The following is a 45,709-nucleotide window of genomic DNA, read 5'->3' on the forward strand; positions in this document are numbered from 1 at the left end:
ATGCGCCGCCGGGCCACCGGCGAGGCGGACGCCCCGGACATCATCATCACCGAGATCGGCGGGACCGTCGGCGACATCGAGTCGCAGCCGTTCCTGGAGGCCGCGCGGCAGGTCCGGCGCGACGTCGGGCGCCGCAACGTCTTCTTCCTGCACGTCTCGCTGATCCCGTTCATCGGCCCCTCGGGCGAGATGAAGACCAAGCCGACCCAGCACTCGGTCGCCGCCCTGCGCGGCCTGGGCATCATCCCCGACAGCCTGGTCCTGCGCTCCTCCAGCGAGGTCTCCGAGCCGCTGAAGGCCAAGGTCGGCAACGCCTGCGACGTCGACACCGAGGCCGTGATCTCGTGCGCCGACGCCCCCAGCATCTACGACATCCCCAAGACCCTGCACTACCAGGGCCTGGACACCTACGTGCTGGACTACCTGGGCCTCGACTACGCCGAGGCCGACTTCGCCGAGTGGGACAAGCTGCTGAAGACCGTGCACGAGCCCGCGCACCAGGTCACGGTCGGCCTGGTCGGCAAGTACGTCGACCTGCCCGACGCGTACCTCTCGGTCTCCGAGGCGCTGCGGGCCGGCGGCTTCGCCAACGACGCCAAGGTCCACCTGAAGTGGATCGCCTCCGACCTGTGCCAGGACCCGGAGGGCGCGGCGCACCAGCTCGCCGACGTCGACGCGATCTGCGTGCCCGGCGGCTTCGGCATCCGCGGCCTGGACGGCAAGATCGGCGCGCTGCGCCACGCCCGCGAGCACCGCATTCCCACCCTGGGGCTGTGCCTGGGCCTGCAGTGCATGGTCATGGAGTTCGCCCGCCACGTGGCCGGCCTCGAGGGCGCCTCCTCGACCGAGTTCGACCCCGAGACCCCCGCCCCGGTCATCGCGACCATGGAGGAGCAGAAGCAGTTCGTGGAGGGCGCCGGGGACCTCGGCGGCACCATGCGCCTGGGCCTCTACCCGGCCAAGCTCGTGCAGGACTCCGTGGTGGCCCGCGCCTACGGGACCACCGAGGTCGAGGAGCGCCACCGCCACCGCTACGAGGTCAACAACGCCTACCGCGAGGAGCTCGACGCCGCGGGGCTGGTCGTCTCCGGCACCTCGCCCGACGGCCGCCTCGTCGAGTTCGTGGAGCTGCCGGACTCCGAGCACCCGTTCTACGTCTCGACCCAGGCGCACCCGGAGTACCTCTCCCGGCCGACCCGCTCCCACCCGCTGTTCCGCGGGCTGATCGCGGCGGCCCTGGAGCGCACCGCGGGCTGACCCGCGCACCCTGACGAGACGAGGAGGCCCGGTCCCGCATTGCCGCGGGGCCGGGCCTTCCGCGTGGCGCAGCCGCGCCCTTCGCGTGGCGGGGCCTGGCTCTTCGCGTCGCGCGGCCGGGCCCTCTGCGAGGAGGCCCGGACCTTCCGCGTGGCGGACCGGCCCGTCACCGCGGCCGAGCGCGGACGCGGCGTCGTGCCGCGGTAGCCTGGGGAGATGACCCAGACACACCACCTCGACGACGCCCGGGGCCCCTCGGCGGGCCCCTCCGACCGGATCAACCCGCGTGAGCTGCTCTCGCGCGAGACGCGCTTCGAGGGGTTCGTGTTCGACGTCGTGCGGGAGCGCTTCCGCCTGGCCCCGGGGGAGGATCCCCTGGACCGCGACTTCATGCGCCACCCGGGGGCGGTGGCGATCGCCGCGCTCAACGAGCGCGACGAGATCCTGCTGATCAACCAGTACCGCCAGCCCGTGGGCATGAATCTGTGGGAGATCCCGGCGGGGATGCTCGACGTCGAGGGTGAGGCGCCGCTCGACGCCGCCCGGCGGGAGCTGCTCGAGGAGACCGACCTGGTCGCCGAGACGTGGCACACGCTGGCCGAGTTCCACAACTCGCCGGGGGTCTCCACCGAGGCGAACCGGGTCTTCCTGGCCCGGGGCGTCTCGGCGGCGCCGGAGGCCGAGCGGGTCGAGCGCTCGGGGGAGGAGGCGGAGATCGTCGCCCGCTGGTTCCCGCTGGAGGAGGCGGTCGCGGCGGTGCTCGGCGCGCGGATCCACTCGCCCTCGGCGATCATCGCGGTGCTCGCGGCCCGGGCCAGCGTGGAGCGCGGCCACACCGAGCTCACCGACCCCCGCGCGCCCTGGCCGGCGCACCCGCACCTGCGGGAGGGCTCCGGGCGGTGAGCGCGCACGCGGGACCGGACGGGCCGGTGGAGGCCGCCTTGCCGGTGGAGACTGCTTCGCCTGCGGACGCCGCCTCACCGGTGGGGGCTGCCTCGCCGTTGGACGACGCCTCGCCGGCCGACCGGGCGACCCGGCCCGTCCCCGGCCTCCCTCCCGCCCTGGAGCAGGCGATGCGGCGCTACCTGCAGCACCTGACGGTCGAGCGGGGGCTGTCGGACAACACGCTGACCTCCTACCGCCGCGACCTCGAGCGCTACCTGGGGCACCTGGCGGCCGAGAGCGCGGCCGCCGGGCCGGCCGACGTCGTCACCGCGGACGTCCGCGCCTTCGTGCGGCACCTGGCCCGGCCGGCCGGGGAGGGCGGCGTCGGGCTCTCGACGCGCAGCGTGGCCCGGGCCGTGGTATCGGTGCGCGGGATGCACCGGTTCTGGGCCCGGGAGGGCCTGGCCGAGGTCGACGCCGCCGAGCCCGTCGCGCCCCCGCGCCCGGGGGAGCGGCTGCCCAAGGCCCTGCCCGTGGACACCGTGGCCCGGATCCTGGACGCCCCGGACCGGGAGACGCCGGCCGGCCTGCGCGACGCTGCGCTGCTCGAGTTCCTCTACTCCAGCGGCTCCCGCATCTCCGAGGCCGTGGGCGTGGACCGGGACGACCTGTCCTCGCAGGCCGTGACCGCCGGGGCCTCCGGCGACGAGGGATTCGTGCGGCTGCGGGGCAAGGGGGGCAAGGAGCGGATCGTGCCGGTCGGCTCCTACGCGGGGAAGGCCATCGGGGCCTACCTCGTGCGGGGTCGGCCGCAGTTCGCCGTGAAGGGGCGCGGGAACCCGGCGCTGTTCCTCAACGCCCGCGGCGGCCGGCTGACCCGGCAGGGGGCGTGGCTGATCCTCAACAGGGCCGCCGAGCGGGCGCACGTGACCGACGAGGTCTCGCCGCACACCCTGCGCCACTCCTTCGCGACCCACCTGCTGGAGGGAGGGGCCGACATCCGGGTGGTTCAGGAGCTGCTGGGCCACGCCTCCCTGACCACCACGCAGATCTACACCAAGGTCACGGCCGACACGCTCCGCGAGGTGTTCCTGACCAGCCACCCTCGGGCGCTCGGCTGAGCGGCGCGCGGGTGGCGGCCCGGATGCCCCCCCGCCTGAGGGAGCGGCCGCCACGGGCCGCGCCTACGCCTGCGCGTCGGCCTGCGCCACGGGCCGCGCCTACGCCTGCGCGTCGGCCTCCGGCACGTGCCGCTCCTCCGGCCCCGAGTACGCCGAGAGCGGGCGGATCAGGGAGTTGTCCGCCAGCTGCTCCATGACGTGAGCGGTCCACCCGGTGATCCGGGAGGCCACGAACAGCGGTGTGAAGGTCGGGGTGTCGAAGCCCATCAGGTGGTAGACCGGCCCGGTGGGGTAGTCGAGGTTGGGCTTGATGCCCTTGGCCTCGTCCATGGACTTCGCCAGGCCGTCGTACAGGCCCAGCAGCTCGGGCCGTCCGTAGTGCTCGATCATTTCGTGCAGGGAGGCCTCCATGGTCGGCACCCGGGAGTCGCCGTGCTTGTACACGCGGTGGCCGAAGCCCATGATCTTGCGCTTCTGGGCGAGGGCGGCGTCCATCCACTCCTTGGCGCGGCGCTCGGCCTCCTCCTGCGGCTCATCCGTCCGGATCCCGATCTCCTCGAACGTCTCCATGACGGCCTCGTTGGCACCGCCGTGCAGCGCGCCCTTCAGCGCCCCGACGGCGCCGGTCACGGCCGAGTGAAGGTCCGCGAGCGAGGAGGCGATGGTCCGGGCGGTGAAGGTCGAGCAGTTGAAGGAGTGCTCGGCGTAGAGCACCATCGAGACGGAGAACGCCCGGACGACCTCTGGGGCCGGCACCTCGCCGAAGGCCATGTGCAGGAAGTTCTCGCAGTAGTCCAGGTCCTCCCGCGGCTCCACGGGGTCCTGGCCGCGGCGGCGGCGCTGGTCGTAGGCGACCACGGCGGGCATGGCCGCGAACAGCCGCTGCGCCTTGGCCAGGTTGGCCTCCGGGGAGGCGTCCTCCGACCGGGGGTCCTGGGCGCCCAGCACGGAGACCGCGGTGCGGCACACGTCCATGGGGTGGCAGTCGGCGGGCAGGGCGTCGATCACGGCCCTCAGCTCCGGCGAGAGGGCCCGGTGGGACCGCTCGACCTCGAGGAACGCGGCCAGCTCGCGCTCGCCGGGCAGCTCCCCGGTCCAGATCAGCAGCGCGACCTCCTCGAAGGAGCACCGCGCGGCCAGCTCCTGCACCGGGTAACCCCGGTACAGCAGCGAGTTGGACTCGGGGTCGACCTTGGAGATCGCGGTGGTGTCCGCGACGACCCCGGCCAAGCCCTTGTGGATCTCGTTCTCGGTGCTCATGTCATCCTCCTCGACGACGGTGTGGTGTCCATTCTCGCTCAGTCGGCGTGGCGCTGGGGGACCTCGAAGTCGAAGACCCCCTCGTCGAAGCGGCCGTACCCCTCGTAGTCCACCAGCTCGTAGAGGCGGGCGCGGGTCAGCATCGCGTCCACCTCCCGCTCCTGGGTCCCGTCGCGCTCGATCGCCTCCAGCACGCGCTCCATGGCCCCGAGCGCGCTGCGCAGCAGGGTGACCGGGTAGATGACCATGTTGACCCCGACGCCGGCCAGCTCCTCCGCGGTGAACAGCCGGGACTTGCCGAACTCGGTCATGTTCGCCAGGATCGGCACGTCGAGGGCCTCGCGCACGGCGCGGAACTCGTCCAGGTCCCTCATGGCCTCGGGGAAGATCGCGTCGGCGCCGGCGTCGACCAGGGCGCGCATCCGGTCGATCGCGGCGTCGAGGCCCTCGACGCCGCGCAGGTCCGTGCGCGCCATGATCAGGAAGTCCGGGTCCCGGCGGGCCTCCGCGGCGGCCTTGACGCGCTTGACCGCGGTCGCCTCGTCCACCACGCTCTTGTTCTCGAGGTGCCCGCACCGCTTGGGGTTGACCTGGTCCTCGATGTGGCAGCCGGCCAGCCCCGCGGCCTCCAGCTCCTGGACCGTGCGGGCGACGTTCATGGGCTCGCCGAAGCCGGTGTCGGCGTCGACGACCGCCGGCAGGTCCGTCATCCGCGCGATCTGGCCGGCGCGCTGGGCCACCTCGGTCAGCGTCGTCATCCCGATGTCCGGGAAGCCGAGCTCGTTGGCCAGCACGGCCCCGGAGACGTAGACGCCGTCGAAGCCCTTCTCCTGGATCAGCCGCGCGGAGAGCGGGGTGTAGGCGCCGGGGAACCGGTGGAGGGCGCCGTCGGCCAGCATGTCCCGCAGCCGGCGGCGCTTCTGCTCGGGCGTGGTGTCCGGGTACAGCATCTAGAAGATCCCCTTCGGTCCGGTGGCCAGCTCGACGTCGGCCGTGACGTTCAGCGCGCCCAGCTCGCCCGGGGCGAGCTCGGCGAGGTTCTCGGCGGCGTCGATGAAGCGGTCGAGCTCGGCGTCGGCGACCCGGCCCTCGGCCAGCGTGCGCAGCTTGCGCACGTACTGCTCGCGGGCGAAGGGGCGGGCGCCGAGCGGGTGGGCGTCGGCCACCGCGATCTCCTCCACGATCCGCGTCCCGTCCGTCAGCGTGATCTCCGCGCGTCCGCCGAAGGCCTTCTCCCGCGGGTCGATCGCGTGGTAGCGGCGGGTCCATTCCGGGTCCTCCTCGGTGGTGACCTTGCGCCACAGGGCCACGGTGTCCCGGCGGCCCGCGCGCTCGGGGGCGTAGGAGGCGTCGTGGCTCCACGCGCCGTCCTGCAGGGCGACCGTGAAGATGTAGGGGATCGAGTGGTCGAGGGTCTCGCGGGAGGCCGTGGGGTCGTACTTCTGGGGGTCGTTGGCGCCGGAGCCGATCACGTAGTGGGTGTGGTGGGAGGTGTGCAGGACGATCGACTCCACGCGCTCCGGGTCGCCCAGCTCGGGGTGCTCGGCGTGCAGGCGGCGGGCCAGGTCGATCCAGGCCTGGGCCTGGTACTCGGCGGAGTGCTCTTTGGTGTAGGTGTCCAGGATCGCGCGCTTGGGCTCGCCGGGGGCGGGCAGCGGGACCTCGTAGGCGGCGTCGGGCCCGTCCAGCAGCCAGGCGATGACGCCGTCCTCGCCCTCGTAGATCGGCACGGGGGAGGTCTGCCCGCGCATGGCCCGGTCCACCGACTCCACGGCCATCTTGCCCGCGAAGGCCGGGGCGTGGGCCTTCCAGGTGGAGATCTCGCCCTTGCGGGACTGCCGGGTCGCGGTGGTGGTGTGCAGGGCCTGGCCCACGGCCTGGAAGATCGTCTCGACGTCGAGGCCCAGCAGGGTGCCGATGCCGGCCGCGGCGGAGGGGCCCAGGTGCGCGACGTGGTCGATCTTGTGCCGGTGCAGGCTGATGGACTTCACGAGGTCCACCTGGATCTCGTAGCCGGTGGCCAGCCCGCGCAGCAGCTCCGCGCCCGAGCGGCCCGCGTGCTGGGCGACCGCGAGGATCGGCGGGATGTTGTCCCCCGGGTGGGAGTACTCGGCGGCCAGGAACGTGTCGTGGTAGTCGAGCTCGCGGACGGCGACGCCGTTGGCCCAGGCCGCCCACTCGGGGGAGACCCGGGTCCCGGCGGCGTCGAGCCCGTAGAGCGCGGAGCCGGCGCCGTGAGGCCCGGGCGCGTGGCACAGGGCCTGGTCGCGGGCGGAGACGATGGGCGCGCGGTTCAGCGAGGCGATGGCCACCGCGGCGTTGTCCAGGACGCGGTTGACGATCATCTCGCGGACCTCGGGCTCGACCTCGACGGGATCGGCGGCGACCCGCGCGATCTTGTGGGCGAGCTGGTCCTCGCGGGGCAGGCTCTCGTCGCTGCGGTAGACGCGGACGGGGTGGGTGACGGTCACGGGGTCTCCTCCTGGAGGGTGGTGATGGCGGCCAGGATGGCCGCCAGGGAGTTGCTCAGGTGGACCCGGGTGCAGGCCCGGGCCAGCTCGGGGTCGCCGTGGGCCACGGCGCGGGCGATCTGGGCGTGCTCGGCGGCCGCGGCGCGCAGGCGCCGCTCGTCGCCCTTGGACAGCTTCCGCACCCGGCCCAGGTGCACGCGCAGGCTGCGCTGGGCCTGGACGAGGTAGGCGCTGTCCACCGCGGCGTCGAGGGCGGCGTCCAAGCGGTCGACCAGGGCGTAGTAGGCGCGACGATCGGCGTCCTCGGCGCGGTCCGGGTCCTCCGCCGCGGCCTCCAGGCGGCGGGCGAGGTCCGTGAACAGCGCGGGGTCGCCGCGCCGGGCGGCCAGGTCCGCGGCCTGGGCGTCCAGGGCCGCGCGCAGCTCGAACATCGCCCGCACCGACTCCGCCGAGACGGGGGAGACGACGACGCCGCGGCCCGGCTTGGCCTCCACGAGCCCCTCGGACAGCAGACGGGAGAAGGCCTCGCGGACCGGGGTGCGCGAGACGCCGAGGCGGGTGGCCTGCTCGACCTCGCCGAGCACGGTGCCGGGAGCGAGGCGCCACTCCACGATGTCGCCGTGCAGGATGCGGTGGGCGCGTTCGCTGGCTCGCACGGGGGCACCTCCTCGGGGTCGGCTCGCGGTGACGGAGACGGCGGCGGTGGGGTCACGGCGACGACCACGCCGGGCGCGCCGGGGCCGCAGGGTGACGCGGGCCACGAACGCCTCCCTCCCATGTATACACAGAAGTCGCGGAAGGCTCAAGAACCTCCGCTGGAGCGGCGTCTTCAATCGCAGCAGCGCCGCGGTGTATACAGAGTGATCGTTCTCGTGAAAGCGGCTGGCCGTCTCGGAGCGCTCGCCGCCCGGTCCCGTGCCCGGTCCTCAGCCGACCCAGGCGTACTCGATCTCCGGCCGCCCGGGCGTGCCGTGCCGCGACTGCTTCCGCACCAGGGCCCCGCGGTGCAGGTGCTCCAGGTACCGCCGGGCCGTGACCCGCGAGAGGTCGAGCGCGGCGGCGACCTCGCCGGCGGAGAGCGGGGCCTCGGCCTCCCCGAGCACCCGGGAGACCTCCGCGAGCGTCTCGGCGGACAGGCCCTTGGGCAGGCCCTCGGCGTCCCCACCCTCCCGGCCCCACAGCCGGTCGATGTCCGCCTGGGCGAAGCTCGTCCCCCCGCGCAGGCGCTCCCGGAACGCGAGGTAGGCCGTGAGCTTGCCGTGCAGCTGGGTGAAGCTGAAGGGCTTGACCAGGTAGCCGTAGGCGCCCTGGAGCGAGGCGGCCCGCAGGCTCGCGGCGTCCCGGCGCGCGGTCACCATGAGGATGTCCACCGGGAGGTCGGCGCCGCGGATGAAGCGCGCGACGTCGTACCCGGAGCGGTCCGGCAGCGTGACGTCCAGCAGGACGAGGTCCACCGCGCGGCCGGCGGCCGCCTCGGCGCGGAGGGCGGCGATCGCCGCCTGCGCGTTGTAGGCAACGGCGGCGACCTCGAAGCCGTCGAGGGAGCGGATGTACTCGGCGTGGGAGGCGGCGGTGATCTGCTCGTCGTCGACCACCACCACGCGCACCGGGTCCGGGCCGGGACCGGGGGCGGGGGAGTCGGGGGCTGGCGTCATCGGCGGGCTCCTGGGGTCTCGGCGTCCGGGCGGGGCGCCCCGGGGCGGTCGGGGCGGGGGATGCGCACGGTGAAGACGGCGCCGGCGTCGTTGGCGGCCTCCACGGTGCCCCCGCGCCGCTCGATCATCTCACGGAGCAGGTGCAGGCCGACCCCGCGTCCCGCGTCCCCGGCCGGCTTGGAGGAGTAGCCCCACTCGAAGATCCGAGTCTCCGCACCGGGCGGGATGCCGGGGCCGGAGTCGGCGACGACCACCTCCCAGCCGGCGTCGGTCTCGCTGAGGTCCACCTCGACCTCGCGCGGCTCCCCGGGCGGGTTCTCGCAGACCGCGTCCATCGCGTTGTCCACGAGGTTGCCCACCACCGAGACCAGCTCGACGTCGGTCAGCGGCACCGCGCGCCAGGACCCGCCGACCCCGACGCCGATCTCGACGCCGCGCTCGCCGGCCTCGGCCTTCTTCCCGGTCAGCAGCGCCGCCACGGCGGGCAGCTGGTCCCCGGCCGCGAGGTCGGCCTCCCACGAGGTGCCCGAGGCGATGTCGGCCTCCGCGAAGCGCCGGGCCCGGTCCACGTGGCCGAGCTCCAGGAGCGTCAGGACCGTGTGCATGCGGTTGCGGTGCTCGTGGTTCTGCGACCGCAGGGCCGCGGCCAGGGAGCGGGTCGCCTCGGCCTGGAGGATGTCCTCGCGGCTGAAGCCCAGCGTCGCGCGGCTCAGGTAGCGGAAGATGAGGATCGTGGAGGCGGTGGTGGTGGCCAGGAGCGTCGCGGCGATGAGGCCCAGCAGCGGCACCTGCTCGCGGACGATCGTGGAGATCTCGTTGATCGTGACGCCGGTGGAGACCAGGCCGATCACCGTCCCGTCCGGCCCCGTGACGGGCGCGATGGTGCGCATCGACACGCCGAGCGTCCCGCGCTCCTCGAGGGTCTCGATGCGCCCGGCCTGCGCCCCGGCGATCTCGCCCTGGTACGGCAGCCCGATCGACCCGGGGTTCTCGTGGGTGTATCGCACGCCGTCGGGGGACATGATGGTGATGAAGCTGACCGAGGAGTTCTCGGTGATGCCGTGCGCGTAGTCCTGGAGGCCCTCGCTGGGGTCCGCCGACTGCAGGCGCTCGACGACGTACGGGTCCCGGACCAGCGACGTCGTGAGCGTGCGGGTGATCTCCCCGGCGCGGTCCCGGGCGGCGGCCTGCGCCTGCCAGTAGAGGGCGGCCGCGACGACGCCGCACACCAGCACGACCACGAGCATCTGCGAGAGCAGGAAGCGGCGGGCGATGTTCCAGTGGATCCGGGGGCGGAGGGAGCGCATGGGTGCCACCCTATGCGGGCGCGTGATCCGGCGCACCCTCGCGGGAGCGCGGTCCGGCGGGCGGCCGGGGAGCGAGAAACGGGCGAGCGGGGCTCGAGGGACGGGCGGCCGGGGTGCGAGAATACGAGGCATGACGACCACCACGCAGGAGATCCTGGACGAGATCTGGCGCTCGCTCGACGCGGCGGTGCGGGGGCGCACCCCGTTCACCCTCGGCTACCTCGGGACCGTGGACGCGGCGGGCGCGCCCCGGGTCCGCGCGGTCATCCTGCGCCGCAGCGACCGGGGGTCGGGCTGCCTCCACGTGGTCAGCGACCGGCGTGCGGCCAAGGTCGGGGAGCTGGCCGGGGACCCGCGCGTCGCGTTCACGGTGTGGGACGAGGACCGCTCGGTCCAGCTCCGCGTCGAGGGGCGCGCCCTCGAGGTCCTGGACGCCGAGGAGCGCGCCCGCGCGTGGGAGTCGCTGAGCCCCGGAAGCCGGGACCTGTACCGCTCCCCGCTGGTCCCCGGCACGCCGCTGGCCGACGACGGGGCGCCGGCCGGGAGCGGTGCGCCGACCGGGACGGACGGGATGCCGGTCGTGGGGTCCGCGGAGGAATCCGCCACCGGGTCCGGGGCCGAGCGCGAGGACGACGCCGCGGCCTTCGGGCGGTTCGCCTGGATCCGGATCGACTGCGAGCGGCTCGACTGGCTGGACCTCTCCGCCTCGCCGCAGGCGCGTTGGGAGTTCGAGCGCGGTGGTCTCGGCGGTCGCGACGAGCGCGGTGGTGACGACGGTGGTGACCAGCCCGGTGGTCTTGACGGGCTCGGCCAGCGTGGCGGTGACGACGGTCGTGCCGGTCGCGGCGCGGAGGGCGAGTGGACCGGCCGGAGGGTCGTCCCCTAGGGGGCGGCGGATGGGTCCGAGCCTGGAGGGGCCGTGGTCGTCGCCCGGAGCGCGCGGGCCCCGGGTCCGCCTCGTGCGGGTGCCCTTGCCGGTCATGCGGCTGCTGGTCGCGGGCGGGGAGGGCGTCGCGGAGCGCGAGGGCCTCACGCCTTTCGTGGCCTCCGAGGAGTGCGTGGTCGCGTGGCGGATGCGGATCGGGCAGATCGAAGCCTCGCCCGCCGAGGCCGCCTGGGTCACCCGGCTGATCTACGCCGACGGGGTGGAGGGACCGGTCGGCATCGCCGGCTTCCACGGCCCGCCCGACGCCCGCGGGATGGTCGAGGCCGGCTACCACGTCGACCCGGGGCACCGGCGCCGGGGGTACGCCCGCGCGGCGCTGGAGGCGATGCTCGCGGTGGCCCGCGCCCGCCCGGAGGTCAGGGTCGTGCGCGCGACCATCGCCCCCGCCAACCTGGTCTCGCAGAGGATCGTGCGCTCCGCGGGCTTCGCGGTGACGGGGGAGCAGTGGGACGAGGCGGACGGGTTCGAGATCGTCTGGGAGCTCGACGTCGTCTGACCCGGGTGGATCATTCGCCGGCTCGGCTGGGCTCGGCCCGCTCGGTTTGGCTCGCCCCCCCCCCGGTGACGGGCCCGCCGTCGCGCCCCCGACCCTGCCCCGGCGGCTAGGACCCGCCGTCCCTCCCCGGCGGCATGCACCCGTGGCAGGATGGGCGGCATGGCATCACCTCAAGCGCTTAGCGAGGAGGACCGGCGGCTCGTCGCGGCCTGGGCCGCCGACTGCGCGGAACGCGTCCTCCCGCTCTTCGAGGCGGAGGCGCCCGACGACGCCCGGCCCCGCGATGCGATCGCCCGCGCCCGGGCGTTCGGGCGGGGCGAGCTGGGCGCGGCCGGGGAGATCAAGCGGAGGTTCGTCGCGGGGCGGGCGGCGTCGTCCGCGAGGACCCCAGCCGGCGCGGCCGCCGCGCGATCCGCCGCGCAGGCCTCCGGCGTCGCGCACATGGGAGCGCACGCCCTCGGCGCGGCGGCCTACGCCGTCCGGGCGGCCGGCCTCGCCGCGTCCGGCCGCCCCGAGGCCCGGGGCGAGGAGGTCCGGTGGCAGCTGGCGGCCATGACGCCGCCGGTCCGCGCCGCGCTGAGCCTGCTCCCGGCACTGGGCGAGGACTCCGCCGGGCCGCTGGGGCCGGGGCTGCTGGCCTCCGGTGCCCTCGGCGACGCGATCCGGGAGATCCAGTCCGGACTCGGCGCGTGAGACACGCGGTCGAGGCGGCAGGCCAAGACGCCGCCTCCTGGGGCGCCGGCCCTTTCGTGGAGCCCTGGGACCGGCAGCGACCGTGGGAAGCCCCGTTCACGTCACCCGTGAACTCAATGACCGCAACTCCCCCCTCCGTGACGCGGGACACCATACTGCTGTGATCGACACCATCCCGCCTGGCCCCCGACGTCGTGGCCCGCGCGGGCATCGCACACATCGAAAAGGGGAGCTCTCATGGCTCAGACCACCGCGAAGAAGCCGTGGTATAAGGACAAGACGCACCTGCTGTACGTCTTCGTCATCCTCGCCGTCGTCCTGGGCGCCGCGCTCGGGCTGATCGCGCCCGAGGTCGGCAAGTCGCTCAAGCCGCTCGGCACCGGGTTCATCTCGCTCATCACCATGATGATCGCGCCGATCATCTTCTGCACCATCGTCCTGGGCGTGGGCTCGGTCGCCAAGGCCGCGACCGTGGGCCGCGTGGGCGGCATGGCGCTGATCTACTTCGTCATCATGTCCACCTTCGCCCTCGGCATCGGGCTGATCGTCGGCAACATCCTGCACCCCGGGCACGACCTGAACTACCACGCGACCGGCTTCACCCCCGAGGCCGGCGGTGAGAGCGGGGAGTCCGGCGGCACCGCCGGGTTCGTCCTCGGCATCATCCCCACCTCGCTGCTGTCCTCCCTGACCGAGGGCAACATCCTGCAGACCCTGTTCGTCGCCCTGCTGGTCGGCTTCGCGCTGCAGAAGATGGGCGACCTCGGGCAGCCGATCCTGACCTTCATCGGCCACCTGCAGAACCTCGTGTTCCGCCTCCTCATGATGATCATGTGGCTCGCGCCCATCGGCGCCTTCGGGGCCATCGCGGCCGTCGTCGGGGACACCGGCATCAAGGCCATCGCCTCGATGGCCGTGCTGATGATCGGCTTCTACGTCACCTGCGTGCTGTTCATCGTCGTGATCCTCGGCGGCCTGCTGAAGATCGCGACCGGTGTCAACATCCTCAAGCTGATGAAGTACCTGGCGCGGGAGTACCTGCTGATCTTCTCGACGTCGTCCTCCGAGGCCGCCCTGCCCCGCCTCATCGCCAAGATGGAGCACCTGGGCGTGTCCAAGCCGGTGGTCGGCATCGTGGTGCCCACCGGGTACTCCTTCAACCTGGACGGCACCGCGATCTACCTGACCATGGCGTCGGTCTTCGTGGCCGAGGCCATGGGCACCCCGCTCGCGATCGGGGAGCAGATCTCGCTGCTGGTCTTCATGATCATCGCCTCCAAGGGGGCCGCGGGGGTCTCCGGCGCGGGCATCGCGACGCTGGCCGCGGGCCTGCAGTCGCACCGGCCGGACCTGGTGGACGGCGTCGGGCTGATCGTGGGCATCGACCGGTTCATGTCCGAGGCCCGCGCGCTCACCAACTTCACCGGCAATGCGGTGGCCACCGTGCTGGTCGGCAAGTGGAACCGCCAGGTCGACATGGGCCGCGTCCGCGACGTCCTGGACGGCCGGCTGAAGTTCGACGAGTCGACGATGGGCGGGGAGGCCGGCGCGCATCACCCGCGGGGCGAGGAGCGCGTGGAGCAGGCCTCCGCGATGCGGACCTCGGCCCGGCCCGAGCCGCTCGCCCAGGCCGGCTCCCCGGACGGCGCCGAGCGGGGCTGACCCCGACGCCGCTCCCGCCGCGCCCGGGAAGGGCGGCACATGACGCCCGCGCGTTCGTCCACAGGCCGAGCGCGCGGGCGTCTGACCAGCGGTTCCACCGCCACCACCGGCCCCTCGATCCACACTGCGCCGCCGGCGCGGCGAGGATCGAGGGGCTGGTTGTAGGCTTAAGCGGAGTAAGCGACTCGAAATGACGACGAGGAATAGTTGCGCGTGAGCACACAGAAGACTGAAACCGTCCAGGGCCAGGACGTCGGACCCACCGGCCGGCCGGTGCGCCAGTTCCCGGAGCCCGCGCCCCTGGACTCCCACGGGCCCGCCCGCGTGATCGCCATGGTCAACCAGAAGGGCGGCGTCGGCAAGACCACGTCCACCATCAACCTGGGCGCCGCGCTCGCCGAGCTCGGCCGCAAGGTCCTGATGGTCGACTTCGACCCGCAGGGCGCGCTCTCGGCCGGCTTCGGGGTCAACCCGCACGAGCTGGACACCACCGTGTACAACGTCATGATGGACCGCAAGGTGGACGTCCACGAGGCCATCCGCTCCACCGAGTTCGAGAACATGGACCTCCTGCCGGCCAACATCGACCTCTCCGCCGCCGAGGTGCAGCTGGTCAACGAGGTCGCGCGCGAGCAGGTGCTCTCCCAGGCGCTGCGCAAGGTCAAGGACGAGTACGACGTCGTGCTCATCGACTGCCAGCCCTCGCTCGGCCTGCTGACGGTCAACGCGCTGACCGCGGCCGACGGCGTCGTGATCCCGCTGATCTGCGAGTTCTTCGCCCTGCGCGCGGTCGCCCTGCTGGTGGACTCGATCGAGAAGGTGCAGGACCGGCTCAACCCGGACCTGCAGATCGACGGCGTGCTGGCCACCATGTTCGACTCCCGGACGCTGCACTCCCGCGAGGTCATCGCCCGGATCATCGACGCTTTCGGGGACAAGGTCTTCGACACGGTCATCAAGCGCACGGTGAAGTTCCCGGACGCCACCGTCTCGGCCGAGCCGATCCTCTCCTACGCGCCCACCCACACCGGGTCCGTGGCCTACCGGGAGCTGGCCAAGGAGCTCATCGAGCGCGGGGGCGCCCGCTGATCAGGGACGCGCTCGCGGCGGCCGACGCCGGGGCGGAGGCGCCGGCGGCCGGGCCGGCGCCGGGCGAGGCGACGTCGCCTGACGACCGGGCATCGCCTGACGACCGGGCGGGGCCGGCGGCGACGCGCCGTCGCCCGACGCCGGAGCGGCCGGCGACGCCGCGCCGTCGGCGGAGACCTCCGGCGGCGGGTTCTCCGTGTCCCTGGAGAACTTCGCCGGACCCTTCGACGTCCTGCTCTCCCTGATCTCGCAGCGGCAGATGGACATCACGCAGGTCGCACTGGCGGCCGTCACCGACGAGTTCATCGCCTACGTGCGGACCCTGCGGGAGACCGGGCTCGAACGGGCGCTCGACGAGGCCACCGAGTTCATCGTCATCGCCGCGACCCTGCTGGACCTCAAGGCCGCCCGGCTCCTGCCGGCCGGCGAGGTCGAGGACGACGAGGACATCGCGATGCTCGAGGCCCGCGACCTCCTCTTCGCCCGCCTGCTCCAGTACAAGGCGTTCAAGGACGTCTCCGAGGTGCTGGCCGAGCGGATCGAGGCCGAGCGCAGCCGCGTCCCGCGCACGCCCACCCTGCCGCCGGAGTTCGCCGCCCTGCTGCCCGAGCTGGTGTTCACCACGACGCCGGAGCGCCTCGCCCAGATCGCGGAGAAGGCGCTGACTCCGAAGGACGCGGCTCCCGACGAGGTCTCGACCGACCACCTCCACTCGTTCCAGGTCACGATCCGCGACGAGGCCGAGACCCTGGCCGCCCGCCTCATGCCCGGTGCCCCGCTGCCGTTCACGGCCCTGGCCGCCGACGCCGAGAGCCCCCTGGTCATCGTGGTGCGGTTCCTGGCCCTGCTGGAGATGTACCGCGACCGCGTCGTCGCGTTCGCGCAGGACGCGCCCTTGGCCGAGCTCACGGTGACCTGGATCGGCACCGACCCCGGGTGGACGCCCGAGCGGCTGGCCCACGACGACTACCGCGGGGCGGCGGACCCGCCCGCGGAGACCGCCGTGACCGCCCGGCCCGCCGAGTCCGCGCAGCCTGCCCGGCCAGCGGAGCCCGCGGCGCCCGCGGCGCGCGCCCAGCCTTCCGAGACCGACCAGGAGCAGACCCCCGCATGACCAGCGACAGCATCGACGGCACCCGCATCGACGGCGGGCCGGACGACGTCGACGCCGCCGAGTCCGAGCCCGAGGCCGGCCCACCCCGCGTCGAGCTCGTCCCCGGCGGCGCCAAGGCGGCCATCGAGGCGATCCTCATGGTCGCCGACGCCCCCATCAGCGAGCACCAGTTCGCCGAGGCCCTGCTGGTCCCGGTGGCCACGGTCGAGCGCGCGCTGGACGCCTTGGCCCGCGACTACGACGGCTACGGCGACCTCGCGCCCGAGGCGGCCGCCGAGAACGGGACCGAAGCGGCTTCCGGGAATGCGACCGAAGCCGCCCCCGAGATCGCGACCGACGCCGCCGCCGAGAACGCGCCCGACGCCGCCCCCGAGAACGCGACCGGGATCACCGGTGACCCGCGGCGGTACGCGGGTTATACTGGGAAGTCGGCCTCCGGCGTCGTGCCTCCGCGTGAACCGCGGGGCATGGAGCTGCGGAGGGTCGCCGGCGGCTGGCGGCTGTACGCCCGGCCGGAGTTCTCCGCCTGGGTCTCGCGCTTCGTGCTCGAGGGTCAGACCTCGCGTCTGTCCCAGGCGGCGCTCGAGACGCTCGCGGTGATCGCCTACCGGCAGCCCGTCTCGCGCTCCCGGGTCGCCTCGATCCGCGGCGTGAACGTGGACGGCGTCATCCGGACCCTGCGCACGCGGGGCCTGGTGGCGGAGGCCGAGGAACCGGGGGAGTCCGGGGCCGCGCTGTTCGAGACCACCCCGCTCTTCCTGGAGAGGATCGGGTTGGAGGACCTCGAGGACCTGCCGAAGATCTCCCCCTACCTTCCCGGCGTCGAGGACGTCGGGGACTACGAACAGCGGACGTAGCGCCCGGGACCCGGGCGGCGCCCGCACGCACAACATCATCAGAGGATTGAAGGACATGGCCAACAGATCGACGGGACGTCAGAACTCCGGCAACAACGCGGGCAGGGGCTCGCGCCCCGGGCAGGGCAAGCCCGCCCGCGGAGGATCGTCCAAGAACTACCAGAAGCCGCAGCGGCCCGGCCGCCCCGGCGAGAAGCCCCAGCGCCCGGGCCGCCCGGGCGAGAAGTCGCAGCGCCCCGGCCGCCCGGGCGCGCGCGGCCCCCAGCCGGAGGTCAAGTCCGGCGCCAACCGGAGCGAGAAGAAGAAGTTCCAGCCCCGCAAGGGCCAGTCCGGCAAGATCTTCGCCCGCGAGCGGGGCGAGCGCCGGAGCAGCGAGCAGTACAGCGGCCCGCACCGCCCCCGCCGCCCCCGCGCGGCCCCGGTGGACCGCCTGGACGTGCACGACGAGCACGGCGTGCGCCTGCAGAAGATCATGGCGCAGGCCGGCGTCGCCTCGCGGCGCGTCTGCGAGATGATGATCACCGAGGGTCGGGTCACGGTCGACGGCGAGCTGGTCACCGACCTCGGCGTCCGCGTCGACCCGGACAACGCCGTGATCCAGGTGGACCACGTGACCATCCAGACCGACGAGTCGAAGGTCTACTACGCCTTCAACAAGCCCGAGGGCGTGCTCGCCACGATGGAGGACCCCGAGGGCCGCCGGTGCATCTCGGACTTCCTCAACCCGCAGCGCAAGGAGCGGATCTTCCACGTCGGCCGGCTCGACGTCGCGACCGAGGGCCTGCTGCTGCTGACCAACGACGGCGAGCTCGCCAACCGGCTGACCCACCCCTCCTACGAGGTGCCCAAGAAGTACCTCGTGCAGGTGCGCGGCCCGATGGAGCACGGGATCGGCGCCGAGATGAAGAAGGGCATCCGCCTGGAGGACGGGATGGCGCGCGTGGACGAGTTCAGGCTCGTCGACTCGACGCCGGGCCACCTCCTCATCGAGGTCACGCTGCACTCCGGCCGCAACCGCATCGTCCGCCGGCTCTTCGACGCCGTCGGGCACCCCGTGGAGAAGCTGGTCCGCACCGAGATGGGCCCGCTGCGCATCGGCTCGCAGAAGCAGGGGACCGTCCGCAACCTCTCCAAGGTGGAGATCAGCCAGCTGCTGACCTCCGTGGGGATGTGAGCTGAGGTGCCCGCTCGCCAGACCGCGACCGTCTCCGGACCCGTCCTGATCATCGGGGCCGGGCTGCTGGGCGCCTCCGTGGGCCTCGGGCTCGCCGTGCAGGGGGTCCGGACGTGGGTCTCCGACATCTCGCCGACCACCGAGGCCGTGGCCGCCGACATCGGCGCCGGGCGCTCGCTGGCCCGCTTCGTCCGCGAGGAGGGGGAGGCCGCGGCGCGCGAGCGGGTGGACCCGCAGCTGATCGTCGTCGCGACCCCGCCCGACGTCGCCGCCGCCACCGTGATCCGGTGCCTGCGGGAGTACCCGGGCGCGAGCGTCGTCGACATCGCCTCGGTCAAGGCGCCGATCCTGGCCGAGGTGGAGGCCTCGGGCGCGGACGTGAGCCGGTACCTCGGCACGCACCCGATGTCCGGGCGGGAGAAGTCGGGGCCGGTCGCGGCGCGCGGCGAGCTGTTCACCTCCCGACCGTGGGTGATCTGCGAGCACGACGCCGTCGCCCCCGAGACCGTGCGCCTGGCCCACGGGCTGGCCACGGACCTCGGCTCGATCGTCACCTACCTCGACGTCGAGGAGCACGACGCCGCGGTGGCGCTGGTCTCCCACGTCCCGCAGGTCATGTCCTCGCTGCTGGCCTCCCGCCTGCGGGAGACGCCGCTCGAGGCGCTGGGCCTGGCGGGCCAGGGATTACGCGACACGACGCGGATCGCCGGCTCCGAGCCCGGGCTGTGGGTGCAGATCCTCTCGGCCAACGCCCGGCCCGTCGTCGAGACCCTCTACGGGGTCCGGGCGGACCTGGACCGGCTGATCGGCACGCTCGAGGCGCCCACCGCCGACGGCGCGCGCCTGGACATCGCCCAGCTGATGAGCGAGGGCAATGCCGGGGTCGCCCGGATCCCCGGCAAGCACGGCGGCGCCCCCAAGGCGTTCTCCGAGCTGACGATCCTGGTGGACGACACCCCGGGGCAGATCGCCCGGCTGCTCACGGAGATCGGCGAGATCGGCGTGAACATCGAGGATCTGCGGATGGAGCACTCTCCCGGCCAGCCAGTGGGTATGGTCGAGGTAGCCGTGGTCCCCACCGCGCACGACCGGCTTGTGGACGAGCTGGACGCGCGCGGCTGGAAGATCGTCAAGTAGCCCCGTCCGCCCACCGGCGGCCGCGGCCCCCAGCACCTGACCCGTACACGATGGAGGAATCCGTGACCGAGAACAACGAGTCGATCCTGACCCAGGCCGCGGCCCCCGCGTCGCCGGCGCGGTCCGAGTTCCACGACGGCGACCAGCCCGAGTCCTGGAGGTCGGAGCTCGTCGTCGCGATCGACGGGCCCTCCGGGTCGGGGAAGTCGTCGGTCTCCCGCGAGGTGGCCCGCCGCCTGGACCTGGCCTTCCTGGACACCGGCGCGATGTACCGCGCCCTGACCTGGTGGTGCCTCGAGGCCGGGATCGACCTGGAGGACGAGGACGCCGTGGCCGCCGCCGCGGATCAGCTGGACCTGCAGCTGGGCACCGACCCCCGCCGGCCCTCGCTCATGGTGGCCGGGGCCGACGTCGCGGAGGCCATCCGCGAGGACCGGATCTCCGAGAACGTCTCGGCGGTGGCCAAGAACCCGCGGGCCCGCAAGGTCATGGTCGCCCGCCAGCAGGTGGAGATCGAGTCCAGCGGCCGGCGGGTCGTGGCCGAGGGCCGGGACGTGACCACCGTGGTCGCGCCCCAGGCCACCGCCCGGGTCCTGCTGACCGCGAGCGAGGAGGTCCGCATGGCCCGCCGCAACGCGCAGCTGGGCGGTGACCGCTCCGAGGAGCAGCTGACCACCCAGGTGGGCCGGCGCGACGCCGCCGACTCCCGCGTGGTCAACTTCACCGAGGCCGCCGACGGCGTGACCCTGGTCGACTCGACCGAGCTGGACTTCGACGAGACGGTCATCGCCGTGATCGACGTGGTCCGGGGGGCCGTCGAGGCGATCCGCGCGGAGCACGAGGACGGGGACGCCGAGAAGGAAGGCGGGAACGCCAAGGACGAGGACGGGACCGCCGAGGCGGGGCCCGCCGAGGACTCCACCGACGCCGGCGCCGCCGGCACCGAGGACACGAAGGCCGACGCCGCCGGCGTCGAGAACAACGAGACCGACGAGAAGGTCGGCGAGGACGGATGACCCCCATGCATGACGAGTACGAGGAGAAGTACCTCGGGAACGAGGGCGAGGACGACCGCCTCGCCGCCTACATGGCCGAGCTGGACGAGGACGACGCCGAGCAGCGCGCCGAGTCCCTCCGCGCCGGCCTGGAGGACTACGAGCTCGACGAGGAGGACCGCGAGCTCCTGCTGGACTGGGGCTTCGAGACCGGCGCCGAGCGCACGGCCGAGCCCGACCCGGTGGTGGCCGTGGTGGGCCGCCCCAACGTGGGCAAGTCCACCATCATCAACCGGATCCTGGGCCGCCGCGAGGCGGTCGTGGAGGACAAGCCGGGCGTGACCCGCGACCGCGTCTTCTACCCGGCCGAGTGGAACGACAAGACCTTCACCCTGGTGGACACCGGCGGCTGGGAGTCCGACGCCAAGGGCATCAACGCCCAGGTCGCGGCCCAGGCCGAGCTCGCGGTGGCGCACGCCGACGTCGTGATCCTCGTGGTCGACGCCCTGGTGGGCATCACCGCGATGGACGAGGCGATCGTGCAGATGCTGCGCCGCGTGCGCAAGCCGCTGCTGCTGGCCGCCAACAAGATCGACGACGCCTACCAGGAACCCGAGGCCGCCGCGCTGTGGGGCCTGGGCATGGGCGAGCCGCACCCGGTCTCCGGCGTGCACGGCCGCGGGATCGCGGACATGCTCGACGAGCTGCTGAAGGTCATGCCGGAGCACTCGCAGTACGCCGAGCCCGAGCAGTACGACGGGCCGCGGCGCGTGGCCCTGATCGGGCGGCCCAACACGGGCAAGTCCTCGCTGCTGAACAAGCTCGCGGGGGAGGACCGGGCCGTGGTCAACGACCTCGCCGGGACCACCCGCGACCCGGTGGACGAGCTCGTGGAGCTGGGCGGGCTGCCGTTCCGCTTCGTGGACACCGCGGGCATCCGGCGTCGTCAGCACATGGCCAAGGGCGCGGAGTTCTACGCCTCGCTGCGGACCCAGACCGCGCTGGAGCGCTCCGAGGTGGCCGTGGTGCTGCTGGACGTCTCCGAGCCGCTGTCCGAGCAGGACGTGCGGATCCTGCAGCTGGCGATCGAGTCGGGGCGCGCCCTGGTGCTCGCCTTCAACAAGTGGGACACCCTGGACGAGGACCGCCGCTACGAGCTGGAGCGGGAGATCGACCGGGACCTGGCGCACGTCGCCTGGGCCCCGCGCGTGAACCTCTCCGCGAAGACCGGCTGGCACAAGGACAAGCTGGTACCCGCGCTGCTGCGCTCGCTGGAGTCCTGGGACTCGCGCATCCCCACGGGGCGGCTCAACGCGTTCCTGGGCGAGATCGTGGCGGCCCACCCGCACCCCGTGCGCGGCGGCAAGCAGCCCCGCATCCTGTTCGGCACGCAGGTCTCCTCGCGGCCGCCGAAGTTCGTGCTGTTCACCACCGGGTTCCTGGACCCGGGGTACCGGCGCTTCATCACCCGCCGTCTCCGGGAGACCTTCGACTTCGAGGGCACCCCGATCGAGGTCACCATGCGCGTGCGCGAGCGGCGCTCGCTGACCCGCGAGGGTGGCGGCGGGCGCGGCGGGGCCGCCAAGCGGCGGTAGGCTGCGCGGCTGTGGCTGTGACCCCGGTTGCGGTCCGCGCTGGTACTAGGGCTGGCGTTGTGGCTAGCCCTGACGCCGGCGGGTCCGCCGCCGTTGGCGGGGCCGGGGCGGGCCGAGTGACCGCCCCGGCGTCGTCGCGGTGAGCCGTCCCGGCCCGGCCCGCATGCCGGGCCCGGATCGGCGGCCCTCGCGTCCGCGTACCCGCGGCACGACGTCGCCCGCCACGGCCCCGCGCTCGATGTGCGAACCGCGGGGGGATGATGTAATATCTATCGAGTGCCCGGGGGAAACCCGGGGCGCGGATTCGGGTTGTGGCGCAGCTTGGTAGCGCACTTGACTGGGGGTCAAGGGGTCGCAGGTTCAAATCCTGTCAACCCGACGGATCGAAGGCCCTGACTAAGCGTTCTGCTTAGTCAGGGCTTTTTTGCGTCCTCAAATCGAACGGTTGCAGGTGGCCCACGCATTGAACTCGATTCCTGAGGTGGACTAGAGGCCTCGCACACGGTCCGGGTCTCGGGCCAGGCGGCGCCCAAGCATATAGGTCCGGCGCGGCAGAGGCGTCGCGTCGGGGGTTGTCGATAATCTGGGTCTGCATCTCATAGCAACACGATCGCGCCGTGGCGCGGAGGAGAACACCGGCATCATGTCACCGACCACCAAAGAGGCGCAGCGCGCGGAGCTGCACAAGACGATATGGCGCATCGCCAACGACCTGCGCGGTAGCATCGACGGGTGGGACTTCAAAACCTACGTGCTGGGGATGCTGTTCTACCGATTCGTGTCTGAGAACCTCACGGCTTACATCAACTCCGGCGAGCACGAGGCGGGCGACGCATCGTTCGACTATATGCGGATGCCCGATGCGCAGGCGGAGTTCGCACGCGGCGAGGTCGTGGCGGAGAAGGGTTTCTACATCCTGCCGTCCGACCTGTTCGCCAACGTCCGGCAGCGCGCCGTCGATAACGAGAACCTCAACGAGACGCTCGAGCGGGTCTTCAGGAACATCGAGGGCTCCGCGCTCGGCACCGACAGCGAGGACGACATCAAGGGTCTGTTCGACGACCTCGACGTCAACAGCAACAAGCTCGGCAACACGGTCGCCAAGCGCAACGAGAAGCTGCTGAAGCTGCTCGATGCCATCGGCGACCTGCCGTTGGGGAACTTCGAGGACAATTCGATCGATCTGTTCGGCGACGCCTACGAGTACCTGATGCAGATGTACGCGTCCCAGGCCGGGAAATCGGGCGGCGAGTACTACACACCGCAGGAAGTCTCCGAGGTGTTGGCGAAGATCACCGTGGTCGGCAAGACCCGCGTGAACAAGGTCTACGATCCGGCCGCGGGCTCCGGCTCCCTGCTGCTGAAGTTCGCGAAGGTGCTCGGGCGCGACAACGTCGGTGGTTTCTTCGGTCAGGAAATCAACCTGACCACCTACAACCTCGCCCGCATCAACATGTTCTTGCACGACGTGAACTACGAGAAGTTCAACATCGCGCACGGCGACACGCTCACCGATCCCCAGCACTGGGATGACGAGCCATTCGAGGCGATCGTCTCCAACCCGCCCTACTCGATCAGGTGGGAGGGTGACGCCAATCCGTTGCTGATCAACGACGAGCGGTTTGCCCCGGCCGGGGTGCTGGCGCCGAAGTCGAAGGCCGACCTGGCGTTCACGATGCACATCCTGTCGTGGCTCGCGGTCAACGGCACGGCGGCGATCGTCGAGTTCCCCGGCGTGCTCTACCGGGGCGGCGCGGAGCGGAAGATCCGTCAGTACCTCATCGACAACAACTACGTGGATGCCGTGATCCAGCTGCCGCCGGATCTGTTCTTCGGCACGACGATCGCCACCTGCGTCATCGTGCTCAAGAAGTCCAAGAACGACAACGCGGTGCTCTTCATCGACGCCTCGGCGGAGTTCACGCGGACCGGGAACAAGAACAAGCTGCTGCCGACGAATCAGGAACACATCCTGGAGCGCTTCACCGCGCGCGAGGACGTCGACCACGTCGCGAAGCTCGTGCCCAACGCGGAGATCGCGGCGAACGACTACAACATTGCGGTCTCGTCCTACGTCGAGCAGGAGGACACTCGCGAGGTCGTGGACATCCAGGCGCTGAATGCCGAGATCGCGCGCATCGTCGCCCGCCAGGCAGAGCTGCGCGTCTCCATCGACGAGATCGTCGCAGACCTCGAAGGAGGCGCCGCATGACCGCCGAGACGGCAACCCGTCGGAGGTCCCGACAGGCTCGTACCGAGGGCACCCGCTCATGACGGACATGCCCAACTGGGAAGGCTTCATGACCCCGACGCTCCAGGTGATGAGCGACGGCGTCACCCGCCATTGGCGCGAGTTCCAGCCCCTCGTGGCCGAGCAGGCTCAGCTCACCGATGAGCAGAAGAGGGAGATGCTCCCGTCCGGCAGCCAGCTCACGTACAAGAACCGCATCGGCTGGGGCGTCTCCTTCCTGACGAACGTCGGCGCCCTCACGCGGCCGAAGCGCGGTCACTATCGGATCACCGACGCGGGCCGGGAGCTCGTCGAGCTGTTCCCCGACGGCGTCAAGGAACGTGACGTCAAGGCGCTCGGCGAGGACGCTCGCTCGCCGATCCGCGAATACGTGGCGACCAGACGCCGCGCGGCCAACGAACCCGCGACGGGGACCTCGGTTGAGGAATCGTCGATGACACCGGTCGAGCAGGTGCAGAGCGGGATCGAGCGCATCCACGAGGAGATCGCGGTCGAGCTCCTCACGCGGCTGCAGGGCAAGGATCCGGGCTTCTTCGAGCAGGCGGTCGTCGATCTGCTGCTCGCGATGGGCTACGGCGGGACGACCGGGACCGGCAGCGTGACCCAGCTCAGCAACGACGGTGGTATCGACGGCGTCATCGACCAGGACGTCCTCGGCCTCAACCGCGTCTACGTCCAGGCCAAGCGCTACCAGGACGGCAACACGGTCGGGCGCCCCGACCTGCAGGCCTTCGTCGGCGCGCTGAGCGGCAAGGCGGACAGCGGCGTCTTCTTCACCACGAGCCGGTTCTCCGATGGGGCGCGTGTCTACGCGGAGAACGTGCCGACGCGGATTATCCTGATCGACGGCAAGCGCCTTGCCGACCTCATGATTCGCTATGGCGTGGGCGTACAAATCAAAGAGACCTATGAGGTGGTCGAAATCGACGAGGACTTCTTCGCATGAGCCGTATTGACGAACTAGTTCGAGAGATGTGCCCGGATGGGGTGGAGTACAAGCCACTAGGCGACGTTGGTGAATTCATCCGCGGCAGTGGACTGCAGAAGTCGGATCTGCGGGAGCAAGGATTTCCTGCTGTTCATTACGGGCAGATCCATACCTATTACGGCGTTTGGGCGGAGCAGTCAAAGTCTTTCACCGATGAGATGATTGCTGCCAAGCTCCGCCATGCAAAGCCTGGTGATCTTTTGATTGCGACTACGAGCGAGGACAACGACGCCGTAGCCAAGGCGACTGCATGGGTCGGCGACACCGAGGTCGTTTTGAGCGGCGATGCTTACATCTATCGTCATACGCTGGAACCGAAGTACATGGCCTACTTCTTCCAGTCGACGATGTTCCACGACCAGAAGCGACGATTCATCTCTGGTACAAAAGTCCGACGCATATCCGCCGCTTCTTTGGCTAAGATCAAAATTCCCGTGCCGCCTCGTAAGGTCCAGCGTGAGATTGTTCTAATATTAGATCATTTCACTCAGCTGGAAATGGAGCTGGAGGCGGAGCTGGAGGCGGAGCTGGAAGTCCGACGCGATCAGTATCACTACTACATGAGTTCTTTATTCGATGACCTGATATTGCAGGGCGCAAGTATGGTTGCATTGCGAGACGTTGGACATTGGTATGGCGGTGGAACGCCTTCTAAATCCAAATCTGAGTACTGGACCGATGGATCGATCCCCTGGATTTCGCCGAAAGATATGGCCGTATCTACCATTGTGGACACAGAAGACCATATTACGGAAGAAGCCATAGCTGGTTCGGCGACGAAACTAGTACCGACCCATGCCATTGCGATTGTTGCCCGATCAAGCATCCTCAATCATACATTGCCGGTAGCCTATCTATCTCGCTCTGCTACGTTAAACCAAGACATGAAGGCCGTGACGGCTGCCTCTGGTATACGGGCTCGCTATTTGTTCCATGCGATTCGTGGTTATCGGTCGGATATTTTGCGTCGGGTGCGACGTGCGGGCGGCTCAGTGGCATCGCTCGACAGTCGGAAACTTTGGGATTATAAACTGCCCGTTCCAAAACTCGATGCGCAGGAAAGGGTTATCGAACTACTTGACCACTTCGAGAGCCTGACCAATGATATGAGCGTCGGTCTTCCTGCCGAGCTCGTTGCGCGCCGCAAGCAGTACGAGCACTACCGCGACCGCCTCCTGACCTTCAAGGAGCTATCAGCATGACCCAGAGGAGCGCCCGCAAGTTCGACCCGATCGCGATCTCCTCCGAGAGCACCGTCGTCGCCGAGTACGTCCCCGAGGCCGTGGAGACCTCGGCTTACCAGTCGGAGGCGGCGCTCGAGCGGGAGATGATCCGGCTGCTGAAGACCCAGGCCTACGAGTACCTGCCCATCACCTCCGAGGCGCAGCTGATCGCGAACCTGCGTGCCCAGCTCGAGGCGCTCAACGGCATCACGTTCTCGGACGCCGAGTGGGAGACCTTCTTCACGACCGCGATCGCCGGCCAGAACGACGGCGTCGTCGACAAGACCGTACGGATTCAGGAGGACCACGTTCAGATCCTGAAGCGCGACGACGGATCGACGAAGAACATCTCGCTGATCGACAAGACGAACATCCACAATAATCGGTTGCAGGTCATCAACCAGTACGAAATCGGCCGGGGCGAGGGCGGCGCGAGTTACGCCAACCGCTACGACGTGACGGTGCTGGTCAACGGCCTCCCAATGGTGCACGTCGAGTTGAAGCGTCGTGGCGTGGACATCCGCGAAGCGTTCAACCAGATCGACCGCTACCAGCGCGACAGCTTCTGGGCGGGCTCCGGATTGTTCGAGTACGTGCAACTGTTCGTGATCAGCAACGGCACCCTCAGCAAGTATTATTCCAACAGCACGCGCGCGAAGCGCCTGAGCGAGGTCAAGCAGGCGAAGGGCGCGGCTAAGAGAAAGCAGTCGAGCAACTCCTTCGAGTTCACCTCCTGGTGGGCTGATGCGAACAACAAGCCCATCGTGGAACTGGCGGCCTTCATTCGGACGTTCTTCGCCAAGCACACCCTGCTCAACATCCTCACGAGATACTGTGTCCTGACCGCCGACCGCGACCTGCTGGTGATGCGCCCCTACCAGATCGTGGCGACCGAGCGGATCCTGCAGAAGATCGACATCTCGACCAACTACAAGACCCTCGGCACCGTCGACGCTGGCGGGTACGTCTGGCACACGACGGGCTCGGGCAAGACGCTCACATCGTTCAAAGCGGCTCAGCTGGCCTCGAAGATGCCTGGTGTCGACAAGGTGCTGTTCGTCGTCGACCGCAAGGACCTCGACTACCAGACGATGCGCGAATACGACCGCTTCGAGAAGGGCGCGGCCAACTCGAACGCCTCAACGGCGATCCTAAAGCAGCAGCTCGAGGACCCGAACGCGCGGATCATCATCACGACCATCCAGAAGCTCTCGACGTTCATCAAGGCGAACAGGGGACACGAGGTGTTCTCGGGGCACGCGGTGATCATCTTCGACGAGTGTCATCGCTCGCAGTTCGGTGACATGCACACCGACATCACACGGGCGTTCAAGCGCTACAACCTGTTCGGCTTCACCGGCACGCCGATCTTCGCCGCGAACTCGGGCAGCGGCGGCAACCCCCTGCTGAAGACGACAGAACAGGCCTTCGGCGATAAGTTGCACACCTACACGGTGATGGACGCGATTACGGACAAGAACGTCCTGCCGTTCCGGATCGACTACATCAACACGATCAGGATCGGGAACCCCGACGACAAGCAGATCTCGGCGATCGACCGCGAGAAGGCCCTGCTCGACCCGCGTCGGATCGGCGAGGTCACGGCGTACATCCTGAAGCACTTCGACCAGAAGACGAAGCGCCGACACAGCTACGAGCATTCCGTGGTCACCAACGTCGAGGAATCGACGCGCACGCGACGCCAGGTCGAGGCACTGAAGCAGCGGAAACGCGTCCGCGGCTTCAACGCGCTGTTCGCGACCGCCTCGATCGACGCGGCCCGGCGCTACTACAACCAGTTCCAGCTTCAGCAGGAACAGCTCGCACCGGATCAGCAGCTGAAGGTCGGCTTGATCTACTCCTATGGGGCCAACGACGCCGCGGACGACGGCATCCTCGCCGACGAGGCGTTCGACACCGACCTGCTCGCCGACGACGCCCGCGGTTTCCTGGAGGACGCGATCCAGGACTACAACGGCATGTTCGGGACCAGCTACGACACCAGCGCGGACAGGTTCCAGAACTACTACAAAGACCTGTCGCAGCGGATGAAGAACCGCGAGATCGACCTGGTCATCGTGGTCAACATGTTCCTTACCGGCTTCGATGCGACGACGCTGAACACACTCTTCGTGGACAAGAACCTGCGAACGCACGGCCTCATCCAGGCGTACTCGCGCACCAACCGCATCCTGAACTCCGTCAAGCGCCACGGCAACATCGTCGTTTTCCGTGATCTCGAGAAGGAGACGAACGCGGCTCTCGAGTTGTTTGGCAACAAAGACGCGCGCGGCGTCGTCATCGTGCCGTCCTACGGCGAGTACTACGCGGACTATTCCGAGAAGGTGGGCGAGCTCCTGCGGCGTTTCCCACTGGGCCAGCAGATCGTGGGGGAGGAGGAGCAGAAGGCCTTCATCAACCTATTCGGCGCGGTGCTCCGCCTACAGAACATCCTGACGGAGTTCGACGACTTCGAGGGCCAAGACCTTCTGACTGAACGCCAGCATCAGGACTACCGCAGCGTCTACCTCAACCTGTACGCCGACTTCCGCACCGAGGCGAAGGCGGAGAAGGAAAGCATCAATGAGGACGTCATCTTCGAGATCGAACTGGTCAAGCAGGTCGAGATCAACGTCGACTACATTCTCATGCTGGTCGAGAAGATGCGTGCTGAGCGAGGTGACGGGGAGGACAAGGAGATCCGTGCCCAGATCTCGAGGGCGGTCGACGCGAGTCCGAGCCTCCGGAGCAAGCGGGACCTGGTCGAAGATTTCGTCGAATCAGTCTCGGTAGATGGCTCTGTGGACCGGCAATGGCAAGAGTACGTGGATGCCAAGCGCGACGCCGAGCTGGAGGCGATTATCGAGGATCAGGAGCTCAAACCCGAGTCGACACGCGCATTTATCGAGGCCGCCTTTCGCGATGGACAGATCCGCACGACCGGAACGGAGATCACGAAGATCTTGCCCCCGGTGTCCCGCTTCAATCGCGATGCCGGCCATGGTGAGAAGAAGAAGCGCGTGGTGGGAGAGCTGACCCGATTCTTCGAGAGATTCTTTGGGTTGGGCGGTGGAGATCGTACATGAGCATCGTGGTCTTCCGGACCATCGCCCCGCTTTCCGCATGGTGAACGATGCGCTCAGCGCAGGGACCTCGGGGACGCGGCTCCGAGCAGCGTTCCGAGCTGACATCGGCGCTCTCGCTTCTCGAGGCACAGAAAATCTCCCATGTGCGCATCGTCGAGAGGCGTGGGGGATGGAGTGACTCGAACCTAGCACGATGTCAGCAAAAATCAGCCCGCCCTTGCGGCACAGCCCGTCCGTGCGACATCGGGCTAACCGTGGCGATGTCGGTGCAGGACAACGGGCGAGCCGAGGCTGCGATCCGTTCGCCTCGTGTTCCCCATCGCGTCGCGACGGATAATGTCGATGTTCCTGGCAGGGTCCTTACAAAACATCAGCCGAGCGGATTGGCCGCCGTCATCGGACAGATTTCGGAGACGAGGAGGCTCCCCGGCGGGGGAGCCTCCTCGCGATGGGCCGATGCATGCCCAGGAGCCGGAGACTACTGGCTCAGGTGCTGGATAGCGTAGTCCGCCTCCTCCGGGGTGAACTTCTCTCCGTACTCGGAGACGAGCTGGTCGCGGATGGCGTCGGGGGACATCGACATGTTCTCCTGGTAGCTCTCCGCCTTCTTCAGCGCGTTCTCGTTCCAGTCCGCCGTGATGGTGTCGATCGCGTACTGGGCCTCCTCGGGCGTGAACTTCTCGCCGTACTCCGAGGTGAGCTGGTCGTAGACCCCCGCCTTGGACATGTGCATGGTGTCCGAGTAGCTCTCCGCCTTCTTCAGCGCGTTCTCGTTCCAGTCGGCCGTGATGTTGTCGACGGCGTACTGGGCGGCCTCGGCGGAGAACTTCTCGCCGTACTCGGAGGTGAGCTGGTCGTAGAGGCCGGCCTTGGACATGTGCAGCGTGTCCGAGTAGCTCTCCGCCTTGCGCAGTGCGGCCTGAGACTCCGCGGGAGTGCCGGACTCCGGGTTCGAGTCAGTGCCTTCCTCTGGCGGGGCGAAGGTGGGCAGCTCCAGCTCAGGTGCCCCAGGCGAGGGAAGGGCGTCCACCGGGGTCTCTTCGGCGGTTGGGGTCTCGGTCTCGGCGGGAGGCGGCGTGGACGCCTCGGACTGGGACGGCGCGTTCTCGACGGCATTGTTGATCGAGGTGCTTGCCCCGTAGATGAGGGCGCCGCATCCGGCGAACAGGAGGAGGACGAGCACCGCGATGATCCCGACGATCCAGGGCCACTTCTTGCGCTTCTTCTTCGGGGGCTCCTGGTAGTAGCCCTGCTGTGGGTAGTGGCCGTTCATCGGCTGCTGTCCCTGCGGGGGCCGATGGGGGTCTTGAGGAGGCATGCTCATGGGGCCACTCATCCTGTGCGTTTACTGGGCGGTATTGATAGCACTGTGATCTTATACACAGTGCCTCCCTCTCCGTCTTTTGTTGCGACGTGAAGTACTTATGTGGCTGCGCCTCCGGGGCCCTGAGTGAAGGGAGCCGATGGAGCGCCCGTTTCCCCTGTATCCGTACGTCCGCCAGCCCCTAGCGCCCGGTGTCGACTCAGAGGTCGGAAGGGGTATCCGGCGGTCGTAGGGCGGTGGTGGGAGAAAGCACAAGGGCTCGATACTCAAGATTGATACTCATCAGTACACCAATCGGTACGCTCCAAGAGGCGATGCGGTGAGGGGCGACGAGTCCTGGCCACCGCGAGCCAGCTTCGGCGTCGGCGCGCAGGGAAATGATCGAGCGCCCACGTCCGTCTCCCGGCGACCCTGAAGGGCCGTCACCATCACCGCGGCGAGCCCGGTTCCTCGTCGACCATCGCACCTGACAGAGGCGCCCCAGCGGCCGCGTCGTGGTCACCGGGGAGCGCGACGCGGGTGGCGCCACCGGGAAAGGACACATCCCCATGACGATCAGTCGACGTGGCGCCCTCGCCGCCGTGGCTGCCGGCGCAGCACTCGCAGCCATCGGCAGCGCCCCCGCGCTGGCGGCGAAGGCCCACCCCCACGGCACCTACTTCAGCTTCACCAGCGGCGCCGGGGTGACCAGCGAGTACCACGTGTACGCGAAGGGCGTCGACTGGTCCAAGCGCGTGGGCGCCGTCTTCTACTTCGACGGTGACCACAAGACCAAGAAGAACTCGCGCATCCACAACCCCGGGCACCGGGACATGCTGAAGATGGCGGAGCACGCGAACTGGCGCAACATGATCCTGGTCGGCGCCATATCCACGGACAAGAAGACCAGCGACGAGGGCATGACGTGGTGGGAGGACATCGACCGCAACGGCAACTGGTTCCGCGCGCTGGCCCAGCACCTCATCAAGACCCACGGCCTGGACGCCACCCGCCTGTGGTTCTGCGGCTACTCCGGCGGCGCGGAGTTCATCACCTACGAGGTGTTCGCAGACCGGCAGAGCTGGATCAAGGGCGGCGGCGCCGTCATGATCGGGGGCGGCGGCTGCTACGGGATGGACACGAGCCCCGCGGCCGCGTTCAAGCAGATCCCGATGCGGTGGGTCGTGGGCAACCGGGACCAGGTGGGCGCGACGAGCCCCCCGACCTGGTCGGCCACGGCCGCCGCCGCCGAGGGCCAGGGCGCCTACCGCCGGGCCGGGTTCACGAAGACGAGGACCCTCACCATCATCGGTGACCACCTCGCCTACGACATCCCGAAGCTGCTGGAGAACGCCCTGAACGACAACGGGGTCGGGCGGGTCTGACCGAGTCCGGCTGCGACGGTGCCGGGCGGGTCTGACCGGGTTCGGCCGCGACGGCGTCGGGTCGGCCCGGCTCAGCGGGATCCCCACGGCGTCGTGCGGGTCCGCCCGGGCGGGTCCGCACGGCCCCGCGCGGCACCGGTGCGAGAATGGGCCCACCCGACCGCGAAGGGACCCCGCCATGACGCCGTCCGATCCGCTTCGACCCGAGTCCCCGCCGCCCGGGCCTCCGCCCGCCGACCGTCGGCCCACCGTCCCGCCGACCAGGGACCCGCAGGCCGCCGACCCGCTGACCGTCGACCCCATGAGCGCCCTCCGCCGCCGCACGAGCGAGAAGTGGAGCGTGTACCCCGAGGACGTCCTGCCGATGTTCGTCGCGGAGATGGACTTCCCGCTCGCGCCGGCGATCCAGGAGGCGCTCCGGGACGGCGTCGCGCGCGGCGACACCGGCTACGCCAACCCGCACGACGCCGGCCCCGCCCGGGCCTTCGCCGACTACGCCCGCGACGCGTGGGGCTGGGAACCCGACGTCGAGCGGATCGCGTACACGACCGACGTGAGCGTGGTGATCGTCGAGTCGCTGCGCCGGCTGATCTCCCCGGGGGACGGCGTCGTCGTCACCCCGCCGGTCTACCCGCCCTTCTACGACCTCGTCCCCGAGGCGGGCGGCGTCGCGGTGGAGGTGCCGCTGGCCGACGACGGCGCGCGGTACGGGCTGGACCTGGCCGGCATCGACCGCGCACTCGCCGCCGGTGCCCGGGCCGTGCTGCTGTGCAACCCGCACAACCCCGTGGGGCTGGTCCACTCGCGGGAAGAGCTGGCGAAGCTGGCCCGCATCGTCGCCAGGCACGGCGCGGCGGTGGTCAGCGACGAGATCCACGCGCCGCTCACGCACCGCGGCGTCGAGTTCACCCCGTACCTGACCGTGTCCGACGCCGCGCGCGAGCACGGGATCGCGGCGGAGTCCGGGAGCAAGGCGTTCAACCTCGCCGGCCTGAAGTGCGCGATGTTCGTGGCGGGCTCCGAGCGCATGGCCGCGATGATCCGCGCGCTGCCGGACGAGGTCTCGTTCCGCACCGGGCACCTCGGGGCGATCGCCACCCGGGAGGGGTTCGCCCGGGGACGCGGGTGGCTCGACGCGGCGATCGCGCGGATCGAGGGCAACGCGGACGTCCTGGAGCGCGAGCTCGCGGCCAAGCTGCCGCAGGTGCGCTGGCGGCGGCCCGCGGCGTCGTACCTGGCGTGGCTGGACCTGCGGGCGCTGGGGTGGGGCGAGGACCCCGCCCGGCACGCGCTGGCGCACGCGAGGGTCGCGCTGTCCCACGGGCCGGCCTTCGGGGCGCAGGGGAGGGGGTTCGCGCGGATGAACCTGGCCTGCGCGCCGGAGACCGTGGTGGAGGCAGTGGGCCGGCTGGCCCGCGCGGCTTCCCGCGCGTCCTGAGGCGCGGGCCCGGCCGGTGCTATGTTCGACGCATCTGCACGCCGCGATCGCGCGGTATCGAGGGAAGGCGGTAGGGCGATGGAGCTGTTGTTCGTGCACGGGGCCCTGGTCCGGGACGGTGCCTGGTGGTGGCGCCGCGTGGCCGAGATCGTGGAGCGGGAGACCGGCGTCCGCAGCCGGGCGGTGGGCCTGCCGTCCTGCGGGGAGGACGACGCCGCGGCGGTCGAGGGCGCCGGGTCCGCCGCGTCGGGCGCCGGCGGGGGCGACCGGGGCGCCGGGCCTCGACGGGGGCAGCGGCGACCGTGGCGCGCCGGATCCCGCCGAGGACGCAGCGGTGCCGGGCCCGGCCGGGGACGTCGCGGCGCCCGGCCTCGCCGAGGACGCCGCGGCCCTGCGCCGTGCGCTGGCGGAGTCCGACGGCGCGGTCGTCGTCGGCCACTCCTACGGCGGCACGGTCATGGCCGAGGGCGCCGACCACCCGTCCGCCCGCCACCTCGTCTACATCACCTCCTACCTGCCCGAGGCGGGCACCTCGCAGGCCGAGATCATGGCGGAGGAGCCGGACCCCGTCGTCGTGGAGCCGGGACCCGACGGCGCGCTGCGCATTGCGGGATACGACCCGGAGACCTTCGGCCGGCGGTTCTGGCAGGACCTCGACGACGACGCCGCGCGGCGGGGCGCCTGGGAGCGGGTCACGGCCCAGTCGGCGGCGGCCTTCACGACGCCGACCACTCGCGCCGCCTGGCAGGGCGTCCCCTCCACCTACCTGGTCTGCGTCCGGGACGGCAGCACCTCGCTCGCGCTGCAGCGCCGCCACGCGGCCCGCGCTACCGCGTCCTTCGACCTCGAGACCGGCCACCACCCGTTCCTCTCGGCGCCCGAGGCGGTGGCGGAGCGGCTCGTCGAGATCCTCGGGGCGGTGCGGGAGGCGTGAGGCGCGCGGCGCTCACGACGCCGCGCGGTGCGCCAGCCGCAGCGCCCGGACCGCGCGCACGTGCTGCTCGGCCCGGTGGTGGCCGTTGGCGGGGGAGAGGTGCGGGACGCCCAGCACGGGGAGCGGCTCCGCGTCCTCGGCCAGCGTCAGGTGCCGCATGACCCCCTGAAGGGCCGGGTCGCCGAAGGCCACCACCGCCCGGAGCCCGGGCAGCGCGCGGATCAGCTCGCCCAGCGCCAGCCGCCCCTCCTCGAGGTCGGCCCGCCCGGGCCGGCCCTCCAGGGCCCAGGGCACGACGTTCCAGCGCAGGCACAGCCCGCGCGGGACCCCCGCCTCCTCGCGGGCGCGGCGGAGGGCCGACGCCGTCGGTCCCGGGTTGTCCTCGCTGCACACCGCGCGCGCCCCGGCGGCCACGGTGCTCCGGGCCGGGGACTGCATGAGCAGGAGGATCCGGGCCTCGACGCCGCCGGAGTCCGGATCGAAGGACGGGACGAAGCGCCGCGTCCCGTCCGGGGCCGTCCGCCACCGCTCGGCCAGCCGGTCGAGGTCCTCGACGCCCCGCTCCGGCCGGCCCCGGTCCCGCCCGAGGCGCTCCCGGTCGTCCCGGTCCAATCCGTCCCGGTTTCGGTCATCCCGTTCCGGCCCGCCACGGTTCTGGTCCTCCCGGTCCGCCCCGCCCCGGCCTCGCCCGCCCCTGGTTCGCTCAGCGGACTCGTCGGGGGATTCCGCGGCCCGCACCATCACCCTCAGCCCCCGGCCGCGCGGCCGTACCCCGCGCGCCCCGCGACGTCCTCGCCGTGGGCCTCGTCCGAGTAGACGTGCAGCTCGATCCCGTCCGGGTCGTCGAAGGCCACCAGGTATCCGATCGATGCCTCCACGAGCGGCGAGTGGTCGATGCCGAGCCGGTCGAGGTGCTCGATCCAGGCGGCGACGGCGTCGCGGTCCGGCACCCGGAAGATCACCGGGTTGAACCCGCGCGCCCCGGCCGCGTGCTCGGGGCTCTCCCGCAGGGCGAGTCCCTCCTCGAGCCCAGGGAGCGTGCAGGCGACGCCGCGCACGACGCCGTCCTCGTCCGGGAACTCCAGCGACGGCTCGGCGCCGAGCACGGCACGGTACCAGGCCAGGGAGGCGGTCAGGTCGCTGACGGGGATCTTGACGCCTTTGATGCCGGTGAGGCGGGGCTGGTCCATGACGATCACCTTCGATAGTATTCGATGCAGTAATACTGCATCTAAAGCAAGGATGGTCCCGGTGGTCGAGGGTGTCAAGCGTCCGTACCGCTCCGCCGTCCGGGAGCTGCGCTCCGCGCAGACGCGGGCCGCCGTCCGCACCGCGGCCGCCCGGCTCTTCGTGGAGCGGGGCTACGCCGCGACGTCGATGCGAGGGGTCGCTGAGGAGGCCGGCGTCGGCGAGCGGACGGTGTACGCGGCGTTCCCGGGAAAGGCGGAGCTGTACGCGGAGTGCCTCGGGGTCGCGACGGCGGGGGACGAGCGGGAGGAGCCGGTGCCGGGGCGGCCGGAGGTCGCCGAGGCGCTGGGCCTGCCGGATCCGGGGGCGGCGCTCGCGGCCGTCGTCGTGCTGGGGACGGACCTGCTCGAGCGGGCCGGGGACCTCATCCACGTCGGCCTGGAGGCCGCGGCCGCCGACCCCGCCGTGCGCGATCTCATGGACCAGGGTGAGCGCGCGACCCACGGCCTGTGGCGGCGGTTCTGCGAGCGTCTGGCAGATCGCGGCGAGCTGCGCGCCGGGCTCGCGGCCGACGACGCCGCGGACGCCGCCTTCGCGCTCGCCTCACCCCACGTGCATCACCTCCTGCGCCGGGGGCGGGGTTGGACGGCGGAGCACTACCGCGCGTGGCTGTACGAGGCCACCGCGTGCCAGCTCTTCGACAGCGGGTGCCCTGAGCCTTGAGCCGTTCGAGGCCGGTGGGGATAATGGAGGAAGGAACGGGACACCGGTGGTCAAGGCCGATGCCCCGTCTCCTGGTTACCTCCTGTCCCGGAAGCGGTCGATCAGCTGAGCTGTCGACAGCACCGCGGGCGGGAGGACCAGGAGAATGGTGATGATGTCCATTGCTGAAGTCATCGCCACCTCCTTCCTCTGAAGGGTGCCCCGGGCTCTCCGGGGCACCCTCTTATTGTCTGAACCGACGTGATGCGTCGGGCCGCGAAAGGGACCCCATCGACTGCTCGATGGTCATGATGGAACCCAGTACCGAGCCCACCCCCTCTGCGGCGGTTTGCTAAGCTCGCGTCAACCATCCACCCCGAGGGAGCGGATCATGACCCAGCGGCTGTCGAAGAAGATCTACAAGAGGGAGCTCGCGGACCTCCAGGCCCGGCTCGTGGACATGCAGGCGTGGGTCCAGGCCACGGGGGCGCGCGTCGTCGTGATCTTCGAGGGGCGCGACGCCGCGGGCAAGGGCTCCACGATCAGCCGCGTCTCGCAGTACCTCAACCCGCGCGTCACGCGGGTGGTCGCGCTGCCCACGCCCACCGAGCGGGAGCGCTCGCAGTGGTACTTCCAGCGCTACGTGGCGCACCTGCCGGCGGCGGGGGAGATCGTGCTGATGGACCGGTCCTGGTACAACCGGGCCGGCGTCGAGCGCGTCATGGGGTACTGCAGCAACGCCGAGTACCACCGCTTCCTGCACCAGGCGCCGCTGTTCGAGCGGATGCTCGTGGAGGACGGGATCATGCTGTTCAAGTACTGGTTCAGCGTCTCCGACGTCGAGCAGGAGAAGCGCTTCCGCTCCCGCAACGAGGACCCCATGCGGCGGTGGAAGCTCAGCCCCAACGACGTCCTCTCGATCACCAAGTGGGAGGACTACTCGCGGGCCAAGGACACGATGTTCGTCCACACGGACATCCCCGAGGCGCGCTGGTACGAGGTCGACAACGAGGACAAGCGGCGCGGGCGGATCAACATGATCACGCACCTGCTCTCCCGAATCCCGTACGAGGTGGTCGAGCGGGAGCCGATCGTGATCCCGGAGCGGCCCGCCTCGGGTGGGTACGAGCGGCCGCCGCGGGACCAGAGCGGCCTGGTGCCCGACTACGCCGCGGAGCTCGAGGAGCGGGAGGCGCGGCACGGGGAGAAGCCCGGCGAGTAGGCGGTGCGCGGCGGCGGGCCTCGCGCGTGATAAGGCGGGACGGGGCGGGGCGTCCGCTCAGCCGGCCGCGTCCGCTGCGATCCGGCGGTGGATCTCGCGCACGACGTCGTCCTTGGCGTCCGAGTAGTCCTGGACGTAGCGCCAGGTGCGGGCGGTCAGGGCGCGCTTGGCCCGCTCGTAGAGCGCACGGTCCTCGGGGTGGGCGCGCAGGCGGTCCCGGAACGCGGTCATGCGCTCGATCTCCGGGCACCCCTCCCCGAAGACGTGCAAGTTCACGGTCTGGTCCGCGGGCCGCAGGAGGCGGTGGCCGTGCCACGCGGGCTCGCGGATGCGCAGGGCGAAGCCGGCGGCCTCGAGGGCGGGGACGTAGTCGTCTTCCTCGGCCGGGTCGGCCACGGTCAGCACGACGTCGAGGATCGGCTTCGCGGCCAGCCCCGGCACCGACGTCGACCCGACGTGCTCGATCCGCAGGGCCCGGGGACCCAGGGCCCGCCGGATGCGCGCCTCGTGGGCGGCGTAGAGCCCGGGCCATCCAGGGTCGTACTCGACCAGGCGGACGGTCGTCCCGGCGGTCGGTGGGCCGCCCACGGTCACGCTGCGGAGGTACTCGTGGGACTGTGACACGGGTGGGGTCCTCTCTGGCGGCGGGTGGAAGGGGCGAGAAGTCATGGCGCGGAGTGCCCGGGACAGGCCACGATACCCGCGCGCGGGGCGGTGGGGAACGGTCGATCTCGCGGGGCGATGCGGTCGGGGCACCTGTCCGATGCGCGCGCCTCACGTGCCGGGACACGTTTCCATCGGGGTGGGGACGCTCCTCCATCGGTGCGGGGGCACGCCTTCTCCCGCATCGGGACGCATTTCCACCCGGGTGGGAAACCTCTGCTCCCGGGTGGGGACACGCCTGCGCTCGGGGGCCGCCGTTGGCTAGTCTCGGAGTATGAGCGAGAACACAGCGGGGCAGCAGGATGAGCAGGGGCGGGACGAGGAGCAGGCCCCGGGCCTACAGCCGCTCGACGAGACCGGGATCGAGCGGATCCTCCTCGTCGTCGCGCACCCGGACGACATCGAGTACGGGACCTCGGCCGCAGTCGCCGGATGGACCTCGCGCGGCATCGGCGTCGGCTACCTGCTGCTGACGGCGGGGGAGGCCGGGATGCAGCGCCCGCCGCGGGAAGCCGGGCCGCTGCGAACCGAGGAGCAGCGGCGGGCGGGCGAGGCCGTCGGGATCGAGCGGCTCGCGATCCTCGACTTCCCCGACGGCACCCTGGAGTACGGGCTGCCGCTGCGGCGCGCCATCGCCCGCGAGATCCGCGGCTACCGGCCCGACGCCGTGGTCGCCGGCTCCGGGGACCTCTTCGTGGGCTGGGGCATCGACCACCCGGACCACCGCGCCGCGGGGCTGGCGGCCATCGACGCCGTGCGCGACGCCGACAACCGCTGGGTCTTCCCCGAGCTGACCTCCGACGACGAGCTCGAGCCGTGGGGTGCCACCTGGCTGCTGCTGACCGGCCGCGCCCCCACCCACTACGTCGCCGTGGACGAGGAGGCCGAAGCGCGGGCGGTCGCCTCGCTCGAGGCGCACGAGGCCTACCTCGCCGACCTGCCCTGGCACCCCAAGCCCGCCGACTTCATCCCCGAGATCCTCGCGGGGACCGGCAAGGCCGCCGGCGTGCCCCGCGCGGTCGGCTTCGACGTCCACCGCCTGCGGGGCTGACGGCCGGGACGAGGGTCAGGCTCATCGGCCCACCGTAGCGCTCCGGCCGGCCGATCACATGGATCGACCGGCCGGAGCGGTTCTCGCGGGAGCGGGGCGCCTCCCTCGGGCGCCCCGCGCGGGCCTCACGCGGAGGCCGCGTTGACCTCCGCCTGCGTGGGCCGCGGGATCAGGAAGGACACGCCGAAGGCGAGGATCGTCAGGACCGTGCCCAGCAGGATGCCGCCGGAGTAGCCCGTGAGGGCCGAGCCGGTCGACGCCGTGAGCGCCACCTGCAGCCCGGGCAGCAGCGCGAAGCTCAGCCCCGAGCCGAGGTTGAACGCGCCCGCGTTGAGCCCGGGCAGGAACCCGGGGTTGGAGGCGGGGGAGAGCACGATGCCCAGGCCGTTGAGCATGATGTTGCCCATGCCGGCGTAGGTGATGCCGATCAGCACGGTCACCGCGATCAGCACCGGCAGCGAGCGCACGCCGACCAGTCCCATCAGGCCCGAGGCCACGATGGTCCCCACCAGCCCGATCTGCAGCATCCGCCGGTAGCCGAGCACGGGCGCCAGCCGCCCCGAGAACGGCCCCACGATCCACCCGACCAGCGCGTACGGGGTCAGGAAGATCAGCGAGGCGAAGTCCGCCTCCAGGCCGAACCCGGCGTCGGGGTTCTGGGCCAGCGACATCACGAGGCCGTTGACGGCGGCGAACACGCCGGTCATGGTGAGCAGCGTCGTCAGCAGCAGCGCCCAGGTGGCCCGTCGCGCGAGCAGGCGCGGCTGGATGAGCGGCTCGCGGATGCGCGACTCGACCGCCAGGAAGACGCCGAAGGCCGCGAAGGCGACGACGACGCCGCCGATCACCACCGGCCAGCTCGCCTCGGCCAGCTTGCCGGCCTCGTTGAACGCGGTCAGGATGCTCGCGACCGACACGACGAGCGGGATCACGCCGAACCAGTCCATGCGCGTGCCGCGCGAGGGGCGCGACTCGACGCCCCACTTCGCGAGCATGGCCAGCGCCACCACGGTCACGCCCGCGATCACCCAGAAGAGCGAGCGGAAGCCGAAGTGGGTCGCGAGCCAGCCGCCCAGCAGCGCGTCGACGCCGGCGATGCCGCCGTTGACCGCCGTGATCAGGCCCATCGCCGCGCCGTAGCGGCGCGGGTCGGAGATCTCGTGCCGCAGCATGAGCAGGCAGATCGGCACCACCGGGCCGGTGACGCCCTGGATGATGCGCCCCGCGAAGAGCATGCCCACGTTGACGGCCAGCGCCGCGACGACGCTGCCCACCAGCATGGTCGCCATCATCCCCATGAGCACGCGCCGGCGCCCGTAGATGTCGGAGAGCCGCGGGAGGAACAGGGAGAACAGGGCGGCCAGGGTGAAGAAGAGGGTCTGCGAGAGGCCGATCGTCGACTCGTCGGTGTTGAGCTGGCGGGCCATCGTGACCAGCGCGGGGCTCAGCATGCTCGCGTTGAGCTGGAACGCCACGCAGGCGGCCAGCAGCGCCGCGGTCAGCGCGGCGACGGTGCCCTTGGAGGGACCCGCGGAGGCGGCCGGGCTCGCGGAGCCGGCGGAGCGCGTGGGGCGGGTGGTGCGCGATGGTTCGGCGGCGCCGCCCGCGCGCGGGGTCTGGGAATCGGTCATGCTCGGCTCTCCGTCCGGTCCTGTGCCGCGCCGCCCTCGGCGGGCCTCTGCTGGGGTGCTGCGTCCTGCTCGGCGACGGCGCGGGCCGCCTCGCGGGGTGACGACTCGTCGGTGCCCTCGCGGGCTGACGGCTCGTCGTCGGACGCCGGTATCGACGACTCGTCGACGCCTTCCCGGGGTGACGACTCGTCGTCGCGCGCCCGGGGCGACCACCCGGCGTCGGGCGTCTCGCCGATGCGGCGCAGCGCGTCCACCACCAGGTCCCAGAAGCGGGCGTGGTCCAGCTCCAGGGCGGCGGAGGTGCGGCAGCCCGCCGGCGCCTCCTCGCGGCGGTCCGCGACCGTCATGCCGAGGGTGCGGGCCCCGGAGGTCTCCACCTGGATCGGCATGCGCACGGCCCTGACCACGGTCGGGTCGATGACGTGGGCGACCGCGCAGGGGTCGTGCACGGGCGGGGAGTCGAAGCCCTGGGCGTCCCGGTAGGTCTGCCCGAAGAAGTCCAGCAGCTCGCCGACGAACGCGGCCGGGCCGGTGCCCACCTCCGCGATGCGCCGCGCGACCTCCGGGGTGGCCAGCGCCTGGTGGGTCAGGTCGAGGCCGACCATGACCACCTCCCAGCCGGCCGAGAAGACGACGTCGGCGGCCTCCGGGTCGATGAAGATGTTGAACTCGGCGACCGGGGTCCAGTTGCCCTCGTGCACGCCGCCGCCCATCAGCACGACCTTCTTCACCCGCTCGACGATCCGCGGCTCCTTCCGGGCCGCCAGCGCGATGTTGGTCAGCGCGCCGGTGGGCACCAGGGTCACCTCGCCGGGGCCGTGGGCCATCACGGTGTCGACGATCAGGTCCACCGCGTGCCGCTCGTCCAGGGCGAGGACCGGCTCGGGAAGCTCGGGGCCGTCCAGCCCGCTCTCGCCGTGGATGCTCTCGGCGACCTCGACCTCGCGGATCAGGGGGCGCTCCGCGCCCGCGGCGAAGGGCACGTCCGCGATCCCGGCGATGCGGGCCACGGCCAGGGCGTTGCGCGTCACCTTCTCCACGGTCTGGTTGCCGGCCACGGTGGTCACGGCCAGGAGGTCGATCTCCGGGCTGCCGTGGGCGAGGAGGAGGGCGACGGCGTCGTCGTGCCCGGGGTCGCAGTCGAGGATGATCTTTTCGGCCATCTGGCGATTCTCCGCTTCATCGAGGGGATTCGCGCCGGGCGGTGTACGTCAAGCGCTTGATGTCTCCCGTAATCCACCACATCAAGCGCTTGATGTCAATTGACGGGGTCGCTAGAGTCGGTCCATGGTCCCCGTCACAGCCCCGGTCCCGCGCGTCACCGCCGCCGACGTCGCTGCGCGCGCCGCCACGAACGTCTCCTCGGTCTCGCTCGTGGTCAACGGCAAGCACCGCGGGCGGGTCTCCGACGCCGTGGCCGCCCGGGTGCGCGAGGCGGTCGAGGAGCTGGGGTACGTCGTCGACCACTCGGCGAGCGCGCTGGCGCGGGGGAGCGGCGACCTCGTGGTGCTCGTGGCCCCGGACCTGTGGAACCCGTACTACTCGGAGATGATCGCCGCGGTCCGCGACGCGCTGGGCGGGCGCTACCGGCTCATGCTCTCGGTGACCGAGCGCGGCGAGCAGCCCGGCCCGGAGACGCTGCGCCGCTCGGCGGGCCTGCGCCCGGCCGGCTTCCTGGTCGTGGCCCCCGACGCCGGCTTCGCCGCGCCCGCGGGCGGCTCCGACCCGGTCGCGGGCCTCGACTCGGATGGCCGACTCGGTCCCGCGGGCCGGCGGGCCCCGCGGATCCGGCGGGCCCCGCGGACCCGGCGGGCCCCGCGGACCCGGCGGGCCCCGCGGACCCGGCCGGCGACGCGGACCCGGCCGGCGACGCGGACCCGGCCGGTCCCACCGGCTGTCCCGGCCCAGCGCCCCGCGCCGCCTGCCCCGTGGTCTTCCTCGACGCCCCCGGCATGGCCGGCCGCCCCGAGGCGGTCACCTACGACTGCACGGCCGCGGTCCGGGACCTGGCCGCCCTGCTCGCCGAGCGCGGCCACCGCACGGTCGCCTACCTGGACGCCGCGACCCGCTCGGCCACCTTCCGCCAGCGCCGCGAGCTCCTGGGCGAGGCGCTGGCCGCCAGGGGGCTGCGCCTGCTCGGCGACGAGGTGCGGGCCGAGCTTGACGTCGACAGCGCCCGCTCGGCGGCCGCGCGGCACCTGGCCCGGTGGCGGGGCGAGGGGGCCACCGCCGTCGTCGGCGCCGCGGACACGCTGGCCTACGGCGTGCTCTCCGCCGCCCGGGAGGCGCGGGTGCGCGTGCCGGAGGACCTCGGGGTGGCCGGCTTCGACGACCTGCCCTCCTCCGCGATCACCGCGCCCGCGCTGACCAGCATCTCCCTGCCCGGTGCCGTCATGGGGCGGGTCGCGGCGGAGCGCCTGCTCGCCGCCCTCGAGGGGCGCGGGACCCCCGACGTCGGGCCGCTCGGGGCGCGTCTGGTGCGGCGCGAGAGCCTCTGAGCACCCGCCCGGTGCGACGCGAGACCGCCCGGCGCGACGCGAGAATCCCTGAGCACCCGCCCGGCGCGGCGCGAGACCCTCCGAGCGAGTGTCTGGCGCAACGCGAAAGCCTCCAGCGCGTGCCGGAACGCGAACCGCGCGTGTCACGACGGCGCGGCCCCTGGCACCCCTCCTTTCACCGTGACTAGACTCACAGGACAACGCAAAGGCGCGTGACACGAGGAGGAACACCGCATGACCGTGTACTCGAACCCCGGCACCGAGGGATCGCTCATCACCTTCGACTCCCGCTACGACCACTACATCGGGGGTGAATGGGTCCCCCCGGCCAAGGGCCGCTACTTCGAGAACGTCACCCCGGTGACCGGCCAGGCGTTCTGCGAGATCGCCCGCGGCACGGCGGAGGACATCGAGTCCGCCCTCGACGCCGCCCACGCCGCGGCCCCCGCCTGGGGCAGGACGACGCCGGCCGAGCGAGCCGCGACCCTGCTGCGCATCGCCGACCGGATGGAGGAGAACCTCGAGAAGCTCGCCGTCGCCGAGTCCTGGGACAACGGCAAGGCCGTCCGCGAGACCCTCGGCGCCGACCTCCCGCTCGCCGTGGACCACCTGCGCTACTACGCCGGGGCCATCCGCGCCCAGGAGGGCCGGCTCTCGCAGATCGACGAGGACACGGTCGCCTACCACTTCCACGAGCCGCTCGGCGTCGTCGGCCAGATCATCCCGTGGAACTTCCCGCTGCTCATGGCGGTGTGGAAGCTGGCGCCGGCGCTCGCGGCGGGCAACGCCGTCGTGCTCAAGCCCGCGGAGCAGACGCCGGCCTCGATCATGGTGCTCATGCAGCTCGTGGGGGACCTGCTGCCCCCGGGCGTGCTCAACGTGGTCAACGGCTTCGGCGCCGAGGCCGGCAAGCCGCTCGCCTCCAACAAGCGGATCCGCAAGATCGCGTTCACCGGCGAGACCACCACCGGGCGGCTGATCATGCAGTACGCCTCGGAGAACCTGATCCCCATCACCCTGGAGCTCGGCGGCAAGAGCCCCAACATCTTCTTCGAGGACGTGATGGCCCGCGACGACGCCTACTGGGACAAGGCGCAGGAGGGCTTCACGATGTTCGCGCTGAACCAGGGCGAGGTCTGCACCTGCCCGTCCCGGGCGCTCGTCCAGGAGTCGATCGCGGGGGACTTCCTCGACGCCGTGGTGGAGCGGACCAAGCGGATCGTCCAGGGCAACCCGCTGGACACCGAGACCATGATGGGCGCCCAGGCCTCCAACGACCAGCTCGAGAAGATCATGTCCTACCTGGACATCGGCCGGCAGGAGGGCGCGGAGGTCCTCACCGGCGGCGGCCGCCTGGAGCTCGACGGCGACCTGGCCGGCGGGTTCTACGTCGAGCCGACCATCTTCCGCGGGGACAACTCGATGCGGGTCTTCCAGGAGGAGATCTTCGGGCCCGTGGTCTCGGTGGCCACGTTCGCCGACTACGACGACGCGATGTGCATCGCCAACGACACCCTCTACGGGCTGGGCGCCGGCGTCTGGTCCCGGGACGGCAACGTCGCCTACCGCGCGGGCCGGCAGATCCAGGCCGGGCGCGTGTGGGTCAACAACTACCACTCCTACCCGGCGCACGCGGCCTTCGGCGGGTACAAGTCCAGCGGCGTCGGGCGGGAGACCCACCTGATGATGCTGGACCACTACCAGCAGACCAAGAACCTCTTGGTCAGCTACTCCGAGGACGCCCAGGGGTTCTTCTGATGGACGACGCCGCCCCGGCCGCCCTGGAGTCCCGCCCCGCGATCGAGGGGGAGCGGGACTCCCGGGTGGCGCTGACCCCGGCCGCGGTGGAGCTGCTGCGGCTGCTGTGGGACCTCCACGGGCCGCTGATGTTCCACCAGTCCGGCGGGTGCTGCGACGGCTCCTCGCCCATGTGCTTCTCGGCGGGGGAGTTCCGCACGGGCGGCTCGGACGTCCTGCTCGGCGTCTTCGACCTCGACGACGACGCCGGGGCCCGCCTCGGCGAGATCGAGTTCTGGATGAGCCGCGAGCAGTTCGAGTACTGGCGGCACACGCACCTGACCGTGGACGTGGTGCAGGGGAGGGGCTCGGGCTTCTCGCTCGAGGCGCCCGAGGGGAAGCGGTTCCTCGTCCGGAGCCGGCTCATCGGGTGAGCCGCCGGCCGGCGGGGCGCCGCCCCGGTGCTACTGTCATGCTGGGAACCGGACGCCGACGTCCGCACCGCGGCAGCGCCGACCGGGCCCCGTGAGCCGTTCACCGTGCCCCGGGCACGCCGACTGAGAAGACCCCGCCCGTGCCCCTTCCCCTCCCGGTCCGCCGGAGAATTTCCCTCCTGCCCGCGCTCGCGGGCTGCCTCCTGGCCGTGGTGCTGCTGCACGCCGGCCTGCAGCGCATCGCGCGGCTGAGGGTCGGGG

37 protein-coding genes, 1 tRNA gene and 2 pseudogenes (1 of these 40 running past the window's edge) are annotated in these 45,709 nt (G+C 71.2%); 28 read left to right on the top strand and 12 right to left on the bottom strand.

Annotation, left to right across the window (positions count from 1 at the left end; all coding sequences use genetic code 11):
- The 3 genes from pyrG to NBM05_RS04425 form a co-directional block, all read left to right on the top strand.
- Nucleotides 1-1,257 carry the 3' portion of a CTP synthase gene (gene pyrG / locus NBM05_RS04415; RefSeq protein WP_373689287.1) on the top strand. 444 nt of this gene lie to the left of the window's left edge, so 1,257 of the gene's 1,701 nt are visible here — the last part of the coding sequence; its start codon lies beyond the left edge, outside the window; the stop codon is at nt 1,255-1,257.
- 216 nt (nt 1,258-1,473) lie between these two features.
- Nucleotides 1,474-2,160 (top strand): NUDIX domain-containing protein, encoded by a 687-nt coding sequence (locus NBM05_RS04420; protein WP_254165399.1) that lies wholly within the window; start codon nt 1,474-1,476, stop codon nt 2,158-2,160.
- A 38-nt stretch (nt 2,161-2,198) separates the two neighbouring features.
- On the top strand, nt 2,199-3,263 hold the full coding sequence (locus tag NBM05_RS04425; protein WP_373689288.1) for a site-specific tyrosine recombinase XerD: 1,065 nt from the start codon (nt 2,199-2,201) through the stop codon (nt 3,261-3,263).
- A gap of 99 nt (nt 3,264-3,362) precedes the next feature.
- On the opposite strand, the gene NBM05_RS04430 is transcribed toward NBM05_RS04425, so the two are convergent.
- The 6 genes from NBM05_RS04430 to NBM05_RS04455 all read right to left on the bottom strand — a co-directional run bounded on the left by NBM05_RS04430 (nt 3,363) and on the right by NBM05_RS04455 (nt 9,956).
- The gene (locus tag NBM05_RS04430; RefSeq protein WP_254165400.1) at nt 3,363-4,523 is read right to left on the bottom strand and encodes a bifunctional 2-methylcitrate synthase/citrate synthase; all 1,161 of its coding nucleotides are present in this window, start codon (nt 4,521-4,523) and stop codon (nt 3,363-3,365) included.
- 38 nt (nt 4,524-4,561) lie between these two features.
- The gene (gene prpB, locus NBM05_RS04435) at nt 4,562-5,473 is read right to left on the bottom strand and encodes a methylisocitrate lyase (RefSeq protein ID WP_254165401.1); all 912 of its coding nucleotides are present in this window, start codon (nt 5,471-5,473) and stop codon (nt 4,562-4,564) included.
- Nucleotides 5,474-6,994 (bottom strand): MmgE/PrpD family protein, encoded by a 1,521-nt coding sequence (locus NBM05_RS04440; protein WP_254165402.1) that lies wholly within the window; start codon nt 6,992-6,994, stop codon nt 5,474-5,476.
- Nucleotides 6,991-7,650 carry a GntR family transcriptional regulator gene (locus NBM05_RS04445; protein ID WP_254165403.1) on the bottom strand — a complete coding sequence of 220 codons (660 nt, stop codon included), beginning with the start codon at nt 7,648-7,650 and terminating at the stop codon, nt 6,991-6,993. The genes NBM05_RS04440 and NBM05_RS04445 overlap by 4 nt, the downstream gene beginning before the upstream one ends.
- 270 nt (nt 7,651-7,920) lie before the next feature.
- Complete coding sequence (locus NBM05_RS04450; RefSeq protein WP_254165405.1) at nt 7,921-8,649, bottom strand: response regulator; 729 nt, start codon at nt 8,647-8,649, stop codon at nt 7,921-7,923.
- Complete coding sequence (locus NBM05_RS04455) at nt 8,646-9,956, bottom strand: sensor histidine kinase (protein ID WP_254165407.1); 1,311 nt, start codon at nt 9,954-9,956, stop codon at nt 8,646-8,648. The genes NBM05_RS04450 and NBM05_RS04455 overlap by 4 nt, the downstream gene beginning before the upstream one ends.
- Nucleotides 9,957-10,086: 130 nt before the next feature.
- Between NBM05_RS04455 and NBM05_RS04460 the strand changes: the two genes are divergently transcribed.
- From NBM05_RS04460 to NBM05_RS04535, 16 genes and pseudogenes are all read left to right on the top strand, one after another.
- Complete coding sequence (locus NBM05_RS04460) at nt 10,087-10,842, top strand: pyridoxamine 5'-phosphate oxidase family protein (protein ID WP_254165408.1); 756 nt, start codon at nt 10,087-10,089, stop codon at nt 10,840-10,842.
- 94 nt (nt 10,843-10,936) lie between these two features.
- Nucleotides 10,937-11,398: a GNAT family N-acetyltransferase gene (locus NBM05_RS04465; protein WP_254165409.1), complete on the top strand. Its 462-nt coding sequence runs from the start codon at nt 10,937-10,939 to the stop codon at nt 11,396-11,398.
- A 159-nt stretch (nt 11,399-11,557) separates the two neighbouring features.
- Nucleotides 11,558-12,091, top strand: a complete 534-nt coding sequence (locus NBM05_RS04470) for a putative immunity protein (protein WP_254165410.1) — start codon at nt 11,558-11,560, stop codon at nt 12,089-12,091.
- Nucleotides 12,092-12,328: 237 nt separating this feature from the next.
- Complete coding sequence (locus NBM05_RS04475; protein ID WP_254165411.1) at nt 12,329-13,753, top strand: cation:dicarboxylate symporter family transporter; 1,425 nt, start codon at nt 12,329-12,331, stop codon at nt 13,751-13,753.
- Nucleotides 13,754-13,966: 213 nt separating this feature from the next.
- Nucleotides 13,967-14,842, top strand: a complete 876-nt coding sequence (locus NBM05_RS04480; RefSeq protein WP_254165412.1) for a ParA family protein — start codon at nt 13,967-13,969, stop codon at nt 14,840-14,842.
- Between the two features lie 259 nt (nt 14,843-15,101).
- Nucleotides 15,102-15,956 (top strand): segregation and condensation protein A, encoded by an 855-nt coding sequence (locus NBM05_RS04485; protein ID WP_373689292.1) that lies wholly within the window; start codon nt 15,102-15,104, stop codon nt 15,954-15,956.
- Nucleotides 15,953-16,813, top strand: coding sequence for an SMC-Scp complex subunit ScpB (scpB, locus tag NBM05_RS04490; protein ID WP_309248112.1), 861 nt, complete (start codon nt 15,953-15,955; stop codon nt 16,811-16,813). Before NBM05_RS04485 ends, scpB begins: the two co-directional genes overlap by 4 nt.
- Before the next feature lie 55 nt (nt 16,814-16,868).
- Complete coding sequence (locus NBM05_RS04495) at nt 16,869-17,987, top strand: pseudouridine synthase (RefSeq protein ID WP_254165415.1); 1,119 nt, start codon at nt 16,869-16,871, stop codon at nt 17,985-17,987.
- 6 nt (nt 17,988-17,993) lie between these two features.
- Complete coding sequence (locus NBM05_RS04500) at nt 17,994-19,124, top strand: prephenate dehydrogenase (protein WP_254165417.1); 1,131 nt, start codon at nt 17,994-17,996, stop codon at nt 19,122-19,124.
- 50 nt (nt 19,125-19,174) lie between these two features.
- Nucleotides 19,175-19,930, top strand: a pseudogene (gene cmk / locus NBM05_RS04505) ((d)CMP kinase); the annotation flags it as partial.
- A 206-nt stretch (nt 19,931-20,136) separates the two neighbouring features.
- A complete protein-coding gene (gene der, locus NBM05_RS04510; RefSeq protein WP_254165419.1) occupies nt 20,137-21,714 on the top strand; it encodes a ribosome biogenesis GTPase Der in 1,578 nt (525 codons plus the stop codon).
- A gap of 305 nt (nt 21,715-22,019) precedes the next feature.
- Nucleotides 22,020-22,093, top strand: a tRNA-Pro gene (locus NBM05_RS04515).
- Nucleotides 22,094-22,357: 264 nt separating this feature from the next.
- The gene (locus tag NBM05_RS04520) at nt 22,358-23,926 is read left to right on the top strand and encodes a type I restriction-modification system subunit M (RefSeq protein ID WP_254165421.1); all 1,569 of its coding nucleotides are present in this window, start codon (nt 22,358-22,360) and stop codon (nt 23,924-23,926) included.
- 67 nt (nt 23,927-23,993) lie between these two features.
- The gene (locus tag NBM05_RS04525; RefSeq protein ID WP_309248113.1) at nt 23,994-24,911 is read left to right on the top strand and encodes a restriction endonuclease; all 918 of its coding nucleotides are present in this window, start codon (nt 23,994-23,996) and stop codon (nt 24,909-24,911) included.
- A complete protein-coding gene (locus NBM05_RS04530; RefSeq protein ID WP_254165425.1) occupies nt 24,908-26,155 on the top strand; it encodes a restriction endonuclease subunit S in 1,248 nt (415 codons plus the stop codon). The genes NBM05_RS04525 and NBM05_RS04530 overlap by 4 nt, the downstream gene beginning before the upstream one ends.
- Nucleotides 26,152-29,262, top strand: a complete 3,111-nt coding sequence (locus NBM05_RS04535) for a type I restriction endonuclease subunit R (RefSeq protein ID WP_254165428.1) — start codon at nt 26,152-26,154, stop codon at nt 29,260-29,262. Before NBM05_RS04530 ends, NBM05_RS04535 begins: the two co-directional genes overlap by 4 nt.
- 478 nt (nt 29,263-29,740) lie before the next feature.
- Here the strand turns inward: NBM05_RS04535 and NBM05_RS04540 are convergent, their stop codons facing one another.
- Nucleotides 29,741-30,535, bottom strand: coding sequence for an Ltp family lipoprotein (locus NBM05_RS04540; RefSeq protein ID WP_254165430.1), 795 nt, complete (start codon nt 30,533-30,535; stop codon nt 29,741-29,743).
- A 599-nt stretch (nt 30,536-31,134) separates the two neighbouring features.
- On the opposite strand from NBM05_RS04540, the gene NBM05_RS04545 reads away from it, so the two are divergent.
- From NBM05_RS04545 to NBM05_RS04555, 3 genes are all read left to right on the top strand, one after another.
- Entirely contained in the window at nt 31,135-31,950 is an 816-nt protein-coding gene (locus NBM05_RS04545; RefSeq protein WP_254165432.1) for a hypothetical protein, read from the top strand.
- A 301-nt stretch (nt 31,951-32,251) separates the two neighbouring features.
- Nucleotides 32,252-33,388 (top strand): MalY/PatB family protein, encoded by a 1,137-nt coding sequence (locus NBM05_RS04550; RefSeq protein WP_254165434.1) that lies wholly within the window; start codon nt 32,252-32,254, stop codon nt 33,386-33,388.
- A gap of 334 nt (nt 33,389-33,722) precedes the next feature.
- A complete protein-coding gene (locus NBM05_RS04555) occupies nt 33,723-34,322 on the top strand; it encodes an alpha/beta hydrolase (RefSeq protein WP_254165436.1) in 600 nt (199 codons plus the stop codon).
- A gap of 12 nt (nt 34,323-34,334) precedes the next feature.
- Here the strand turns inward: NBM05_RS04555 and NBM05_RS04560 are convergent, their stop codons facing one another.
- Both NBM05_RS04560 and NBM05_RS04565 read right to left on the bottom strand, forming a co-directional pair.
- The gene (locus NBM05_RS04560; protein WP_254165438.1) at nt 34,335-34,934 is read right to left on the bottom strand and encodes a uracil-DNA glycosylase family protein; all 600 of its coding nucleotides are present in this window, start codon (nt 34,932-34,934) and stop codon (nt 34,335-34,337) included.
- A gap of 134 nt (nt 34,935-35,068) precedes the next feature.
- Complete coding sequence (locus NBM05_RS04565; protein ID WP_254165441.1) at nt 35,069-35,512, bottom strand: VOC family protein; 444 nt, start codon at nt 35,510-35,512, stop codon at nt 35,069-35,071.
- On the opposite strand from NBM05_RS04565, the gene NBM05_RS04570 reads away from it, so the two are divergent.
- Entirely contained in the window at nt 35,511-36,233 is a 723-nt protein-coding gene (locus tag NBM05_RS04570; protein WP_254165443.1) for a TetR/AcrR family transcriptional regulator, read from the top strand. The two genes, NBM05_RS04565 and NBM05_RS04570, sit on opposite strands and share 2 nt — an antisense overlap.
- Nucleotides 36,234-36,603: 370 nt before the next feature.
- Nucleotides 36,604-37,434 carry a polyphosphate kinase 2 gene (gene ppk2, locus NBM05_RS04575; RefSeq protein ID WP_254165444.1) on the top strand — a complete coding sequence of 277 codons (831 nt, stop codon included), beginning with the start codon at nt 36,604-36,606 and terminating at the stop codon, nt 37,432-37,434.
- A gap of 57 nt (nt 37,435-37,491) precedes the next feature.
- Here the strand turns inward: ppk2 and NBM05_RS04580 are convergent, their stop codons facing one another.
- A complete protein-coding gene (locus tag NBM05_RS04580) occupies nt 37,492-38,058 on the bottom strand; it encodes a GrpB family protein (RefSeq protein ID WP_254165445.1) in 567 nt (188 codons plus the stop codon).
- 313 nt (nt 38,059-38,371) lie between these two features.
- On the opposite strand from NBM05_RS04580, the gene NBM05_RS04585 reads away from it, so the two are divergent.
- Nucleotides 38,372-39,148, top strand: a complete 777-nt coding sequence (locus NBM05_RS04585; protein ID WP_254165446.1) for a PIG-L deacetylase family protein — start codon at nt 38,372-38,374, stop codon at nt 39,146-39,148.
- A 125-nt stretch (nt 39,149-39,273) separates the two neighbouring features.
- Here the strand turns inward: NBM05_RS04585 and uriT are convergent, their stop codons facing one another.
- Together uriT and uriH are read right to left on the bottom strand one after the other, a co-directional pair.
- On the bottom strand, nt 39,274-40,779 hold the full coding sequence (uriT, locus tag NBM05_RS04590; RefSeq protein ID WP_254165447.1) for a uridine transporter UriT: 1,506 nt from the start codon (nt 40,777-40,779) through the stop codon (nt 39,274-39,276).
- Between the two features lie 227 nt (nt 40,780-41,006).
- A pseudogene (uriH, locus tag NBM05_RS04595) lies at nt 41,007-41,942 on the bottom strand (uridine-preferring nucleoside hydrolase UriH); the annotation flags it as partial.
- A 765-nt stretch (nt 41,943-42,707) separates the two neighbouring features.
- Between uriH and NBM05_RS15575 the strand changes: the two are divergent.
- The 3 genes from NBM05_RS15575 (at nt 42,708) to NBM05_RS04610 (ending at nt 45,448) form a co-directional block, all read left to right on the top strand.
- The gene (locus NBM05_RS15575; protein ID WP_254165449.1) at nt 42,708-43,277 is read left to right on the top strand and encodes a substrate-binding domain-containing protein; all 570 of its coding nucleotides are present in this window, start codon (nt 42,708-42,710) and stop codon (nt 43,275-43,277) included.
- Nucleotides 43,278-43,511: 234 nt separating this feature from the next.
- Nucleotides 43,512-45,035, top strand: a complete 1,524-nt coding sequence (exaC, locus tag NBM05_RS04605) for an acetaldehyde dehydrogenase ExaC (RefSeq protein ID WP_254165450.1) — start codon at nt 43,512-43,514, stop codon at nt 45,033-45,035.
- Nucleotides 45,035-45,448, top strand: coding sequence for a DUF779 domain-containing protein (locus tag NBM05_RS04610; RefSeq protein ID WP_254165452.1), 414 nt, complete (start codon nt 45,035-45,037; stop codon nt 45,446-45,448). Before exaC ends, NBM05_RS04610 begins: the two co-directional genes overlap by 1 nt.
- Nucleotides 45,449-45,709 lie beyond the last annotated feature (261 nt).

This window comes from Rothia santali, assembly GCF_024199905.1.
GTDB classification, from domain to species: domain Bacteria; phylum Actinomycetota; class Actinomycetes; order Actinomycetales; family Micrococcaceae; genus Rothia; species Rothia santali.

Coding starts and splice junctions, on each gene's coding strand:
- NBM05_RS04420 (WP_254165399.1), top strand. CDS start 1,474: ATGACCCAGACACACCACCTCGACGACGCCCGGGGCCCCTCGGCGGGC.
- NBM05_RS04430 (WP_254165400.1), bottom strand. CDS start 4,523: ATGAGCACCGAGAACGAGATCCACAAGGGCTTGGCCGGGGTCGTCGCG.
- prpB (WP_254165401.1), bottom strand. CDS start 5,473: ATGCTGTACCCGGACACCACGCCCGAGCAGAAGCGCCGCCGGCTGCGG.
- NBM05_RS04450 (WP_254165405.1), bottom strand. CDS start 8,649: ATGACGCCAGCCCCCGACTCCCCCGCCCCCGGTCCCGGCCCGGACCCG.
- NBM05_RS04455 (WP_254165407.1), bottom strand. CDS start 9,956: ATGCGCTCCCTCCGCCCCCGGATCCACTGGAACATCGCCCGCCGCTTC.
- NBM05_RS04460 (WP_254165408.1), top strand. CDS start 10,087: ATGACGACCACCACGCAGGAGATCCTGGACGAGATCTGGCGCTCGCTC.
- NBM05_RS04465 (WP_254165409.1), top strand. CDS start 10,937: ATGCGGCTGCTGGTCGCGGGCGGGGAGGGCGTCGCGGAGCGCGAGGGC.
- NBM05_RS04470 (WP_254165410.1), top strand. CDS start 11,558: ATGGCATCACCTCAAGCGCTTAGCGAGGAGGACCGGCGGCTCGTCGCG.
- NBM05_RS04475 (WP_254165411.1), top strand. CDS start 12,329: ATGGCTCAGACCACCGCGAAGAAGCCGTGGTATAAGGACAAGACGCAC.
- NBM05_RS04485 (WP_373689292.1), top strand. CDS start 15,102: ATGGACATCACGCAGGTCGCACTGGCGGCCGTCACCGACGAGTTCATC.
- scpB (WP_309248112.1), top strand. CDS start 15,953: ATGACCAGCGACAGCATCGACGGCACCCGCATCGACGGCGGGCCGGAC.
- NBM05_RS04495 (WP_254165415.1), top strand. CDS start 16,869: ATGGCCAACAGATCGACGGGACGTCAGAACTCCGGCAACAACGCGGGC.
- der (WP_254165419.1), top strand. CDS start 20,137: ATGACCCCCATGCATGACGAGTACGAGGAGAAGTACCTCGGGAACGAG.
- NBM05_RS04520 (WP_254165421.1), top strand. CDS start 22,358: ATGTCACCGACCACCAAAGAGGCGCAGCGCGCGGAGCTGCACAAGACG.
- NBM05_RS04525 (WP_309248113.1), top strand. CDS start 23,994: ATGCCCAACTGGGAAGGCTTCATGACCCCGACGCTCCAGGTGATGAGC.
- NBM05_RS04530 (WP_254165425.1), top strand. CDS start 24,908: ATGAGCCGTATTGACGAACTAGTTCGAGAGATGTGCCCGGATGGGGTG.
- NBM05_RS04535 (WP_254165428.1), top strand. CDS start 26,152: ATGACCCAGAGGAGCGCCCGCAAGTTCGACCCGATCGCGATCTCCTCC.
- NBM05_RS04540 (WP_254165430.1), bottom strand. CDS start 30,535: ATGAACGGCCACTACCCACAGCAGGGCTACTACCAGGAGCCCCCGAAG.
- NBM05_RS04545 (WP_254165432.1), top strand. CDS start 31,135: ATGACGATCAGTCGACGTGGCGCCCTCGCCGCCGTGGCTGCCGGCGCA.
- NBM05_RS04550 (WP_254165434.1), top strand. CDS start 32,252: ATGAGCGCCCTCCGCCGCCGCACGAGCGAGAAGTGGAGCGTGTACCCC.
- NBM05_RS04570 (WP_254165443.1), top strand. CDS start 35,511: ATGACGATCACCTTCGATAGTATTCGATGCAGTAATACTGCATCTAAA.
- NBM05_RS04565 (WP_254165441.1), bottom strand. CDS start 35,512: ATGGACCAGCCCCGCCTCACCGGCATCAAAGGCGTCAAGATCCCCGTC.
- ppk2 (WP_254165444.1), top strand. CDS start 36,604: ATGACCCAGCGGCTGTCGAAGAAGATCTACAAGAGGGAGCTCGCGGAC.
- NBM05_RS04585 (WP_254165446.1), top strand. CDS start 38,372: ATGAGCGAGAACACAGCGGGGCAGCAGGATGAGCAGGGGCGGGACGAG.
- uriT (WP_254165447.1), bottom strand. CDS start 40,779: ATGACCGATTCCCAGACCCCGCGCGCGGGCGGCGCCGCCGAACCATCG.
- exaC (WP_254165450.1), top strand. CDS start 43,512: ATGACCGTGTACTCGAACCCCGGCACCGAGGGATCGCTCATCACCTTC.
- NBM05_RS04610 (WP_254165452.1), top strand. CDS start 45,035: ATGGACGACGCCGCCCCGGCCGCCCTGGAGTCCCGCCCCGCGATCGAG.